General features: G+C 56.0%; 57 protein-coding genes and 1 tRNA gene. 27 read left to right on the top strand and 31 right to left on the bottom strand.

Annotation, left to right across the window (positions count from 1 at the left end; all coding sequences use genetic code 11):
* Window positions 1-191 precede the first annotated feature (191 nt).
* Window positions 192-902 (top strand): hypothetical protein, encoded by a 711-nt coding sequence (locus FS819_RS06095; RefSeq protein WP_156546122.1) that lies wholly within the window; start codon window positions 192-194, stop codon window positions 900-902.
* Window positions 903-1671: 769 nt separating this feature from the next.
* Here FS819_RS06095 and FS819_RS06090 read toward each other — a convergent pair.
* The 6 genes from FS819_RS06090 to FS819_RS06065 form a co-directional block, all read right to left on the bottom strand.
* The gene (locus FS819_RS06090; RefSeq protein ID WP_156546125.1) at window positions 1672-2328 is read right to left on the bottom strand and encodes a transcription termination/antitermination NusG family protein; all 657 of its coding nucleotides are present in this window, start codon (window positions 2326-2328) and stop codon (window positions 1672-1674) included.
* Window positions 2315-3598: a helix-turn-helix domain-containing protein gene (locus tag FS819_RS06085; protein ID WP_156629904.1), complete on the bottom strand. Its 1284-nt coding sequence runs from the start codon at window positions 3596-3598 to the stop codon at window positions 2315-2317. Before FS819_RS06085 ends, FS819_RS06090 begins: the two co-directional genes overlap by 14 nt.
* Complete coding sequence (locus tag FS819_RS06080) at window positions 3595-3888, bottom strand: hypothetical protein (protein ID WP_087727843.1); 294 nt, start codon at window positions 3886-3888, stop codon at window positions 3595-3597. Before FS819_RS06080 ends, FS819_RS06085 begins: the two co-directional genes overlap by 4 nt.
* Window positions 3885-4442, bottom strand: coding sequence for a hypothetical protein (locus tag FS819_RS06075; protein WP_498724354.1), 558 nt, complete (start codon window positions 4440-4442; stop codon window positions 3885-3887). Before FS819_RS06075 ends, FS819_RS06080 begins: the two co-directional genes overlap by 4 nt.
* Before the next feature lie 85 nt (window positions 4443-4527).
* A complete protein-coding gene (locus tag FS819_RS06070; RefSeq protein WP_156550635.1) occupies window positions 4528-4764 on the bottom strand; it encodes a hypothetical protein in 237 nt (78 codons plus the stop codon).
* Window positions 4761-5258 carry a hypothetical protein gene (locus FS819_RS06065; RefSeq protein ID WP_087727840.1) on the bottom strand — a complete coding sequence of 166 codons (498 nt, stop codon included), beginning with the start codon at window positions 5256-5258 and terminating at the stop codon, window positions 4761-4763. The genes FS819_RS06070 and FS819_RS06065 overlap by 4 nt, the downstream gene beginning before the upstream one ends.
* A gap of 104 nt (window positions 5259-5362) precedes the next feature.
* On the opposite strand from FS819_RS06065, the gene FS819_RS06060 reads away from it, so the two are divergent.
* The 5 genes from FS819_RS06060 (at window position 5363) to FS819_RS06040 (ending at window position 8409) form a co-directional block, all read left to right on the top strand.
* Window positions 5363-5581 (top strand): hypothetical protein, encoded by a 219-nt coding sequence (locus tag FS819_RS06060; protein WP_156538156.1) that lies wholly within the window; start codon window positions 5363-5365, stop codon window positions 5579-5581.
* Window positions 5582-5813: 232 nt separating this feature from the next.
* Entirely contained in the window at window positions 5814-6428 is a 615-nt protein-coding gene (locus tag FS819_RS06055; protein WP_234624887.1) for an XRE family transcriptional regulator, read from the top strand.
* 273 nt (window positions 6429-6701) lie between these two features.
* Entirely contained in the window at window positions 6702-7142 is a 441-nt protein-coding gene (locus FS819_RS06050) for a hypothetical protein (RefSeq protein ID WP_156550636.1), read from the top strand.
* Window positions 7129-7335 (top strand): hypothetical protein, encoded by a 207-nt coding sequence (locus FS819_RS06045; RefSeq protein WP_156538158.1) that lies wholly within the window; start codon window positions 7129-7131, stop codon window positions 7333-7335. Before FS819_RS06050 ends, FS819_RS06045 begins: the two co-directional genes overlap by 14 nt.
* A 6-nt stretch (window positions 7336-7341) precedes the next feature.
* On the top strand, window positions 7342-8409 hold the full coding sequence (locus FS819_RS06040) for a tyrosine-type recombinase/integrase (protein ID WP_234889389.1): 1068 nt from the start codon (window positions 7342-7344) through the stop codon (window positions 8407-8409).
* 27 nt (window positions 8410-8436) lie between these two features.
* Here FS819_RS06040 and FS819_RS06035 read toward each other — a convergent pair whose 3' ends face one another.
* Entirely contained in the window at window positions 8437-9267 is an 831-nt protein-coding gene (locus FS819_RS06035) for an ABC transporter permease (protein ID WP_156550637.1), read from the bottom strand.
* A 261-nt stretch (window positions 9268-9528) separates the two neighbouring features.
* Window positions 9529-9613: transfer RNA gene (locus FS819_RS06030), tRNA-Leu, on the bottom strand.
* Window positions 9614-10114: 501 nt separating this feature from the next.
* Here FS819_RS06030 and lipB point away from each other — a divergent pair.
* Window positions 10115-10846, top strand: a complete 732-nt coding sequence (lipB, locus tag FS819_RS06025) for a lipoyl(octanoyl) transferase LipB (RefSeq protein ID WP_156550638.1) — start codon at window positions 10115-10117, stop codon at window positions 10844-10846.
* A gap of 21 nt (window positions 10847-10867) precedes the next feature.
* Here lipB and FS819_RS06020 read toward each other — a convergent pair whose 3' ends face one another.
* Both FS819_RS06020 and FS819_RS06015 read right to left on the bottom strand, forming a co-directional pair.
* A complete protein-coding gene (locus tag FS819_RS06020) occupies window positions 10868-11611 on the bottom strand; it encodes a helix-turn-helix domain-containing protein (RefSeq protein ID WP_156550639.1) in 744 nt (247 codons plus the stop codon).
* A gap of 410 nt (window positions 11612-12021) precedes the next feature.
* Window positions 12022-12615 (bottom strand): DnaJ domain-containing protein, encoded by a 594-nt coding sequence (locus FS819_RS06015; RefSeq protein ID WP_085946625.1) that lies wholly within the window; start codon window positions 12613-12615, stop codon window positions 12022-12024.
* Window positions 12616-12980: 365 nt separating this feature from the next.
* Here FS819_RS06015 and purL point away from each other — a divergent pair, with 365 nt between their 5' ends.
* The 5 genes from purL (at window position 12981) to FS819_RS05990 (ending at window position 17610) form a co-directional block, all read left to right on the top strand.
* Window positions 12981-15218, top strand: coding sequence for a phosphoribosylformylglycinamidine synthase subunit PurL (gene purL / locus FS819_RS06010; RefSeq protein WP_156533191.1), 2238 nt, complete (start codon window positions 12981-12983; stop codon window positions 15216-15218).
* Window positions 15219-15257: 39 nt separating this feature from the next.
* Window positions 15258-15494, top strand: coding sequence for a BolA/IbaG family iron-sulfur metabolism protein (locus tag FS819_RS06005; protein ID WP_015915812.1), 237 nt, complete (start codon window positions 15258-15260; stop codon window positions 15492-15494).
* Window positions 15495-15509: 15 nt separating this feature from the next.
* A complete protein-coding gene (locus tag FS819_RS06000) occupies window positions 15510-15710 on the top strand; it encodes a hypothetical protein (RefSeq protein WP_060715654.1) in 201 nt (66 codons plus the stop codon).
* 101 nt (window positions 15711-15811) lie between these two features.
* Entirely contained in the window at window positions 15812-16147 is a 336-nt protein-coding gene (grxD, locus tag FS819_RS05995) for a Grx4 family monothiol glutaredoxin (RefSeq protein WP_015915811.1), read from the top strand.
* A gap of 257 nt (window positions 16148-16404) precedes the next feature.
* A complete protein-coding gene (locus tag FS819_RS05990) occupies window positions 16405-17610 on the top strand; it encodes a multidrug effflux MFS transporter (protein WP_156550730.1) in 1206 nt (401 codons plus the stop codon).
* A 72-nt stretch (window positions 17611-17682) separates the two neighbouring features.
* Here FS819_RS05990 and FS819_RS05985 read toward each other — a convergent pair whose 3' ends face one another.
* The 6 genes from FS819_RS05985 to rpsD form a co-directional block, all read right to left on the bottom strand.
* A complete protein-coding gene (locus tag FS819_RS05985; protein WP_156550640.1) occupies window positions 17683-18504 on the bottom strand; it encodes an inositol monophosphatase family protein in 822 nt (273 codons plus the stop codon).
* 28 nt (window positions 18505-18532) lie between these two features.
* Window positions 18533-19369: an inositol monophosphatase family protein gene (locus tag FS819_RS05980; protein ID WP_234624889.1), complete on the bottom strand. Its 837-nt coding sequence runs from the start codon at window positions 19367-19369 to the stop codon at window positions 18533-18535.
* 43 nt (window positions 19370-19412) lie between these two features.
* Window positions 19413-20300, bottom strand: a complete 888-nt coding sequence (ttcA, locus tag FS819_RS05975; RefSeq protein ID WP_156550641.1) for a tRNA 2-thiocytidine(32) synthetase TtcA — start codon at window positions 20298-20300, stop codon at window positions 19413-19415.
* 111 nt (window positions 20301-20411) lie between these two features.
* Window positions 20412-21206 (bottom strand): ChbG/HpnK family deacetylase, encoded by a 795-nt coding sequence (locus tag FS819_RS05970; protein WP_234624899.1) that lies wholly within the window; start codon window positions 21204-21206, stop codon window positions 20412-20414.
* A gap of 140 nt (window positions 21207-21346) precedes the next feature.
* Window positions 21347-22273, bottom strand: coding sequence for a glutaminase (locus FS819_RS05965; protein WP_156550643.1), 927 nt, complete (start codon window positions 22271-22273; stop codon window positions 21347-21349).
* 155 nt (window positions 22274-22428) lie between these two features.
* A complete protein-coding gene (rpsD, locus tag FS819_RS05960) occupies window positions 22429-23046 on the bottom strand; it encodes a 30S ribosomal protein S4 (protein WP_156550644.1) in 618 nt (205 codons plus the stop codon).
* A 331-nt stretch (window positions 23047-23377) separates the two neighbouring features.
* On the opposite strand from rpsD, the gene FS819_RS05955 reads away from it, so the two are divergent.
* On the top strand, window positions 23378-24367 hold the full coding sequence (locus tag FS819_RS05955; RefSeq protein ID WP_156550645.1) for a TerC family protein: 990 nt from the start codon (window positions 23378-23380) through the stop codon (window positions 24365-24367).
* A gap of 81 nt (window positions 24368-24448) precedes the next feature.
* On the opposite strand, the gene FS819_RS05950 is transcribed toward FS819_RS05955, so the two are convergent.
* Complete coding sequence (locus FS819_RS05950) at window positions 24449-25975, bottom strand: SulP family inorganic anion transporter (protein ID WP_156550646.1); 1527 nt, start codon at window positions 25973-25975, stop codon at window positions 24449-24451.
* Between the two features lie 4 nt (window positions 25976-25979).
* Window positions 25980-26684 carry a carbonic anhydrase gene (locus tag FS819_RS05945; protein ID WP_156550647.1) on the bottom strand — a complete coding sequence of 235 codons (705 nt, stop codon included), beginning with the start codon at window positions 26682-26684 and terminating at the stop codon, window positions 25980-25982.
* 799 nt (window positions 26685-27483) lie between these two features.
* Between FS819_RS05945 and pepT the strand changes: the two genes are divergently transcribed.
* Window positions 27484-28719 carry a peptidase T gene (gene pepT, locus FS819_RS05940; protein ID WP_156550648.1) on the top strand — a complete coding sequence of 412 codons (1236 nt, stop codon included), beginning with the start codon at window positions 27484-27486 and terminating at the stop codon, window positions 28717-28719.
* 108 nt (window positions 28720-28827) lie between these two features.
* On the opposite strand, the gene FS819_RS05935 is transcribed toward pepT, so the two are convergent.
* From FS819_RS05935 to FS819_RS05925, 3 genes are all read right to left on the bottom strand, one after another.
* Window positions 28828-29790, bottom strand: coding sequence for an alpha/beta hydrolase (locus tag FS819_RS05935; RefSeq protein ID WP_234624890.1), 963 nt, complete (start codon window positions 29788-29790; stop codon window positions 28828-28830).
* Between the two features lie 76 nt (window positions 29791-29866).
* Entirely contained in the window at window positions 29867-31381 is a 1515-nt protein-coding gene (locus tag FS819_RS05930) for a helicase HerA domain-containing protein (protein WP_234624891.1), read from the bottom strand.
* A 141-nt stretch (window positions 31382-31522) separates the two neighbouring features.
* Window positions 31523-32815, bottom strand: a complete 1293-nt coding sequence (locus FS819_RS05925; RefSeq protein ID WP_070167139.1) for a hemolysin family protein — start codon at window positions 32813-32815, stop codon at window positions 31523-31525.
* An 831-nt stretch (window positions 32816-33646) separates the two neighbouring features.
* Between FS819_RS05925 and FS819_RS05920 the strand changes: the two genes are divergently transcribed.
* Complete coding sequence (locus FS819_RS05920) at window positions 33647-34108, top strand: SRPBCC family protein (RefSeq protein ID WP_070150323.1); 462 nt, start codon at window positions 33647-33649, stop codon at window positions 34106-34108.
* Window positions 34109-34138: 30 nt separating this feature from the next.
* Here FS819_RS05920 and murI read toward each other — a convergent pair whose 3' ends face one another.
* Window positions 34139-34960 carry a glutamate racemase gene (gene murI / locus FS819_RS05915; RefSeq protein WP_156550650.1) on the bottom strand — a complete coding sequence of 274 codons (822 nt, stop codon included), beginning with the start codon at window positions 34958-34960 and terminating at the stop codon, window positions 34139-34141.
* Window positions 34929-35789, bottom strand: coding sequence for an RNA methyltransferase (locus tag FS819_RS05910; protein WP_156629836.1), 861 nt, complete (start codon window positions 35787-35789; stop codon window positions 34929-34931). Before FS819_RS05910 ends, murI begins: the two co-directional genes overlap by 32 nt.
* Before the next feature lie 222 nt (window positions 35790-36011).
* On the opposite strand from FS819_RS05910, the gene FS819_RS05905 reads away from it, so the two are divergent.
* Window positions 36012-37226, top strand: a complete 1215-nt coding sequence (locus FS819_RS05905) for an NADP-dependent isocitrate dehydrogenase (RefSeq protein ID WP_156550652.1) — start codon at window positions 36012-36014, stop codon at window positions 37224-37226.
* A 252-nt stretch (window positions 37227-37478) separates the two neighbouring features.
* Complete coding sequence (locus tag FS819_RS05900) at window positions 37479-38102, top strand: glutathione S-transferase family protein (RefSeq protein ID WP_156550653.1); 624 nt, start codon at window positions 37479-37481, stop codon at window positions 38100-38102.
* Window positions 38103-38210: 108 nt separating this feature from the next.
* Here the strand turns inward: FS819_RS05900 and FS819_RS05895 are convergent, their stop codons facing one another.
* On the bottom strand, window positions 38211-39380 hold the full coding sequence (locus tag FS819_RS05895; RefSeq protein ID WP_197434207.1) for a GGDEF domain-containing protein: 1170 nt from the start codon (window positions 39378-39380) through the stop codon (window positions 38211-38213).
* Window positions 39381-39927: 547 nt separating this feature from the next.
* Entirely contained in the window at window positions 39928-41598 is a 1671-nt protein-coding gene (locus FS819_RS05890; RefSeq protein WP_156550655.1) for a tannase/feruloyl esterase family alpha/beta hydrolase, read from the bottom strand.
* Window positions 41599-41740: 142 nt separating this feature from the next.
* On the opposite strand from FS819_RS05890, the gene FS819_RS05885 reads away from it, so the two are divergent.
* From FS819_RS05885 to FS819_RS05860, 6 genes are all read left to right on the top strand, one after another.
* Window positions 41741-42301 carry an RBBP9/YdeN family alpha/beta hydrolase gene (locus tag FS819_RS05885; RefSeq protein WP_015915789.1) on the top strand — a complete coding sequence of 187 codons (561 nt, stop codon included), beginning with the start codon at window positions 41741-41743 and terminating at the stop codon, window positions 42299-42301.
* A gap of 293 nt (window positions 42302-42594) precedes the next feature.
* Window positions 42595-43359 (top strand): phosphoribosylaminoimidazolesuccinocarboxamide synthase, encoded by a 765-nt coding sequence (purC, locus tag FS819_RS05880; protein WP_015915788.1) that lies wholly within the window; start codon window positions 42595-42597, stop codon window positions 43357-43359.
* A 16-nt stretch (window positions 43360-43375) separates the two neighbouring features.
* Window positions 43376-43618, top strand: coding sequence for a phosphoribosylformylglycinamidine synthase subunit PurS (gene purS, locus FS819_RS05875; RefSeq protein WP_194416910.1), 243 nt, complete (start codon window positions 43376-43378; stop codon window positions 43616-43618).
* A 196-nt stretch (window positions 43619-43814) separates the two neighbouring features.
* Complete coding sequence (gene purQ, locus FS819_RS05870) at window positions 43815-44489, top strand: phosphoribosylformylglycinamidine synthase subunit PurQ (protein ID WP_156550656.1); 675 nt, start codon at window positions 43815-43817, stop codon at window positions 44487-44489.
* Between the two features lie 44 nt (window positions 44490-44533).
* The gene (locus FS819_RS05865) at window positions 44534-44920 is read left to right on the top strand and encodes a hypothetical protein (RefSeq protein WP_070167150.1); all 387 of its coding nucleotides are present in this window, start codon (window positions 44534-44536) and stop codon (window positions 44918-44920) included.
* 152 nt (window positions 44921-45072) lie between these two features.
* Window positions 45073-45630 carry an acyloxyacyl hydrolase gene (locus FS819_RS05860; protein WP_156550657.1) on the top strand — a complete coding sequence of 186 codons (558 nt, stop codon included), beginning with the start codon at window positions 45073-45075 and terminating at the stop codon, window positions 45628-45630.
* A 25-nt stretch (window positions 45631-45655) separates the two neighbouring features.
* On the opposite strand, the gene FS819_RS05855 is transcribed toward FS819_RS05860, so the two are convergent.
* Window positions 45656-45979 carry a DUF1127 domain-containing protein gene (locus FS819_RS05855; protein WP_197434206.1) on the bottom strand — a complete coding sequence of 108 codons (324 nt, stop codon included), beginning with the start codon at window positions 45977-45979 and terminating at the stop codon, window positions 45656-45658.
* Between the two features lie 102 nt (window positions 45980-46081).
* Here FS819_RS05855 and FS819_RS05850 point away from each other — a divergent pair, with 102 nt between their 5' ends.
* On the top strand, window positions 46082-47506 hold the full coding sequence (locus tag FS819_RS05850) for an aminotransferase-like domain-containing protein (RefSeq protein ID WP_156550659.1): 1425 nt from the start codon (window positions 46082-46084) through the stop codon (window positions 47504-47506).
* 18 nt (window positions 47507-47524) lie between these two features.
* Here the strand turns inward: FS819_RS05850 and FS819_RS05845 are convergent, their stop codons facing one another.
* The 5 genes from FS819_RS05845 to FS819_RS05825 form a co-directional block, all read right to left on the bottom strand.
* Window positions 47525-48139, bottom strand: a complete 615-nt coding sequence (locus tag FS819_RS05845) for an ABC-type transport auxiliary lipoprotein family protein (protein WP_409050105.1) — start codon at window positions 48137-48139, stop codon at window positions 47525-47527.
* 29 nt (window positions 48140-48168) lie between these two features.
* Window positions 48169-49536, bottom strand: a complete 1368-nt coding sequence (locus FS819_RS05840) for an MlaD family protein (RefSeq protein WP_015915781.1) — start codon at window positions 49534-49536, stop codon at window positions 48169-48171.
* Between the two features lie 6 nt (window positions 49537-49542).
* The gene (locus tag FS819_RS05835) at window positions 49543-50364 is read right to left on the bottom strand and encodes an ABC transporter ATP-binding protein (protein ID WP_070167154.1); all 822 of its coding nucleotides are present in this window, start codon (window positions 50362-50364) and stop codon (window positions 49543-49545) included.
* A gap of 63 nt (window positions 50365-50427) precedes the next feature.
* Window positions 50428-51558, bottom strand: a complete 1131-nt coding sequence (locus FS819_RS05830; protein ID WP_156550660.1) for an ABC transporter permease — start codon at window positions 51556-51558, stop codon at window positions 50428-50430.
* A gap of 187 nt (window positions 51559-51745) precedes the next feature.
* On the bottom strand, window positions 51746-52606 hold the full coding sequence (locus tag FS819_RS05825; RefSeq protein WP_234624893.1) for a UDP-2,3-diacylglucosamine diphosphatase: 861 nt from the start codon (window positions 52604-52606) through the stop codon (window positions 51746-51748).
* Between the two features lie 181 nt (window positions 52607-52787).
* Between FS819_RS05825 and FS819_RS05820 the strand changes: the two genes are divergently transcribed.
* The 3 genes from FS819_RS05820 (at window position 52788) to FS819_RS05810 (ending at window position 57140) form a co-directional block, all read left to right on the top strand.
* Window positions 52788-55094: an NADP-dependent malic enzyme gene (locus tag FS819_RS05820; protein ID WP_156550661.1), complete on the top strand. Its 2307-nt coding sequence runs from the start codon at window positions 52788-52790 to the stop codon at window positions 55092-55094.
* A gap of 362 nt (window positions 55095-55456) precedes the next feature.
* Window positions 55457-56197: a helix-turn-helix transcriptional regulator gene (locus tag FS819_RS05815; protein WP_156550662.1), complete on the top strand. Its 741-nt coding sequence runs from the start codon at window positions 55457-55459 to the stop codon at window positions 56195-56197.
* Between the two features lie 298 nt (window positions 56198-56495).
* Window positions 56496-57140, top strand: coding sequence for an acyl-homoserine-lactone synthase (locus tag FS819_RS05810; RefSeq protein WP_156550735.1), 645 nt, complete (start codon window positions 56496-56498; stop codon window positions 57138-57140).
* Window positions 57141-57290 lie beyond the last annotated feature (150 nt).

Below are 57290 nucleotides of genomic sequence, written 5' to 3'. Positions count from 1 at the left end.
CGTTTGATTTCGCTACCGCGTGGACTTGGAAGACAACACAGCCGGAAGTGACGCATAAATATTGAATGCCGCACTACTGATTCAAATTTACTTATCTTGCATCGTAATTTTTATAGAGTAATCTTATCCAATGCCGCGAAGGCAGACACATAGTGTTGCGTATATCCTACAAGAAAGAACGGAGCGCCAATATGTTTGAAAATGCCAACATCCTCGCAAACGCATACAATGCTCTTCCCGATTTGGATGAAGCTGATTTTCAGCTTAACAGCAGAAAAGACGGCTGTATTGATTTTTTGCTTTCGATAATTATGAAGCACGGGAAACACGAATTCGTTGGAATTCGTTTGCTTCATAAGCACAATTTGATCGAGAATGGAGAAATTATGGCCGAATACCATCAAGTAGATAAAGATGGATTTTCTTTGATAACGCGAGCTACAAAAGTAAGAGATTGGTCCAGCAACCTGCGGCCGAATAGCTGGATTTTTAAAAATGGGGAATGGACTCCCATGGAATTCTCGAATGCAGAGCTCCTTAAAAACCCCAACGTGAATCCATCCTCTGAGAAGGAGCTTTTTCAAGAACTTGCTGATGCTATAAATCTATTTGAAGTGGAGGATGTTATAGGTCCATCTCTAATGGGAAGCGACCTTATCGATAGTTATCGCCCTGACGGGGAATACATGCTTGTAGAGCAAACAGCGTTAGATGATCGCGCCAACATTTTAAGATACGCAAAAATTAAAAATAATATGCCATTCAAAGCCGTAGAAACACACTGGTGCATGGAAAAAGATAAAGAAAAGGGCACAACCATTAAATCGTGTAAAAAAATATGTCCGCCTACAGATTACAGTCCATCTAAACACAATGGGACTTATATCCATAAGCAGGACTGATATGATATCTTCAGCGATATCGAAAAAATTGGCGAGAATTTGGTCGCAGACTTTTTAGTTGTGAACCTGCCGTTGAGACAGCTTTCGGCTAAACCAATATGGAATTTCAACAAATCCATGTGGCTTTTCCCCTCCAATTTCCGCTCGCTACACAGAAATGACCAACGCCGGTGCGGGAGGCGGATCGGGTTCAAGGCTGATCCACCCCCTGCCCTCGACCATCGTCCGAGGGGTCACGTCCGGTTCGCCGGGTGTCTGGGATCGGTGGGCCAGCCATTCGCGCCCATGGCTGTCGAGAAGCCGCGATGTTCTTCCCGCTGTTTGGTCGCGTCGTGATGCTTCTTGCACAAGGTCTGGAAAGGTCCGTTCCAGAACTTCTCCGCATTGCCGCTATGACGTTCAATGTGATCGCAGACGAAGCCCTTCTTGAGCCTCCCTTGCTGCCTACACATCCGGCAATAGGGCTCCCGCTTCAGCTGGATTGCCCGGATGGCTCGCCACCTCGTAGTGTAGTACCAAGAGCGCCAGCCCTTGGCGTCATCTGATCTCTGATCTGTCGCCATATCCTAGAACGCAAAAAGGCGACCCATCGGCCGCCTTGTCATCGTTCATATGGTCATAGCTTACGCACTGGCCCTGAATCGCATCACCTATTGGCGTGGATCAGAGCGAGGCCGGGGGAGAACATCAATCCCTTGGGAGCATCATACGCCCCGGTCATCTCGGTTGGAAAGGCGCTGTTCGCCTCTCCACGTTTCAAGCGATAATCTCAGGCCGAAATGAAGTCAATCCCCATCGTGATTTCGCTCATACCGCCGAACAACGGCACGTCAACGACCACCTGGCCACGCTTCGACAGCACCTTGCGCACCGTCACCACGAAGTCGGCAAACGGGCCAGAACGGATCGTCACCTGCTTGCCCAGCACATCCGGCATCGGTGGAACATCACGCCCATCCATATGTTTTCTTTCCGCTTTCTTGGCAGACAGCATCAGTTGGCGCATCAATGGTTCGGGCATCAGATGCGGCTTGCCATCCGTGCCCATCAGCCCACGAAGCTTCGATGCAAGCATGAGACCGACGAAGGCTTCATTGTTGGGAATGACCTGCACGAACAGGTAGCCTCGAAACAGCGCCCGCTGGATATCCACAGCTTGCTTGCCGCGTCTGGGAGGTAATCTCAACCGCTCGAAGGGGCACCAGCACTCGATTTCCTGCTGTTCGAGCGAATCCCGGATCGCCTCTTCCATGCCGCTCTTGCAGCTCGCCACCACCCACCGGGCCAAGTGGTCGAACTCAGGCCGGTCGCGCCGGGCCATGGCAACCTGTCGCTGGCGCTTGGCCTCGATAGCGTTGATGTAAGCCAAGCGTGAAAGCCCCTCGCCCGAGACGCCATCCAGAAGTTTCCCGTTATTCTGCATCATGGGTGCGTCCCTCGCTCAAGCTGGTTTGGAAATGGTCGAGTGCCGCCTCGACCGCCGCGTCGAGATCGGGCTGATCGGGGTCAATGGGCGGGAAATAGTTCCAGTCACGTAGGCCCTCGACGAACATCCAGCCACGGCGTTCATGCAGGCGCTTCCAGGCCGCAAACAGCGTACTGCTGCTTTCGACTTTTTCGAAGTCAGAGACCAGCGGCAGCAGGTCCACCGAGGTGACGAACGGCTCATTGCGCCGAGCAAGGTCGCGCATCCGGCTCACCAGCGGCCAGCCGTGTTCACGACGCTTTTCCCAAACCAGGGCTTCCCGGCTGATCGCGCCAGAAGCCAGCCGCCGATTGTCGAACGCCGTGAACACGAACTGGCCTGTTGGCTCGCAAAGCAGCGTTTCCAAGCGCCGCCCCATCCAGAGCTTGCCGCACACCTTGGCGGTGGCATGGGTTTGGACCGCCTGGGCAACCTCAGGCATTTTTTCCCAAGCCCTGTCTCGCAGGAACACAGCGGCGAAGGTGAACGTGCCTTTGCCGATCCACTGGATGTAGGCCGGTGTTTTCTCGATGCAGGCCGCTCGCTGATCTGCCGTCAGGGCAAACCAAGCCTTCCTCGCTGCCGTGTCGCTGCTCTTGTCGTAATTCGGCCAAGTCGGATACCAGCGCTTGAAGGCGAGATCGATCTTTCGCAATTCCTCTCTCGAAAATTCCCCCCGCCCCGCGCCTGCGGTGGGAGAGTTGTTTGGAGAGTTAGCTGGAAGAATCTTATCTTGGTGGAGCTGCTCCACCACCTTTGTGGAACCATTTCCACCACCTTCGGGCGCCATTTCCACCACCTTTTCTGCGTAAGGCGGTGGAGCTGCTCCACCACCTTCCGGCAAAATCTCGCCCTCAAAAGGTGGTGTATCTCCTCCACCAGCTTGCGCATTTGCGACAGAACCCACAGCAGAATGGCCAGCAAGATCGCGGCCCGGCCAGCGGGCGATATACTCGTTTCGCTTCCATTTTTGACCGCGAAAGCCGTGCTGGGTGACTTCGATCCAGCCTGCTTGTTCGGCAATGTCGAGGTGCTTCAGGATTGTTTTCTTATCAAGGCCGGACAGCTCGACCAGTTCGGATACCGGCGGATAGCAAGAACCACCCGTTGCATCCATCTTCAGGCCGAGCGTATGCAGCACCAGGCGCGTGATCGGCGGCAGGCCGGATTTGGCAACGGCATGACGCCAGGACCATGCCCGCGAGGTTGCACCGTGATCAGGCTCCATCATGCCGCACCGCCTTTGCGCGCCACGTCCAGCATCGCCGCTCTGGCCGCACCAATGGTCAACAACACGCTATCGCGCCAGCAGCCCTGCCCGCTCCGCGTGGAATTGATCGCCGCAAACTCGGCATCGAGATAATCGACACCGGCCAGAAATCCGGCCGTCCGCAACACCATGCGGATCGAGGCATGGTCGCGGTAAATGACACCCTGCGGCACCCGCAGTAGCCAATTGGCCCGCTCCGCGTCCGTCTGGCAATCGCAAAGCTGCTCTACGATTGGAAGTAGCCCGGTCATGCGTCACCCCCGCCGCGCAGCCACGCCTCGTACTCGCCAAACAGCGAGAGCCAGGCCGCTCTGACGCGGTCATCTTCATTGATCTGTTTTTTGCTGGTGATGCCGAGGCGATCCTTCAGAGCCGCGTCGGCACTGTCTTTGTCGTCAACCACGCTGCCGCCGTTGGCCTCGCTCAGAAACCGGTGGAAGGCCGCGTGGGACAACAGAATAGAAGCTTGCGCCGAGTGGTTCGGCTTGTGCTGTTGGGCCGCTGGTTGGCTATTGCGCGTCGCCAGCTCACCCCGCAGATCGCGCACGGCAATCGCTGCCCGATCCACAAGACGGAGGAACAGGCGCAAATGATCGAGCGCCCCGCAGATCAGGTCACGTTCGTCATGCAGGGCGGCCGGGTGAATGGTGGCAATATGCACCTGCTCACCCATCAGCCGATGCACCACCAGGCGCAACCCGCCCCGATCCGCTTCCAGCGTCCAGACATCATCATTCAGACGCTCTGCCGACCCCTTGAGCCGGTTCACCGTCGAGGCTTCACGTTGGCGGTTCACATCGTGCATGATCCGGCCACCTTGTTCGCTGCAACAATAATGGAAAGCCCGGCAGAACCGGGCTTGGGAAACTTCATGGAGGCATAACCGGCCATCAGTTCGCCCTCATCAGACGATCAAGATAGGCCTGACCGAGACCGGTCAGCAGCACCGTCCTCTGATCCTCACGGATCAGCACATAGCCGCAGGCACGGCAGTCATCCGCCAACAACCGGTCAGGGCCATCACGCACGATCAGCTGGCCACCATGGATTTTGAGCTTGCGCAGGAAGCCCCGTGCCCGCGCACTCAAGGGCCGCTCGAACAGCGAGGTCAAGGTTGCGTCGATCATGGCTGATCTCCCACAACCCGAAGGCCGAATTTTTCCCCGCCCCGCGCTTTCACACCGGCAAGCGCCTTGCGGAACACGCCAATCTTCGCTTCAAGCGCAGCCGCATCCCGGTCCATCTTGGTGGCTTCCGCCGGGGTCGCAACGAGATCAGAAAAGGCAATGGCTGCACCGGAAAAAAGATCACCGGCCTGCTGCATCATATCGGCATAGGCAAGGATGGCACTTTGCTCGACAGCACGGTCGCCTTCCGGGTCCGTCAACCGCCGACCGCTCAATTCCGCCATAGCCGAGGTGACAAGAGGCAGGCCGCATTCGCTCTCCAGGGCATAGACAACCGAAATCGGCATCAGGTCCGTATCACGCGGATTGTTCATCCGGCCGATATGACTGGGAGAAACAGACGAGATCTCAGACGCCCGCTCGATGCCGCCAGCAAGCCTAATCAGGTCACGTTGCGCCGCTTTGATGCGATGAAACCAAGCGCTTGTTTGCATAAGACAAAACCTTTCCCGCGCCGGGAAATCTCCGGCGTTTTTCCCGTGGTGGGAATTGATCAAAAATGTGAGGAATGGGCCGTCAGATAATCACGGAGGCCCGCATGCAAAACGATAACGATCCGCGCGGAGGCAGCCGCCAAATGGCCAGGAGAAGCCTGTTGGATAGACAAGCAAAAAGATTATCCAAGTCATCAACTGGATTTCCGTTTGCTGAGGCAAATTTCAAGAAATTGAATGGCAGTTACACGCTGGTCTGTGCCGCGTTCAATGTCCCGGGCCAAATCGATACTGGGATCACGTTGACCGGACAGTACACGTGACAATGTACTCGGCGCGCGCCCAATACGGAGCGCAAAGCTCGACAACCTCTCACCGGATTCGTCCAAATACGTCCTAAAAGCATCCATGTAACATTACTTGCCAAATAGGCAATTTTTAGTCAAGGGTTATTTTGCCTATTTGGCTATGGCGCTGGAGCTTCAAACTGAGCATTTTTGCCATATGGACAAACAATACCCTAACAGACTGAATACGCTCCGAGAAGAACGGGGTATGACAATCGAGCAAGTAGCGGAAGCGACTGGCTTATCGACGTCATATGTGTCGAGGCTAGAGAATGGAGACCGCAACCTGTCGGTCAAAAATCTCAACCTCTTTGCGCACGCTTTGGGTGTCGAGCCTCAAGAGATTCTAATTAAGAGCAATGAACCGAAAGCGAATGTTGTAGCTGTGATGGGGCGCATTGGTGCTGGCGCCGAAATTTTGCCAGATGAAGAGCAGGTACCACCTGACGGCCTACATGAAGTCGAGACACCTTTTCCCATTCCCGACGATGCCCTGGCCTTCGAGGTCAGCGGCGATTCAATGTGGCCGCGATATGATGATGGCGACATTATAATTTGCTGGTCTCAGAGCATCATCCCAGAAGACGTACTTGGCTGGGAAGCCGCTGTCAGAACGCGGGATGGCCGTCGATATCTCAAGCGCGTCCACAAAGGTGCAGAAGCCGGAACTTATGACCTCGAAAGCCACAACGCACCACCCATAAGAGGGGTCGAGTTGGTGTGGGTCGCCTCCATTCAATCGGTCATCAGAAGCGGTCAATGGAAAAGGGCAGCACCATCTGAGCGCCATAGGCGCATACGCAAGATGATCTCAGGGCGGTAGCAAGACATCGCACGCAATAAAAAGGCCCAGATGTTTCTGGGCTTTTTTGTATTTTTTATAAATTTGCCAAATAGACAAATTTGAGCTTGACGATTATTGCCTATTTGGCAATATTGCGTTCACCATCAATTCGATGGCGGCATATTTAAGCCGTGCGGCTTGAGTGCATCAAACAGCAGGCAAAGATGAGTTGGATGTAACGCGGGACGATACCCAACCCGCGAACGCCGATCTGCGCCCGCTTTGCAGTTCCAGCGACAAGGAGCACTAAAATTGGCATTTATTAAAGACATCAACCGGCCAGTTGACCGTGAGTTACTAAACATGATCGGAGATGGCGCAACGCCAGCCGAGATCGCAAAGTCTGTCCCCTGCTCTACCGATTCAGTTCGCGGCTGGCTTCGCCGGCTTGGATGCACCCACAATCGCAAGGGATTGTGGTTTCTGCCAAAAGAAGCATCCAAGAAGCCACAACGGGACAGCCGCCTCGCCCAGAAGCGACAGGTTGAGGTCCGCAAAGGCGTTCTGCCAGAACAGTTTCCATTTATTCGCACCCACATCACGATTAGGGACGATGGCAGCCGCATCACCCTTCCTGACCTCTCCATCCTGGCCGTTGCACGCGCCGAGCGCGACAGAAGGGAACGCTGCAGCGCGATGGCTTTCAATATCTCACACCCACAGCCGCAGGAGAAACAGAATGCGAAAGGCTGATCAGACTTTGGTGACACCACCCGCCAGAAAGCGTGCCAGCGAGCATGCCATGGCCGCTGCCTTGAAGGCCGCCCGACGCGCAGGCCTTATGGTAGATCGCCTGCTTATCCATGACGGCACGGTCGAGATACGATTTACTGGCAGCGCTGAAAGCGATGTCGAACCAGCCTCTCTTGACCTTAAAGAATGGTAGGACGTCATGAAAGTCAGCTATCCCGGCCTTATCAAGGAAGAATTGCCTTCGGGCAATGTTCGTTACCGCGTCCGCGTGATTGGTAACCCGAAACAGCGCATTCGCATTTTCTGCCTGCCAGGCGATGAAGATTTCAGCCGCCAATATACGCTTGCCCGCTATGGAGAACAGCCTGTGCCTTTGAAGAAGGCATCCGAGGCGGTCAAGCCCAGGTCCATTGGCTGGCTGGTGCACAGTTATTTTGAATACATGGAGCAAAGGGTAAAGGCCCGCCTGTCCAGCGCAAAAACGCTGAAGAAGAAACGAAACCTGCTGGCCCGGCTGATTGAGGATCCAGACAGGATTATGCTCATCCCGCAACCAAAGCTGATCGAAATGCAGGATAAAATGGCCAGCACGCCCGCCCAAGCGGATGCCTTCATCGAAGCGATCAGCGTCATGTATGAATGGGCAATCAAGCGTGGCCACCTTAAGACCAATCCAGCCAAGGGAATTGACCGGATCTATAAAAAAGGCGACGGGGCAACGCCTTGGAAATCAGCGGATGTGAAACGCTTTTTTACCCACCACAAGCCAGGTTCCAAGCCTTTCATTGCAATGTCCATTCTCCTTTGGACGGGTTGCCGCATCGAAGACCTTACATTCCTTGGCCCAAGGCATGAGTGCATTCTGGACGGACTGGAGGCGCTGCGATGGGTGCCTGCAAAGAGGGGCTCATCCGAAGTGACCATCCCCCTGCTCAAGCCCTTGAAGGCCGCGATCCACAGCCAAGGCACAATAGCTGAAACCTACATCGTGGCGCGAGGCAACAAACCCTTTGCCAGCGGCGACTCCATGTCGGCCATGTTCAAGCGTTGGTGCATTGATGCAGGCTTGAACCATCTCTCTGCTCATGGCGTGCGCAAAGGTCTGGCCGAGTTGCTGGCCGAACAAGGCTGCAGCCAATATGAAATCATGGCCATTCTCGGCCACTCAGAAGCCAAAACAAGCGAGATTTATACCCGCCGCGTGGAGCGCTGGAAGCTCGCGCAGCAAGCAATGGACCGGCTTGCTGTGTCCGAGGCATGGCTGTAGCCAGCGGTAGCCGTATCTACCGCACACTCAGCCTTCAAGTGCAAATCTACGCAGTAACCGCTCAAGGAGCAGGCCTATGCATACACTGCCAATTGCAACACCTATAAAATATTGTTTATCAAGATCTTCGGTTGGGTAACCGAGATAATATGCAGAACGCACCCATTCAACGGCCTGAAAAGCCGGGTTCCATGAACAGCTGTAGACAACTACTTCTGGAAATGAATGAAGGTAAATTGGAGCACCAGACGTGATGTAAAAAATCACCATTAGCAGAGAGTAAATCATCGGAAAGATGGGCATAATAACCGAAATAACACTCGCTATTATACCAAATCCAATTGATAAAATTACCGTAAATAGAAAAGCGAGCAAAGCTTCCGAAGGATAAACTGGGACTGGGTTAGATCCGATAGAAACTAAATATATATAAATAAAAATAAATGAAATGATAATGCCGATAAATTCCAAAAAAGCCCTAGCTAATATTATATCAAGCAACCGTACCACGGGAAAAGCCATCATAGATTTGTTGGCAAGCAGTGATATTGACATAAAACGCGAAACATATGTGAACGTCATTACTGGAAGCAGTCCAGTGGCAAAAAATATCTGAAGATCATCGCCAAACTCGGAATGTTTACCAACGACATAGTAAATTAAAAGAAGCAAAAAGATATGCCCAACAGGAAAAAGCGGGACGATCAAAAAGCCCAAGCCGTGATTGAAGAATCGGCTGCGTATATCGCGCAGGATCACGGCATGCATCACATTAAGTTTTTGCTTCAGCGCATCTTTTGTCGAAATCTGTGACGGAACCTCAGCCCTCTTTATCGTTTGCGCAGTAATGTCTGTCACGATATTTTTCCCGATTTTTGACCAGCTTCAGGGTAAAGCAAAAATCCGGCTTTTCCGGGTCCGGAGTACCGACCATTCAACATTTAACACGGCCAATCAGAAGCGAAAACAAGCGACGTGTATGGCGCTCAGTAAAGCACTGAAAACTACCCAGTAAGCGCTGTACCGGCCCGATATGTCCCACGCATGGTTTTGACGTGGGACACATCAAAACTTAACCTGTTGAACGAAAAAGAAAAACCCGGCCTAAAGCCGGGTTCTTGGTGCGGTCGAGAAGACTCGAACTTCCACGGGTTGCCCCACAGCGACCTCAACGCTGCGCGTCTACCAATTCCGCCACGACCGCATCGTGGTAGAGTGCCGACTTGCGTCGACGGGCTGCATCTAGCAAATGCGTCGGGGGTACACAAGGGCGGCTTGCAACATTTTTATGAAATCGCTTCACGGCCTTGATATGTCTGTTGAAAACTCTCTCCAACCGGGCCAAATACAGGATGAAATGCGGCGCGCTGCCAGAATGAACCTTATAAGCAGAATGCACTCATAAGATTGAGCCACTGGAGAGCACCGCTCACGTTCTCCTTGCCGATATCTTCAAGGCGAAGATACGCAGATATCTTCTCCTTGGCCTTATTGGGTTCATGCAAAAATCGAACGTCAGCGTGGGCGCCCGTTCAAGCCCGTTGTCGTTTCACCATTGCATAATTCTTCTAGCTCAAATCGGCCTAGAGGAAATTATGCGACGAATTTCAAGCGTTATACCGCCGGGCACCACATATGGTGGGCGGTGGTATAAACCAACCCACGCGATGGCGAAGGCCTGCTGCGCGCTTAAGGATAGCTTCTCATGCTTCGTTCCGATCTCGACAAGTCCATGCTTGCTAGCCCTGGTAATCCGCCGATCCGGTGGCGGGTCAGCGACGGACTTGTTGGCTATGAGGATGCGTTGCGCGTGATGGAGGAGGAAGTGGCAGCTATTGCCGACGGCACCGCCGACGAGCTGATCTGGCTGCTGGAACATCCGCCGATCTACACGGCAGGCACTAGTGCCGATCCGAAGGATTTGATCGACACGCATCGCTTTCCGGTTTTCGCCACCGGACGTGGTGGTGAATATACTTATCACGGGCCAGGCCAGCGGGTCGTTTATGTCATGCTGGATTTGAAGCGTCGCCGCCAGGACGTACGAGCCTATGTCGTCGCCCTGGAAGACGTTATTATCAAAACACTGGATATGATGAACATTCGCGGCGAGCGGCGGGAAGATCGGGTCGGGGTCTGGGTTCGTCGCCCGGATAAATCACCCCTGCCGGACGGTAGCGTGACAGAAGACAAGATCGCCGCTCTCGGCATTCGTCTGCGACGCTGGGTCAGTTTTCACGGCCTGTCTTTAAATGTGGAGCCAGACTTGTCTCATTTCAGCGGTATCGTACCCTGCGGCATCTCTGCCTACGGCATCACTAGCCTTGTCGATCTCGGTCTGCCTGTGACGATGGCCGATGTAGATATTCATCTCAAAGAAGCATTTGAAAAGGTGTTCGGCCTGACAGTGGCCGACCAGCATATAAAGCCGCGGTAATTGGCGCCTGAAAGGCACCCATTACCGGCTGGATCGCTGCTCCAAATCGCCAATCCTGCGATGCAGGATTTCGATCATGCTGCCGGTTTCTTGATACATATGGGTCAAACGGTCAAGTTCGCGGCGCATGACCAAAAGCATGTCGTCCTCGGCATCGCCGCCATTGTCCTCTTCGTCTGGACCGCGCCCGTTGCCTGTCATCAGCCATTGGCGGCAAACGCCAAGACTATCGGCAACCAATCCAAGACTTCTGGCATCGGCTTCACTGCGATCCGCCTCCCATGAGCGCAATTTCGCAACCGGCACGCCCGCGATCGAGGCCAAATCGGCGAGATCCATGCCTGCGCAATCCCTCGCAGTTGCAAGTCGCCCGCCCAAGGTATCGTCATTCACATTCAGTAGCCGGTTAATATCGTAAAGCCCCATAATACGATCTCCGTGAAAAAAACGCCGATGATTCCCAGCCACCCGACATTCCCTTGACCGCCTCTCGCCAAAGGCCCACGCCTTTGACAAATTTTTTACCCGCATGATTGCCAGCTTAAAATAGATCCAGATCGAAATCCGTCTGCCGCGCATCCGGGTTAAAAATACGCGCCCATCGGATTGCCACGCCGTTGAACCGTTTAAAACCGCAACAGAAATGTTCGCCATCTCAATTGGTTCCACGCCGCAGAAAAAATTATTCATGACGTCGCAAATTACGAAAATTGAAACTGTGCCGCAATGGTGCCTCGCGACAAATCTCGTTTTCACGACCGTCATATTTAAACGCCGACCAGCAAACTCTCGACCAAACGCTCGGTAACTTTTAAAAACAGCAATGTTTTTCAATGAGAAGGCGGAAAATTGAATTCCATTGAGGAAACCGAACGCAACCGACCTATCATTATCGGCTTCTCTCGACAGGACTTAAGGGCGAGTTAACGACCTAAATCCGCGACGCTCCAAAATGACCCAGCTTTATTCCAGGGAGCCATTCGATGTGCGTTTTTGAGACAGCCAAGCCACGACGAATCAACTTGGCAAAAAACAATGCGTTTTTGCTTGGATTATTTTTTTGAATGATGGCGCGCCAAAAACCGCTCCACACTTTTCGGGCCGATCGCTTCCCCAAGCATCGGCTTATCCGAAAACCGCGCCACACTTTGCGGGCCGATGCTATTCGGCCGATGCTATTCGGCCGCCTTCGGCAGATCCGGAACAGGATCGGACAGCGTCTCCACCAGTGGTTCCAGCTCGTAGGAATAGCCCTCTAGCATGGAATAGGCGCGCTCGATGGCGTCGATCTGGGTTTCGGCATTCTTGATCGCTTCGGCAATCGACTGGGTGCGGGCGCGCAACATAGAGCCGAGCACATCGGTTTCAGGTCGCCGGCCAATACGATCCACATGCTTGCGGATACGGGTGCGGTGACGCTCCAGTTCCAGAATATGAAACCGGGCTTTGAGGATATCGTCCGTCAACTTGCGGCGCAGGCCCGCGACCGGATCGAAACTGCCGGGCTCGCGCTCGTCAAGAATCATGTCGTTAATCAGCGATTCCAGCACCATCAAGCCCTTCAGGTCGGCAACATCGGCCAATTGCGGATCATAGCCGGTATCATCATAGACCTTACGGCGAACCGGATCCTTCAAGAGATCATAGGACGTAGTGATCCTGCCAAATTCATCCGGGTCGCCGCCGGCATCTGGATGGGCGCTCTTGGCCTTCTTGCGATACGCCGCCTTGACCGCCGCCTCATCGGCATCGCGCTCCAAACCCAGCATGACATAAGGATCGATCACAAAGGCACCTGTCTAGAATTCCAACCGGCCCGGCAAAGCGGGCAGATGTTTCGCATGGCTGTAACACAGGCTCATCTGCCTCGCTTACATCGCGCATAAGTTTACCGCAGGCCGGGGCGAAAATGTGAAAAGAAATGGTCTATCCCCAAACAGATTGTCTGAGATGCCATAAACAGCGCTTTCACCAGCCCTGGAATTTGCGCAGATCCGGCCACAGATAAGCCATCGACACGCAAACCTTGGAAAGGCCGCATTTTACCCGCCGCAGCCACATTTTCCAGTCGCGCGAATGAATTGCCTGTTATAAAAGGGCGGCAAAATTCTCACTCCCAGTGCAAGAGAGAGCCATGACGATCCCGAATTCCATCCCGATCACCCCGGAACTGGTAGCCTCCCATGGCCTGAAGCCGGAGGAATATGACCGGATTCTGCAATTGATCGGACGGGAGCCGACATTTACCGAGCTTGGTATTTTCTCGGCCATGTGGAACGAACATTGTTCCTACAAGTCCTCCAAGCGCTGGCTGCGTACCCTGCCCACCACGGGCGCTCGCGTTATTCAAGGCCCCGGCGAAAATGCAGGCGTGGTCGATATCGATGACGGCGATTGCGTGGTCTTCAAGATGGAAAGCCACAACCACCCTTCTTATATCGAACCTTATCAAGGTGCTGCGACCGGCGTCGGCGGCATTCTGCGCGACGTTTTCACCATGGGCGCGCGTCCGATTGCCGCCATGAACGCGCTGCGCTTCGGCGCACCGGATCATCCGAAGACACGGCATCTCGTCTCCGGCGTTGTGGCTGGCGTCGGCGGCTATGGCAATGCCTTTGGCGTTCCCACCGTGGGCGGCGAAGTGGAATTCGACGAGCGCTATAACGGCAATATCCTGGTCAACGCCTTTGCCGCTGGCCTTGCAAAGTCGGACGCGATCTTCCTGTCGGAAGCCAAGGGCGTTGGCCTGCCGGTCGTCTATCTCGGTGCCAAGACTGGCCGCGATGGCGTCGGTGGCGCGACCATGGCATCGGCGGAATTCGATGAATCCATCGACGAAAAGCGCCCGACCGTACAGGTCGGCGACCCCTTCACCGAAAAATGCCTGCTGGAAGCCTGCCTTGAACTGATGAAGACCGGTGCGGTCATCGCCATTCAGGACATGGGTGCCGCAGGTCTCACCTGTTCGGCGGTGGAAATGGGTGCCAAGGGCGATCTCGGCATCGAGCTTGACCTCGACACCGTGCCGGTGCGCGAAGAAAACATGACCGCCTATGAAATGATGCTCTCGGAAAGCCAGGAGCGCATGCTGATGGTGCTGGAGCCATCCAAGGAAGAGGTCGCCAAGGCGATCTTCGTCAAATGGGGCCTAGACTTTGCCATTGTCGGCAAAACCACCGATGACCTGCGCTTCCGCATTCTGCATCAGGGCGAGGAAGTCGCCAATCTGCCAATCAAGGATCTCGGCGATCAGGCACCCGAATATGACCGCCCATGGCGCGAATCAGACAAGCGCGGCCCCCTGCCCGCCAATCTGGTGGACGAGCCAGCCGATTACCGCGCCGCTATTCTGTCGCTGGTCGGTTCGGCCAACCAGTCCAGCCGCCGCTGGGTCTATGAACAATATGATACGCTGATCCAGGGGAATTCGCTTCAGCTTCCCGGCGGTGACGCGGGCGTAGTGCGGGTGGAAAATCATCCGACCAAGGCACTGGCCTTCTCCTCGGATGTCACGCCGCGTTATGTCGAAGCCGATCCGTTTGAAGGCGGTAAGCAGGCCGTGGCTGAATGCTGGCGCAACATTACCGCGACCGGCGCCGAGCCGCTGGCCGCCACCGACAACCTCAACTTCGGCAATCCCGAAAAGCCCGAAATCATGGGCCAGCTGGTGGAAGCCATCAAGGGCATCGGCGAAGCCTGCCGGGCGCTGGATTTCCCGATCGTCTCGGGCAATGTGTCGCTGTATAACGAAACCAATGGCGTCGCGATCCTACCGACCCCGACCATTGCCGGCGTTGGCCTGTTGCCCGACTGGAGCCGGATGGCGAAAATCGGCGGCGCCCAGGATGGCGATCATGTTCTACTGATCGGCACCGATGGCTCCCATCTCGGCAGCTCGATCTATCTGCGTGACCTTCTTGGCCGCACCGATGGCCCGGCGCCTGAGGTGGACCTGCATGCCGAGCGCCGCAATGGCGATTTCATCCGCTCGGCGATCCGCAATGGTCAGGTAACTGCCTGCCATGACATTTCCTCTGGTGGTCTCGGGATTGCTCTGGCCGAAATGGCGATGGCCTCGTCCAAGGGCCTTTCCATCGACCTGTCAGAAAGCCGCGGCCCAGCCCATGCGCTGCTGTTTGGTGAAGACCAGGCCCGCTATGTTGTCACGGTTCCGGCTGATCTTGCCAATTTCATCTGTGCGAATGCTGAAGGTGCGGGTGTACCGTTCCGCCGTCTTGGCAAGGTTGGCGGCGATGCGCTTGTCATCGACGGTATGTGTACAATCACCGTTGAGGAATTGCGCAACACGCATGAATCGTGGTTCCCTGACTTCATGGATGGCAAGGCTGAAACCCTGGCCGCCGCGCAGTAAATATCAGGCGCGCAAAGAGATCAGAATGGGAGCAGAACCATGGCTATGAAGCCCGGCGATATCGAAGACATGATCAAAGCGGGTATTCCCGGCGCCAAGGTCGTCATCCGCGATCTGGCTGGCGATGGCGACCACTATGCCGCTGAAGTCGTGGCCGAAGCCTTTCGCGGCAAGTCGCGCGTGCAGCAGCACCAGATGGTCTACGATGCCCTGAAAGGCAATATGGGCGGGGTGCTGCATGCCCTCGCCCTGCAAACCTCCATCCCCGAAGCCTGACGGTATCACATCATCATGAGCAACCCGATTACCTCGTTTTTCTCCTCACTGATCAAATCGGTGAAAGCTGAAATGTCCGACCGAAAGAAATACAAGCAGGCCCGCCTGCAACGGTTGAATGCGCCTGCTGCCGACAAGAAGGTCGAGCCGACGCGAGCGAATACCCGCAACAAGGCTGCCCGTCAGGCCCGGCGCGTCACCCGCAATCGGGGCTGATCGCGGTTAACCGCCGTTTTGACTTTTGAAATTTCGGTAAAATGCGCCTATATAGGCAATGGAATACTGCGGCCTTGACCCGCATGTGAAAGGATAAATCCATGAGCGGTGTAAACGAATTCATTGATAATGCTGTAAAAAGCAATGATGTCGTGCTTTTCATGAAGGGCACGCCCCAGTTTCCGCAATGCGGATTTTCGGGCCAGGTCGTACAGATGCTCGATTATCTCGGCATCGACTACAAGGGCATCAATGTGCTCGCCGACCAGGAAATTCGCGAAGGCATCAAGACCTATTCCAACTGGCCGACCATTCCGCAGCTTTATGTGAAGGGCGAATTCATCGGCGGATGCGATATCGTCCGGGAAATGTTCCAGGCCGGTGAATTGCAGTCTCACCTCGAGGAAAAGGGCATTGCCGTTCGCGGCGCCGCCTGACGCGAACTGGATAAAGCCCGGTAGTATTCCGGGCTTGTCCCCTTCGGCCCCTTTGCGCATATTGCGGTGCGGCAAATTTGACGCACACAGCGGTCAGCTACAAGCCTATCGACAGCACGGCTCTCATAATCGATTCCGATTGAGGGATTAATGCAGTATCTGATAAGGGCGTCGCGCCTTGCGACGCCTTTTGATTTTCCAGGACATGTTTTCCCATGACAGCTCCCATTCGTTCCGCTCCAGCTGCCTTGCAAGGCATGAGCAAGCTGGAATTCGTCTTTCTCTGCGCCGCATTGATGGCAATGAACGCGTTGGCGATCGACATCATGCTTCCTGCCTTGCAGCAGATCGGCGAAGCCCTCAATGTCGTCAATGAAAATCACCGGCAATATGTCGTGACGTCATACCTGATCGGGTTTGGGTGCGCGCAATTGATCTATGGCCCGCTGTCGGATCGGTTCGGGCGGCGCACGCCGATGTTGATCGGTCTCATCGTCTATGTTCTGGCAGCACTGGCGATCACCATTGTGCCAAGCTTCGCCGGATTGCTGATCCTGCGCTTCATCCAGGGTGCCGGCTCGGCTGGAACCCGGGTCATCACCATTTCCATCGTGCGCGATGTCTACGGTGGCCGCCAGATGGCGGAGGTGATGTCGCTGATCATGATGGTTTTCATGATCATCCCGGTCGTCGCTCCCGGAACCGGTCAAATCATCATGTTCTTTGGCAACTGGCACCTGATCTTCCTGTTCATTGCCGTCGGCGGCATTCTCACCAGCATCTGGATGCACATGCGACTTCCGGAAACATTGACCCCGGAAAACCGCCGGGAATTCACCCCCAAGGTGATCTTCGAGGGCTTCAAGATCGTCCTGACCAATCGCATCGCCTTGTTCTACACCTTGGCAAGCACCTTCATCTTCGGGGCGCTGTTCGGCTTCATCAACTCTGCCCAACAGATCTACATGGGCATTTACGGTCTCGGTGTCTGGTTCCCCTTCGCTTTTGCTGGCGTGGCGATTTTCATGGCGCTGTCATCCTACGTAAACTCGAAGCTGGTGGGTCGGATTGGGATGCGGCGCCTGTCGCATGCATCGCTTCTTGGTTTCATCACCATCAATGCCCTGTGGTTGCTGGCTGAAACCTTCGGGCCGACACCACTGCCCTTCGTTATTTTCATGGCTTTTTTCGCGGTCTCCATGTTCCAGTTCGGCTGGATCGGCGGCAATTTCCAGACGCTCGCCATCGAACCGCTCGGCCATGTCGCCGGAACCGCCTCATCGGTGCTCGGCTTCATCTCCACCGTCGGCGGCTCGGTCATCGGCGCCGTGGTCGGTCAAGCCTTCGATGGTACGGCTCGGCCCCTAGTCGCTGGCTATTTCATTCTCGGCGTGATCGGCCTGATCTTCGTGCTGATTGCCGAAAAGGGCAAGCTGTTCCAGCCGCATAACCCCAAAGTCTGACAATCGGATATCCGAACAAAAAAGCCACGGCAGATCACCTGCCGTGGCTTTTTTATTGGGTAATCGAAGTTTTCAAACGTTGAAAATCTTTTCGCGCAATTCTGTCCAGCTCTCCTTGTCGGGGGCGATCAGCAGACCGCCGCTGGTGTGGTGCGGCAGGTATGCGGAGCCGTCGAACCTAGCTGCATAGGCTCCCGATTCCTGAGCCATCAGCGTTCCGGCCAGATGATCCCAGGGCATCAGCTTGTTATACATGGCAAAATGCATATGGCCCTGGCAGAGAATACGGTATTCGTGGGCAGCACAGCGATAGCTGGTGAACAGCCGCACCTCGGCCAGATTAACCAGCAGCTTGCGGCGCGCCTCCAGCTCGAAAAAGCCGACATTGGCAATGCCAATCATCTGAGCAAGATCGGGTGCCGGGCGCACCTCCATCTTTTCCTGATTGCCATCGGGTTTGCAGAGCCAGGCACCGCTGCCCTTTTCAACGATTGCCCAATCATTGCCCATCGGGTCGTAAATCAGGCCCGCAACCGTTTCGCCATGGCGCACGACGCTGAGCATGACCCCGAACAGCGGCATGCCGGCAGCGAAATTGAACGTGCCGTCAATCGGATCGACAATCACGGCAAGCTCGGCATCCGCCAGCTTGTCGAGCAGAGCAGGATCTGCGGCAACCGCTTCCTCGCCGATGAACACCGCATCCGGCATGAGTTCCTTGATACGGCTGTGGATCAGCCGCTCGGCAGCTTCATCAGCCTCAGTGACCAGATCGATGGCCTCGGTTTTCATCCGCACATCGCCCTCGCCCAGATTGCGAAAACGCGGCAGGATTTCCGTGACTGCCGCTTCCTGCAGAAGATTGGCAAGGGCTGCAATGTCGATATCGGCCATGTCTGTTCCTTTTAAAATGTCGTTCGTCTTATCGCGCCTGGATCACTTCGCGGAGGACCATCTCCCAACTGTCGCGATCCGGTGCCGTCAGGATGCCGCCGGTGATGTCGCCGGGACGATAGGGGCTGCCGTCGAACCGGGCTGTCACGCCGCCCGCCTCTTGGTGGATCAACACGCCAGCCAAATGGTCCCAGGGCATCAATTTGTAATGGCCGATAAAATGGACCTTGCCGGTGGCAACCAGCCAATATTCATAGGCGGAGCAATTGAAAGCAAAAGCCATCTTGGTTTTGGTGAGATTACCGGCAATGCGGCGCTTTTCCTCACCCTTCAGTTCATTGATGGAAATCGTTCCCACCATGGACGAGAGATCGCAAGGGGCGGCCACTTTGACCGGCACGCGCTCGCCATTGGCGCGCAAAAACTGCGCACCGGCACCGCGAGAGGCCACCAGCGTATCGCCAAGCACCGATTCGTGAATAATCCCCGCGACGGTCTCACCCCGCACCACGACGGCGAGATTGGTGGCATGCAACGGAAGGCCTGCCTGAAAATTGAATGTTCCATCGACCGGATCGATGACGAATGCCAGTTCGGCGTCCCTCAAGGCGTCGATCACGTCAGGATTGGTTTCGCAAGCCTCCTCTCCGACGATCAGTGCGCCGGGCCAGCGGGCGAGAAAGGCTTCCGTCATCTGTTTTTCCGACAGAAGATCGGCCTCGGTGACGAGATCGATAGAGGATTTCTTCTCGGATATATCGGAAACACCCAGACGCCGAAAACGAGGCACGATCTGGCTAGCGGCGGCGTCCTTGACGATTTGCAGGACGGCGTCGATATCACGGTCTTGAAACACGGGAGGCACTTTCTTAAGGCTGGTGAAATGTCAAAAACTCGATGCGCCCGCCTTATGACGGCTTCGTGACAACCAGCCCGGAAAAATCAAAAAGTGCGGGATCAAGCAGATGCGAGGGGTTCACATGCGACAACGCCCGCAGCATCGCATCCTTGCGGCCCGGCATCTTGGCTTCGATCCCGGCCAGCATGTCCTTCATGGCGTTGCGCTGCAAGCCGTCCTGCGACCCGCAGAGATCGCAGGGAATGATTGGAAACTGCATGGCAGCAGCGAATTTGGCGAGATCGTCTTCCGCCGCATAGGCCAGCGGCCGCATCACGAACAGATCTCCCTCATCGTTCAGCAGCTTGGCCGGCATGGCCGCCAACCGTCCGCCATGGAAGAAATTCATGAAGAAGGTTTCGAGAATGTCTTCGCGGTGATGGCCAAGCACCAGCGCATCGCAGCCTTCTTCGCGGGCGATGCGATAGAGATTACCACGCCGCAGCCGCGAACAGAGCGAACAATAAGTGCCGCCCGCCGGGACCTTTTCCTTCACAATGGAATAAGTGTCCCGATATTCGATGCGGTGGGCAATGCCGATGGATTTCAGATACTCCGGCAGGACATGCTTGGGAAAATTCGGCTGGCCCTGGTCGAGATTGCAGGCGATCAATTCGACGGGCAGCAGGCCGCGCCATTTCAGGTCCATCAACAACGCCAAAAGGCCATAGCTATCCTTGCCGCCGGAAAGCCCGATAAGCCAGCGCTTCTGGCCGTTCAACATGCCAAAATCGTCGATCGCCTGACGCACGTGGCGCAGCAAACGCTTGCGCAGCTTGTTAAAGGAGACTGACTGCGGTGCGTCATTAAACAGCGGATGGCGGACGCTCTCCTGCCCATCCTCTACGTCATCTAATCCGGCGCGTTCCGCCCCGTTTCCCGCAAAAGCAAGATTCATGTGAGGATGCGGCCCTGTCCGCTGATTTGCTTAAACCAAGAATCGATGCTGAAGCAGCTCGTCCTTGAACAAATGTTGACTGCCGCCACTGCCAATCGGGCGGATTTTCTCTTATTGGCGCATCAGCTCGGCAAATTCAACCTCGCGGGCCATCATCAGCCGGTCACGCGCCCGCAGGATCGCATCCGAATGGCCGGGATGGCACATGACAACCGCGTCACGTGGCGCATGGCTGCGAAAATAGCGAAGCGCATCGGCAAAGCCGTTCGGCTTGCCGCGCTCGTAAAAACCGGTCAACGGTCCCTTGATCGTATAGCCCGCCGCCTGCATTTCCGCATTGAAGCCGCGTGCCATGCGCTGCACCAGGCTGATCTTGGCGCGCTGGGCAAGGCTGGTCGCCAGCCGTGCATCCGGCTCACCACGCAGCCAAGGACTGTTGCCGCGCGGGCTGATCAGCAGATCACGTCGCGCCACCAACCATTCCCGCACGACGGGCAGGAAATGAATGTGTTGATGACCGTCGATATAATCAGGCACGCGGCCAATCACATCAATAAAAGCGTTGAGCTGCGCATCCAGCTCGCGTTGCAGCTTGCCTTTGTCGACACCGCCCATGAAGGATTGTGTCAGACGACGGCGGAAGGAGCACATGGGCTGCACACCGCTCAAAGGCAGGAAATTGGTCAGCGTCAGGTGCAGGCCGATGGCGCCGCCACATCTGTCGATCACTGGCAGCAACAGAGAAGCCTCGTCGCGCCAATCGGCAAACACGGTCATGCAGCCGGTGCCACGCACCTTGCCCTCGCTAAGCAGCGTCCTGATTGCCTGATTGACGCCCGGCGACAGGCCATAGCCATCGGCAACGATGCATAGCGGCGCCGCATTGATTTTCATATCCGAGATCACGTTCAAGACTTGTCCCACTCCTGCAGGCCTTTTGCCCGCTATATCATAGTCACGGCATGAATGCGCGCCGAACTTTATGCCTATCGACCCTGCATTCTCCAGGCATCACTTTTCACCGAAAAGCAAAAACCGCTCTCACATCAATTTCCAAAAACCGACCAGCCGGTCCGGGTTGCCAGCAGTTCGAGCGCTTCCGATCCAAGCGCCGAATTGCCGACTTTGTTCAATCCCGGAGACCACACTGCAATAGAGGCCTTGCCCGGCGCTATCGCCAGGATGCCGCCGCCCACGCCGCTCTTGCCGGGCAAGCCGACATGATAGGCAAAATCCCCCGAGCCATCATAATGGCCGCAGGTCAGCATCAAGGCGTTGATGCGCCGCGCCCGCTTCGGCGAGACCACGGAAAAGCCACTAAGCGGATTTGTACCCCGGTTGGCAAGATACAGACCCGCATGGGAGAGTTGCACACAGCTCATCGCCAGCGCGCATTGATGGAAATAAACACCCAGCACCATCTCCACCGCGTGGTGCAGATTACCAAAACCGCTCATGAAATTGGCCAGTGCGAAATTACGGTAGCCAGTCGTCTGCTCAGACTGCGCCACCTTCCGGTCGATGGTAATGGTGTCGTCATCGGCCAGGAACTGCATGAAGCGCAGGAATTCACCGATGGCTTCGCGCGGCTTGTGTCCGGCCAGCACCATATCCGTCACAACGATGGCGCCCGCATTGATGAAGGGGTTGCGCGGAATACCATGCTCATGCTCCAGCTGAACGATGGAGTTGAAGGATGAGCCGGAGGGCTCTCGCCCGACCCGCTTCCACACGCCCTCACCCGTTTTTCCAAGCGCCAGCGTCAGCATGAACACCTTGGAAATGCTCTGGATGGAAAATGGCACTGCCGCATCGCCTGCGGTAAAGGTCTGGCCGTCGACCGTGGTGATGGCGATGCCGAATTGCTTCGGATCAATCGTCGCAAGCTCGGGAATATAGTCCGCGACCTTGCCTTCCCCAAGTCGGGGCTGCATCTCACCGACAATGTCGTCAACAATTGCCTGCAAATCCATCTGGGTTCCCCATGCCGGGCTGTTGCTCATCCCGGCAGATGCATGACAGTCCGGTTTTTCGTGCAGAAGCCGACAGGCATCATTATCGAATTTTGCTGCGCTGCAAACAGAAAAAGCCGCCCGTAAAGGCGGCTTTCTCGAATTTCAGATCGAAATCAACGCGAGTAGAATTCGACGACCAGCTGCGGTTCCATGATGACGGCGTAAGGAACGTCCGTCAGGGTTGGTACGCGAACGAAGGTAGCAACCATCTTGTTGTGATCAACTTCGATATAATCGGGAACGTCACGTTCGGCGAGCTGCGTGGCTTCCAGAACGATGGCCAGTTGCTTGGACTTCTGACGCACTTCAATAACGTCACCAGCCTTGCAGCGGTAGGAACCGATATTGACCTTGACGCCATTGACCGAAACGTGGCCGTGGTTGACGAACTGGCGAGCAGCAAACACCGTCGGCACGAACTTGGCGCGGTAGACGATGGCGTCCAGACGCGATTCCAGGAGGCCGATCAGGTTCTCGGAAGTATCGCCCTTACGACGGTTGGCTTCGTCGTAGGTGGCGCGGAACTGCTTTTCACGCAGGTCGCCGTAGTAGCCCTTCAGCTTCTGCTTGGCGCGCAGCTGCACACCGAAGTCGGAAAGCTTGCCCTTGCGGCGCTGACCGTGCTGGCCGGGGCCATATTCGCGACGGTTGACCGGGGACTTCGGACGGCCCCAGATGTTTTCGCCCATACGGCGGTCGATTTTATACTTGGAAGATGCGCGCTTGCTCATCGTATTTCCTCTTGTTGTTATTGGGCCTTTTAGAACCCATTTTGGGAAACACGCCCTCCTCTGGATCGCCTTTCGGCTTTCCTGACAGGCGGCTCACACCTAAAAAAGCGGAGCCTCCACGGGACATGTCGTAAAAACACCGGGCGTTTCCACCCGGCGTTGGACGGGTCTCTACGCAGAGCCGTCACAAATGTCAAGCACCGGCCTTGAACTCGTGGCAGGCCCGCCTCATTTACCGCTGTATCAGCAGTTCCGGGCCCCTCTGACGCGAGTGCCGGATACCCGTGATGTCGGAACTGCAACAAAAACCCTCCGGCAAAGGAAACCCTCGATGGATTTTCTTTGGGTCGATTTTATGGGCAAGCCAACATGGATGTGGCTTTTCTTCCTTGCAATCGTTCTATTTCTTCTGGTTCTCGATCTTGGTGTTCTGCATAAGAACAGCAAGGAGATCGGCATGGCCGAAAGCTTTGCTTTCTCGGCCTTCTACATCACTCTGGGCGTGTTGTTCGGCGGCTGGATATGGTGGCAATCGGGTCCGCAAGCCGGACTTGAATATCTGACGGGCTTTGTCATCGAAAAAAGCCTGGCGATGGACAATATCTTCGTCATCGCCATGATCTTCGGCTATTTCGCCATCCCTCGCGCCTATCAGCACCGGGTGCTGCTCTACGGTATTCTCGGCGTGATCGTGCTGCGCGGCATCATGATTGCGGCAGGTGCGGCTATCGTCGAAAGCTATCACTGGGTTCTGTATTTCTTTGCGGCCTTCCTGGTGTTTACCGGTGTCAAAATGCTGCTATCGGCCGACAGCCAATATGATGTCGCCAACAACCAGGCCTTGAAGCTGGCGCGGCGCTACCTGCCTGTCACCGACAAGTTGGAAGGCGACAGTTTCGTGGTGCGAAAGCAGGACGAAACGACTGGTAAGCTGAAAACCTACATCACGCCGCTGCTTCTGGCGCTGATCATGGTGGAATTCGTCGACCTGGTGTTTGCGGTCGATTCGATCCCGGCGATTTTTGCGATCACCACTGATCCCTATATCGTCTACACCTCGAATATTTTCGCCATCCTCGGCCTGCGCGCCCTCTACTTCGCGCTATCCGCCCTTATCCACCGCTTCGCTTACCTGAAATATGCGTTGTCGGTCGTTCTGATCTTCATCGGCTCGAAGATCTTTCTTGCCGACATGCTGGGTATCGCCAAGATCCCGCCGCTGCTGTCGCTAACCATCACGCTGGCCATCCTGGCAGCTGGTATTGTTGGATCTCTGTGGGCGACCCGCAAGGACGAGAAAAAGGATGTTATCGAAGAGTAATTTTCTCTCCAGCCAACAGCCAATATAAAAGAAGGGGCGACTTCATGAGCCGCCCCTTTTCTGTGTCCGACGTGACTTTACCTATGCAGGCTTGACGCAGAGCCGATCCACCATGGAGGCAACTTTCGGGGCAAGCTGACTGGAAGCGCTCACCTCGAGCGGTCGCCCTGCCCGTCTTTCGCGCGTCACCCATTCCGTCAGGGTTTCGGCATAGGTGTGATCGACATAATGCAGACCCGCAGGCGTGATCAGCACTTTCTTTCCGTCAGGAAGCGATTCCAGTGTGGCCAGCAATGCTGGAACGTCCCGGCAGGTCCCGACGCCATTCAGCTTCAACTGGATCGAATCATCATTCTCATGATGGTCGATATGCAGTTTACGGCGCAGGAACGGAATGATTTCCATGATAGAGAGAAACAGGCCGACCGCAACCCCCACCAGAAGATCCTGAACGACGACAAGACTGACCGTCGTGGCCCAGACCGCGACCGGCACCCAGCCGTGATGATCGAACAGGTGGCGCACATGCTGCAAGCTCACCAGTCGCCAGCCGGTTACCAAAAGCACGGCCGCGAGAGCGGTCAAAGGCACGACGCCCAGCAATTGCGGCAAAAGCGCCACCAGAGCCAGAATCCAGACACCATGGAAAATAGTAGAGCGGCGCGTTGCAGCGCCTGCCTGGATATTGGCAGAAGAGCGAACGATAACGCCGGTTACCGGCAGGGCACCCAGCAGGCCGCACAGGCTATTGCCGACGCCCTGCGCCACCAGTTCCTTGTTGAAACGGGTGCGTTCGCCATCATGCATTCTGTCAACGGCGGCAGCCGATAGCAGGGTTTCGGCGCTGGCAATCACTGCGATGATCAGCACGGTGGCGATCACCCCCGGCTGTGCAAGCCCGGCAAAGCTTTCCATCGTTGGCAGGCGAATGCCTTCCAGCAGGGTGGCCGGAACCTGAACCCGGGCAATCGGCAGGTCGAGGCCGACCGCCAGCAAGGTTCCGGCGGCTACGCCGATCAATGCCCCCGGCACCAGCCGCAGCCGGGCTGGCCGCAATTTTTCCCAACCAACCATGGCCAGCAAAGAGATCAGGCCGATAATGAGCGCTATGCTGTGATTGCTCATGCCGCCGCTGATCACCTTGCCGATGGTCTCATCCATGGCGGCGACATTTTCAACGCCACCGGCGGCGGGCTTGGCGTCCATCAGCACATGGACCTGGCCAAGGACGATCAGGATACCGATTCCCGCCAGCATGCCATGCACGACGGCAGGCGAAATGGCGCGAAACCACGAGCCGAGCTTGAGATAGCCGGCCAGGACCTGCAAAAACCCGGCAACGATCAATACCGGCCCCAGAAGAACAAGCCCATATTCCTCAACGAAGCCGAAGACGATCACCGCAAGGCCTGCCGCCGGGCCGGAGACCTGCAAGGGGGAACCGGCGATCACGCCGATAACAATGCCGCCGACAATGCCGGAGACGAGGCCCATCGCCACCGGTACGCCGGATGCGATGGCAATGCCGAGGCAAAGCGGAATGGCGACGAGAAAGACGACGATGGACGAGGCAATGTCCCGTGTCAGAGCTGAACTGGTTTTTTCCATCGCCTCACTCCGCCGCAACCGCTACGAAAGGATCGGCCATGATATGCGGCGTGGCACGCCCGGAAACCGCAACCGGCAGCGGCTTTTCACCTTCGATCACCAGGAAGCGTTTCTCCGCGCCATCGTAGACCTGCACCTCGCCGGTCTCGATGTCGAAGAACCAGCCATGCAGGTTAATGTCATTGGTGGCGAGTTTGGCGGCGACCGAAGGGTGGGTCTTCAGGTGATCGATTTGAATGACCACATTTTCCATCGCTACAGCCCGCACCTTGTCCTTGTGCGGCAGATCATCAGGATAGGCCTCGCAGACGATGGAATAAGCAGCGTGGCTATGGCGCAACCAGGCGGCTACATTGGGCATTGGCGCCAGCAGTTCGTGATTGCACAGACCCTTCATGGCACCGCAATCGGAATGGCCGCAAACAACGATGTCGCGCACGCCAAGCGCCACGACAGCATATTCGATGGCCGAGGAAACACCGCCATTCATGGTCGAGAACGGTGGAACGATATTGCCCGCGTTGCGGCATACGAACAATTCGCCAGGGCCGGACTGGGTAATCACTTCCGGCATGACCCGGCTATCGGCGCAGGAAATCATCAAGGCCTGGGGCTGCTGTCCTTCACGGGCCAATTTGCGATAGAGACCCGAATGGGTTGGAAATACTTCTTCCCGAAAACTCGAAAGGCGCTTCAAAAAATCACTCATTGCAAAAGTCCTCCTGATAAATAGCTGGCTAGATATTGAAGCCGGGATGCATTGCATCCGTGTCGTGAGCCACGCGGATTTGAAACAGCAATCCGGCTGGTTATCGTGCAGGGCTGGACCAAACCGATCCCTTTAACCATTCCCCGCTTACACAACCGAGAGTAATTTATTTCGAGGACGAAAATGTGATTTCTGTTGCTGCGCAGCAAAAACATCAATCACTTTTCCGTTATTATTTCAAAATCCCTTTTTATCGATGGGCAAAAAATCAGGATATTTTACGTATAAATTACAATTATTTGAATTCTAAATTTGATAGATGTCATGACAATTTAAAATATTGAAATTTTCAAATTCCGTTCAATTCCACGAGTCCTTATCAAAGCACAGCTATTTTTCTGCGCCGCAACATTAAATCAAAATACTCTCTTAGGATGCATATGAAAAAGCAAATATCATGACGCTCTCTTAGTCTTGCGCGACAATAAAGAGACGGATGTCATGTCACGGAACCGTCCGTCGACAGGGTCATTTCTGACAGTGTTTGCTTGAGTATTGGCCGTTGCCAATGGTGAAAGATAAAAATGCGGAGACGTTACAAATGGGTTGAGCAAACCTTCGTCTTGTGAAACGCTTACATTTACAAGATCTCTTTTGCGCCAATAATGTCGCAAATTGAATACTGTAAAATTGCAGGTGCCGCAGGTCGGCATCGCATATCCTGCGGATGGGCAAAGCCCGACCCCGCCCCAAACCCGTGGCCACCAACCATAGCCACAAACCGTGATGGACCGCCCGCATGCCCGATACAATTCTCGACCGTTTCCTGCGCTATGTCGTCATCGACACCCAGTCAGACCCCGAATCAACCAGCCAGCCTTCCACGGAAAAACAGAAAAACCTCGGCCATGTGCTGGTGAGTGAATTGCTGGCCATGGGCCTTTCCGACGCCCATCTGGATGAGCACGGCAATGTCTATGCGACCATTCCCGCCAATGTCGACAAGCCGGTTCCGGTGATCTGCTTCTGCTCGCATATGGATACGGCACCGGATTTCACCGGCACGAATGTGAAGCCGCAGCTGCTGAAAAACTATCAGGGCGGAGATATCGTTCTGTCCGGCGACGCCAATCAGATCATCCGGGTCAGCGACAATCCGCAGCTCGCCACGCAAATCGGCCATGACATTGTCACCACCGACGGCACCACGCTGCTGGGTGCCGACGACAAGGCGGGTATTGCCGAAATCATGACGGCGGCGCAGTTCCTGATCGACAATCCGCACATCCGGCATGGCGCCATCAAGATCCTCTTCACCACTGATGAAGAGATTGGCCGAGGTGCCGACAAGGTGGATCTTAAAAAGCTGGGCGCAGCCTTTGGCTACACCATGGATGGCAGCACGATCGGCGAGATCGAGAACGAGACATTTTCGGCGGACGGCGTGGATATCACCATAACCGGCGTTGCGATCCATCCCGGCACGGCCAAAGGCCGGATGGAAAACGCCATCAAGATCGCCAGCGCCATCATTGGCCGGCTGCCGAAGGACCAGACCCCCGAAACCACCGAGGGCCGCCAGGGCTTCATTCACCCCACCGACATCAGCGGCTCCATGGATGAAGCGCACCTGAAATTCATCATCCGCGATTTTGTGGATGAAGGCTTGGAGCAGAAAGAAGCGCTCCTGGAAGAGATCACCCACGATGTGATGCGCGACTATCCCGGATCGACCTACAGATTCGAGGTCAAGCAGCAATATCGCAATATGAAAGTGGTGCTCGACCAAGTTCCGATGGTGATGGACAATCTCGAAGAAGCGGTGCGCCGCGTTGGCCTCACCCCCGTGCTGCACAGCATTCGCGGCGGAACCGATGGCTCGCGCCTGTCCTTCATGGGCCTGCCCTGCCCCAATATCTATACCGGTGGCCATGCTTACCACTCGCCACTCGAGTGGATAAGCGTTCAGGACATGGAAGTCGCCGTGAAAACAATTGTGGAACTGGCAAAGGTCTGGGAAGAACGGGCCGACTGACGCGCTATCGCGTCGTGCCGAAAACCGGGTTCCACTTTTCGGTACGATGATCTTCTTTTCGCATCGTATTACCCGAAAACCGGGTTCCACTTTTCGGTACGATGCTGATCAAACCAGATTGCGGCCCCGCATCCATGCCTCAAGCGCCGGTGTCCAGAGCACCGGCGGCCTGGGCGTTTTCCTCATGCTCCCTTCGCCCATGGCAAAGCCGTGACCGCCCTGCTCAAGTTCGACCAGATCGGCGGAAACACCAGCCTTGCGGCAAGCCGCCTGCATCAGCCTGGAGTGTTCAATATTGGCAACCGGATCGTCCTTGGCATGGGCCAGAAAGACCGGCGGGCAAGTGGAGTTGACATGGGTTTCCACCGACCAGGCCGCAACATCGGCATCGCTTGGATGTTTGCCGACCATCTCAACCCGGGTCCATGTATGATTATAGGGAGCCTTCAGGGTGATGACCGGATAGGCCAGCAGGGTGAAATCCGGCCTTGCCGACAGCGTATCGGCATTATCCACCGAGGAATAGATCGGCTCGGCAAAGCGGGTCGATAGCATGCCCATCAAATGCCCACCGGCGGAAAATCCCATACTGCCAATTTTCTGAGGGTCGAGGCCAAGCACATCACCCTGCGCCCGGATCAGCCGCAAGGCCCGCTGGGCATCCTGCAATGGCGCACGCGGGCCGACGAACCAGCCTTCGCCCGGAAGACGGTAGGTGAGAATGAAGGCGGTAACGCCACGGGCGGCCAGCCACTGCGCGGCGGCTTCGCCCTCCTTACGCTCCTCAACGAAATGATAGCCGCCGCCGGGTGCAATCAGCACGGCTGTACCATTTGGAGTTTGCGGACGGACCATCCGCAGGGTTGGCGTGGCGATCCGCAGCAATGCTGCCTTGTGAATGGTCCGCCTGCCAAGCCGAGGCCCCCCACCGCCCGGCGCTCGGCCCGGCCAGAGCGGCACTTCACCGGGCGCCAGGGATGCGGCTTGCCCTGATGTCGCGAGACCCAGGAAACTCAAAGAAGCAAGGCTCAGGACATGCCTCCGTCGGAGGGCTAGGGGAAACTTGGTCATCAAACCATCATGGGCAGCCATTGCGGCACAACTTGGCCAGTCAGCAAGGCTCCAGGTTTAAAACCGTGGCTAAACTCTATTCCGCAGCAGTGCGGCTATCCGGCATATCGGCTGCATTCGGATCACCCGGCTTGGTTTCTGATTCCAGATCGGGGAAGGCAACGATGCGCTTTCCGGAAAAATCCGTATGCACCACGACCATGCCCTGCTCCTCGAAATAGCCAAGCAACCGACGGGCACGGCGGGCGGAATGGGTGCCATAGGCTCGGGCGATCCGCAAATCGGAAGGGCAAGGCTCGGACCGGATGGCCGCCTTGGCAATCAGCAGGAAAACGCCCTGCAGGTCATCCGAAACCCGCGTTGATAAAGACAGCGCCTCCTGCCAGCGGTCAGAAGACGCCGTTTCGTCATCGACATCGGCCCGCGCCACCGCGACGCGGCGGCGAAACTCACCCATCGCCATCGGTGGACCGCCGACCCGGCGCATACGGGCTCGAACCAGAAATTCCTGATAGAGAACGGAATCGGTGCGATAGGCCGCCTGTGGATCATCGAGAATTTCTGCCAGCACCGCCGCCATCCGCTCCTCGCGTTCCTCGGCGGTGATTTCCGGCTGTGACGATCTCTGTGGAGCGACATCCTCGACATTCACCGGCGTTGCACGGGCCAGTTCGGCCAGAATATCGGTGGTCGGACGCGGGGCCGGCGGCGCACGGCGAACGAGCGGGCGGGTAAACTCTTCGGGATCCGGCGTGAAGATCAGATCTTCCACGTCCTGCGGCGCATCTGGCAAGGGCATCAGCTTCGGACTGGAGGAACGCGCCGAGGTCTCCACATCGCCGATCACGATGGGCAAAGGACGGCGCGACAACGCCGGGCCAAGGGCGACGAAGTTGCCGCGCTTCAGGTCGCGGAACATTTCCGCCTGGCGGCGATCCATACCGAGAAGATCGGCGGCACGCGCCATATCGATATCGAGAAAGGTGCGGCCCATCAGGAAGTTGGAGGCTTCAGCTGCGACATTCTTGGCAAGCTTTGCCAAACGCTGCGTAGCGATCACACCTGCCAAGCCACGCTTTCGGCCACGGCACATCAGATTGGTCATGGCGCCCAGCGACAGTTTGCGGGCGTCTTCCGAGACATCGCCGCCGACCGAGGGGGCAAACATCTGCGCCTCATCGACTACGACCAGCACCGGATACCAATACTCGCGCTCGGCATCAAACAGGCCGTTCAGAAATACACCGGCTGCACGCATCTGCTGCTCGATATCCAACCCTTCCAGCGTCAGCACGCAGGAAACGCGATGCTGGCGGATGCGGTTGGCAATGCCGATCAATTCGGCATCGCTGCGCTCCCCGTCTACGACCAGATGGCCGTATTTTTCCGAGAGCGTCACGAAATCCCCTTCGGGATCGATGATCACCTGCTGCACCCATTGGGCGGATTGCTCCAGCAGACGCCGCAGAAGATGCGATTTGCCGGAACCGGAATTGCCCTGCACAAGAAGACGGGTTGCCAGCAGCTCCTCGATATCGAGCCTGGCAGGTTGGCCACCCGCCACTGTTCCCATATCGATCCCGACCTGCACCTTTATAAACCCTCATGATGGAATGGTGGCGCATTCCTGGAGCAGGATGCAGCCACGTTGTTCAATCCGTGTTTCCTAACAGAAAGTAAAAGAAGATGCCTGTGTCTTCTCGTTGAAACCCACAGGCAATCGCGGATGAAATCAATCCGGATCGTCTGCCAGGACCGGCGAGACCAGCAGCTTGTCAATGCGCCGCCCATCCAGATCGACGACTTCGAATTTCCAGCCATTCTTGACGAAGCTTTCGCCTAGCGCCGGAATACGTTTCAACTCATCCAGCACATAGCCTGCGACGGTGGTAAAATCCGGATCGTCATCCACGGGCACACGGATATGCTCGATGAACTCGTCGATCGGTGTCCAACCGGCCACCAGATAGGAACCGTCTTCACGCATCAGCAGAGCCGGCTCTTCCTCGCCCTCCTCCTGATAGGCACCGGTAATCGCCTCCAGAATATCGCCTGAGGTGATAATACCTTCGAAATGGCCGTATTCGTCATAGACCAGCACCATATGCAGAACCGTCTTGCGGATCGACTGGATGATATCGATGGCACCGGCCAGATCGGATACGATTGGCACATCGCTGATAATCGAGCGAATGTCGACCGTGCCGCCATTGGCCAAGGCATCGTAAAAGTTTTTCACCAGCATGACCCCGACGATTTCGTCGGAATTGCCGTTGCGCACCGGCAGCCGGGAATGCTGGCTTTTACGCAATGTCTCGCGAATTTCCTCAATCGTGTCATCGACGCTGATCAGTTCGACATCGCGGCGCGGTGTCATCAGGCCACGCGCCGTGCGATCCGCCAGGCGCATGACGCCTGAAATCATCTGTGATTCTTCCGATTCGATGACGCCAGCACTTTGTGCTTCGGCCAGAACCGTCTTGATTTCCTCATCGGTCACGGTGCCAGAGGAGGCACCCTTCTGGCCGAGCAGCGACAGGACAGCCCGCCCCGAGCCATCCAGCAGCCAGACCAGCGGCAGCGAAACCTTGGACAGGATCAACATGGCGCCTGCCATACGCGAGGCGACCATTTCAGGGTTTCTCAGCGCGATCTGCTTGGGGACCAGCTCACCGACAATCAGCGACAGGTAGGTGATACCAACCACGACGCAGCCGACGCCGAGCGTGCTGGCCAGGGCCTCTGACATCCCTTGCAACAAAAGCCACTGGGTCAATCGAGCCCCCAGGGTCGCTCCTGAAAACGCGCCGGACAGAACGCCGACAAGGGTAATACCGATCTGCACGGTCGACAAAAACCGACCGGGATTTTCGGCCAACCGGATGGCAACGGCAGAACCGCGATGACCGGCTTCGGCCAGAACTCTCAGACGCGCCGGACGGGCGGAGACGACCGCCAGTTCGGACATTGCCAATACGCCGTTCAAGATGGTGAGCAGGACAACAATGACGATTTCGGCAAACAAGCTGTTTCAAATCTCTTAGGAGCCGCATGGATGGCGGCGGGATAAAATCTGTAGCACAAGTCGTTGCCGCATTCCAAATGGCTCGCAACAATTTCGATGGATGGAAGGTGGTCGGGAATACGCGACCGTAAGTTTTGCTGAAAAAGGCAGATCATGCGAGAAGACAGAGGATATCGAGGCCTGAAAATCTCGACGCCTCAGGGGGTTGAGGGATTTTGTACCATCTGCAAGGCAAGAGTGCGCGAGCATGAGCAACCTTGATATAAGGTGCTGATTGAACCGGACAAAAATCGAAGTCGCCATCAAAAGCCAATCTCCGAAGAGATACACACAGGGTTTGCCGTGAACAACTGACATTTATCAAGAAAAACAACCGCTGGACGAGCCCCGTAAAGACCATGTTGACTATGATTATTTGAAACCGATGACGCATTTTTGGTGTTTTCCCCACCATGCCACGGCGCTTCCCGTATTATTGTAGGGTTGTGTATTCCCCAGATAATGGTGTTCTTCAAGCAGGTCCGATTTTATCAAATCCACAATAACACGTTGAATGCTCAATAGTTTTTATCTGGAGAATTAAAATCCACTTCCAACCAATTCTACTTTAGCGACTTAGTCCCGGCATCACATTTCGCGCGAACCGAAATAACAAAAAAATATAGTTTGAAATCTTTAGATAGTTGACCCCCGCATGGCGTCCTATAAAGATCGCCTCAATACAGGACGGCTGCGGTTTAAAGTGCATCCACTTCTAAAATGATGAAACAACCTTGAATATCTACTGTTTTTACGAACACCTATAGCCCTTTGGGCGCGAAAGGTCTCGGAATGGCATTTTCCATTCGCGTTGATAAACTCATCCAGGCTCCGATCAGTCGCGTCTATAAAGCGTTTCTTGACGAGCAGTCCGTCGTGCAATGGATGCAGAGGAAGGACTTTACCTGCCAACCGCTTCATTTCGATGGACGCGAGGGTGGCGGTTACAGGATACGCTTTATCAGCACCGCGTCAGATTTAAGTTATGTGATGATCGGAGAGTTCAACGAATTGGTTCTCAACGAGCGTATTCGCTACACGGAAAGAATGGATGACCCATTCTGGACTGCGCGAGTCGAGACCATTATCCAGCTGAAACCGACAGTAAAGGGAACGGCACTGACACTCGTTCAGTCCGGCATACCAGACACTGTATCGCAGGAAGGGGTCCAATTGGCCTGGGACGAATGTCTGCGACAGCTTGCCTGCCTGGTCGAACAACTCACCGAGAGCCTACACGCGCGAACGCGATAATTTATCTTCTGGCTATTTCCGTAATAAACGTCAGCCTGCTGCCACGCGCAAACCAAAACCCTGCATCAGCCGGTGGGTGGAAAAGACCGGCTGGCCTGACGTAAAGACCGCGAAATCGTAATCGTCCGAATGCGCGCCCTCGCCCACATCAGGCACCAGACGCCGCGCCTGGCGAGCAATGGCTTCCGCGGGGTCAAGCCAATCCACCGGCCAGGGAGCCAGCTTGCGGAAGACATTGGCAAGAAACGGATAATGGGTACAGGCGAGCACGACAATATCAGTCTTCGCACCTTGTTTTTCGATGAAACACGGCGCGATCTCCGCCTTCAGCACCGCGTCTTCTATCGGTTCACCGCGAATATAGGCTTCGGCCAGCCGGGCCAGATGTTGAGACCCGACGAGGTTAACCTCGCACTGGCTGGCAAAGGACTGAATCAGATCGCGGGTATAGGCGCGCTTGACGGTGCCAGGGGTTGCCAGCACGGAAATCAGGCCGGACCGGCTGCGCTCGGCAGCAGGCTTGATGGCCGGTACGGTGCCGATGAAGCGCATGCCGGGAAAGGCTTCGCGCAGCGCGGCACCAGCCAGCGTGAAGGCCGTGCTACAGGCAACGATCACCGCTTCAGGATCATACTGTGCCAGAAGATTGGCAAACAACGAGACGATCCGCGCTTTGAGCGGCTCCTCCTCCCAGTTGCCATAGGGGAAACCGGCGTCGTCGGCGATATAGATAAAGCCGCGCTCCGGCATCAGCACCCGGGCTTCACGCAAAACGGTCAAGCCGCCAATACCGGAATCAAAGACCAGAATCGGTTTTAATTTAGTCCTGGTCTCGTTCATGCCCGCTACCATCAGCTTCGTCCCTCTCAATACCGTCCACTGCATCGCCCTCCAGAGGCGCTCCAGCGCCGCGCGGATTGCGGCGGGAGAAGCGGTCGAGTGACGAGACCACGCCACGCATGACATTGATTTCCGGTGAAGTGAAACCACGTCGCGTCAGCACGGCGCGCAGATTGTCGATCATTCGTGCTTTTTTATGGATCGGGCGGAAATATCCCCTGGCATCGAGCGCATCCTCCATATGCTCGAACAGGCCGATAACTTCCTCCTTGCTGGCAGGCATCTGATCGACACCCTGAAACGGCGTCTGGGTAACGTCCTCCATGGTGGATTTCATCCACTCATAAGACATCAGCAGCACAGCCTGAGCGATGTTCAGCGACGCGAAAGCGGGATTGACCGGAAAGGTGACGATTTCATCGGCCAGAGCCACATCCTCATTCTTCAGACCGGATTTTTCACGCCCAAAAAGAATTCCGGTTTTTTCACCAGCCAGAAACCGAGTTCGCAAAGTTGAGGCCGCCGTCACCGGCGAGGCCACGGGCTTGAAATTGTCCCGTTGGCGCGCCGTGGTCGCATAGACGAAATTCAGATCGGCCAGTGCTTCCTCGAGCGTATCGTAAAGCTTGGCGCCATCAATGACATGATCGGCCTTGGATGCGGCGGACCGGGCTTTTTCCGAGGGCCAGCCATCACGCGGATTGACCAGACGCAGCTCCGCCAGCCCGAAATTCGCCATGGCACGGGCCACCATGCCGATATTCTCGCCCAATTGCGGTTCCACCAGAATAATCGCTGGTCCCTCGGCGATAAGCTCGCGCTCGCTGTTCGTGCCTGCCATGGCGCCTTTCCTGCAATAATTCATTCAACCCTGCAAATTTACGTCTGCATGGGCATAAACAGCCCAAAATGCAAGAGGCGGAAGGCAAAGCGCGCTCAAGCTAAAATGAAGTCCACACGCGGCTTCCTGTTTGCCTTGGCTTGCGAGAATGCTATAGGCAACTCCGGTCATATGGACAGAGACGCGGTCGAATTAAAGCCGCCCTATCGATGAGGAAGACTTATGCAAAAGATCAAGGTTGCCAACCCGGTCGTCGATCTCGACGGCGATGAAATGACCCGTATCATCTGGCAGTTCATCAAGGAAAAGCTGATCCTTCCCTATCTCGATCTCGAGATTGAATACTACGACCTCTCGGTAGAAAACCGCGATGCAACCAATGACCAGGTGACGATCGATTCCGCCCACGCGATCAAAAAGCACGGCGTCGGCATCAAATGCGCCACCATCACACCAGACGAAGCCCGCGTGAAGGAATTCAACCTGAAGGAAATGTGGAAAAGCCCGAACGGCACGATCCGCAACATCCTCGGCGGCGTTATTTTCCGCGAGCCGATCATCTGCAAGAACGTACCCCGTCTCGTCCCCGGCTGGACCCAGCCGATCGTCGTCGGTCGCCATGCCTTCGGCGACCAGTATAAGGCAACCGATTTCAAATTCCCCGGCAAGGGCAAGCTGACCATCAAGTTCGTCGGCGAAGACGGCCAGGTCATCGAGAAGGACGTGTTCGATGCACCGTCCGCCGGTGTGGCCATGGCCATGTACAACCTGGATGATTCGATTCGCGATTTCGCCCGCGCTTCGATGAACTACGGCCTGATGCGCAAATGGCCAGTCTACCTGTCCACCAAGAACACCATTTTGAAGGCCTATGACGGCCGCTTCAAGGATATTTTCGAGGAAGTCTATCAGGCCGAATTCAAGGCCCAGTTCGACGCCGCTGGCATTACCTACGAGCATCGCCTGATCGACGACATGGTTGCCTCTGCGCTGAAATGGTCCGGCGGCTATATCTGGGCCTGCAAGAACTATGACGGCGACGTCCAGTCGGACACGGTTGCCCAGGGCTTCGGCTCGCTCGGCCTGATGACCTCGGTTCTGCTGTCTCCGGATGGGCGCACGGTAGAAGCCGAAGCCGCCCACGGCACCGTGACCCGTCACTATCGCCAGCATCAGAAGGGCCAGGAAACCTCGACCAATTCCATCGCCTCGATCTTTGCCTGGACCCGTGGCCTCGCGCACCGCGCCAAGCTGGACGACAATGCCGATCTGGCCAAGTTCGCCCTCACCCTTGAAAAGGTCTGCGTGGACACGGTTGAAGCCGGCTACATGACCAAGGATCTGGCGCTGCTGATCGGTCCCGACCAGCCGTGGCTGTCAACCACCGCCTTCCTCGACAAGGTTGATGAAAATCTTCGGGCTGCAATGGCTGCCTGAGACATCTCACGTTTTGCAAAACCCGGCCATCGCGCCGGGTTTTCGCTTTATTGGGAGAGCCAATGAAAATGGCCATCCGACTGCTGCATAATTCCTTAAATCGGAATCGATTTAACGAGAAAATTATGCAGCGGAATTAAAGTATTACAGCGCCGTGCGTTTTATAAAACGCACGGCGCTGTAATGTCAGGCGATGATGCGTGCGCATCGTCAAACCATCGTATTCTATGCATTTTTGGGGAAGAGAGCACCATGACCGAGCAAGTCGTTTTATACACCAATCCTATGTCCAGAGGGCGCATCGTTCGCTGGATGCTGGAGGAGATCGGCCAACCCTATCAGACCGAATTGGTCGCCTATGGTCCCGCGATGAAGGCGGCTGACTACACCACCATCAACCCGCTGGGCAAGGTTCCGGCTATCCGCCACGGCAAAACGGTGGTGACGGAAACGCCAGCCATTCTGGCCTATCTGGCCGATGCCTTTCCTGAAGCGGGCCTTGCCCCAGATCTTGGCAACCGCGGCAGCTATTATCGCTGGCTGTTCTTCACTGCCGGTCCGGTGGAAGCCGCCGTCATCGGTCAGGCTTGTGGCTTCGCCGTCCCCGATGAGCGCCGTGGCATGGTTGGCTACGGCAGTATCGATACCATGATGGATGTGGTTGCTTCTGCAATTTCCGCAAGCCCGTATATCGCTGGCGAAAGCTTTAGCGCTGCCGATCTCTATCTCGCATCGCATCTGTCGTTCTCACTGAGAGTCAACAGCGTGCCATCACGTCCGGTCTTTACCGATTACATCGCCCGGATGACCGATCGTGACGCCTATCGCCGTGCGAGCGAAATCGATACCGAAGCCCAGGCTGCGTCCAACGCATAACTCAGATTTTCAGATCCGGTTGACACATCGGACCTCTGATTAACAAGAATTTGCCAAGCGCCCTCCAAGATGGCGCTTGGCATTCCCATTACCAGCACTTTTCAAACATTACGATAGTTCAGGTACCGCCGCTGGTTTAGCACCGATTAGCGCGATGACGGCCGCCATCCCCTCCTCCGGTTTCTGCACCACGACGTCCTCCGCAGGGCTCAAAATACAACGATTCCGTCCCTGGTCCTTAGCCCGGTAAAGTGCTGCATCCGCCCGAAGAGACACCGCGTCAAGATCCGCGCCGGCTTTGGCCACCTCATGCATGCCGATACTGATGGTCATGGTGATCGTCGCGTCACGCCACGGTGTGGTGAGCCGGGCAACGGATTGCCGCAGCCCATCGCAAAAGGCCAGCGCTTCATCACCCGTCATTTGCGGCATGAACAAAGCAAATTCTTCTCCGCCGAGCCGGCCAAACACCATGTTCGCATCGAGTTGCTCGATCATCGTTTTCCCGAAGGCGCACAAGGCTGCGTCCCCTCCTGCATGTCCATGCGCATCATTGATACATTTGAAATGATCAAGATCGATCAGCGCCAGCACACCAGCACTCTTGAGCATTCGTGACTGGGCGCGCTCATAGAAAGCGCGGCGATTGAGAACGCCGGTCAGCATGTCGATCTCGGAGGCATGCTTATACTGCATGAGGCTTCGATGGCTGCTGAGCGCAAAAATGCCGATCCCCAGCCCAAGGCTGTTGACGTATAAAATAAAGGTAACGACCGGCACCCATGGTGTTTGGGCAACACCGCCAATCTCTGTGACCGGCCAGATCATCACCAGAGGAATGCGCAGCAACATGACAAAGCCATAGGACAGTAGCATGAAGATAATGACCAGGCGGACTGGAAAACGGTCGCTCTTCCAACCGGACCAAATCGAGGCGGCTAAAGCGCCGATCTGCATAACGGTCAAAATCGTGTAGAGGACAATTCTGTAGTCCGGATTGGCGGAAAAAACATTCACTCCAAAATAGCAGAGGAGCCAAATCGCAGTTATTGCGACCACAAACCAACGGGAACGGGAAAATCCATCGAAGATCCGAAACCCAACCCACACCAATCCGGATCCAAGAAGCACCAGTGCTCCACCAGCGCCGATACCAAGAGATTCAGGAACGATACCGCGCAAAGCCTGCAAGCATGTACCGATTGAAACACACCAAAAACCGATACTCCATAGACCCAACTGGTTGGATTTACGGTCGAAAAACCAGCTGATGCTCATCAGGACAGAATTCAAGGTCCATCCGACCAGTAGGCAGATCATCAGCGTTGGAATGTTGAAGAGTAAAACCAAGAGATGTTAACCCAAAAAACGGTTGCCTTGTCACGCCCCACCCCTGCGGAGAAGAAGTATTTCTGCACCCGTCGGCCTTAAATAATATTTACAATTATCGCCTGTCGCTCACTAAAAATCCATTGGCAAATGATATTCGAGCCAATTTCTCCGGCACAGACAAAAATCAACCTAAAAATCGGAAATACAACTACAAAAACAAACTGGTTTACGGATCGAAGATTCTATCTATTAGTTTATTTTAAAATATATCATCTACTGATTGTTTTTTGCAACAAACAACATAAGACAGACCATGAAAATCTACTCATATGTGCAATGCAAGTCACGTAAAATCTCGACAAGAATGGGCGACGGCATGATTTAAAAGCATGAAGGCATCGCGCATGTGAAAATGCGCGATGCCTTCATAACAAAACCGCCACCGGCCCGAAAAGGGGAAACTGGCTCCCCGATCAGATGCTGCTCATTTGTCTTAGCGGCATTTGAAGTGGATGGAATCCGAGCCAGCAGCGGCTTTATCGTAATGCGCAACCAGGGGATAGGGGCAGTAAAGATAGCGCCCCGGCGTCAGTGCTGCGCCATCCTTGTTGTCCTTGGTGATCCCTGCGGATACCGGACCGGGTGCCGCGCCCTTTTCTACCCAGGCGACAAGCGGTGTGAAGAAATCAAAATCGTCATATGAGGGGCCACCCGCCCCATGTGGCATGCCAGGAATACGGTAGAATTTGACGAAATCCCCCGCCTTGCGACCATTATTGCTGTCGAGTTTGCGATACCATTTGACCGTATCGAGCACTGAAAATACCGGATCGGCATTGCCATGAAAAACAATCATCTTATGGCCCGCATCTTTAAATGCCTTCAAACGCGGATTGGCGCTATCAGGCGGAATCATGAAATCTGCGGCAGATTCCGTGAACGGTCCTGATTTTGCAAAAATCTTCGGCGCATCCCGGTCGAAATCGAAGCCGAGCAAAAACTTTTGCAGGTCCTCCGGCGTTCCGTTGACCGGCACGGGCGGCGTGGTGAAGATCTGAGCCAGCGAACCCGCGCCCATCACAGCAATGATTGGTTTGCCGCCCCAGGCTGCAACAGGGCTTTGCAATTTCCAAAGACGCCAATTGGCCGACCCCATGCCCGGGTCCCAATCCCAATTGCTGTACAGCGCATGGCCCTTGCTGTTTCTCGGGCCTGCGTGACTGGTGCGAAGGGCGGTGATCTGGTCCTGGCTAAGGCAATCAGGCTGCTTCTCAGTCTTGCAGGCCAGGGTCTTGATATTGAAACGGCTCTGGCAGGCATCCGCATTGCCGACAACGCCATCGACCCGACCGTCCAAGGCATCACAGGCGGAAAGGATGCCCTTGGCCAGAACCGCCATATCGGCGGGAGAAAAGGCTTTGGCGATATCCTGATCGACCTTGGCCCAGGCCTGCACGTCCCAGGCATGCTGAAGGGCAGCCTTCGGCAGATTGAAGCCGGGATAACCAACCAGCAGACCATCGAATTGCTCCGGCAGTCGCGTGGCGGCCATCAGCGCGTGGCGGCCACCATTCGAGCCACCGATGCCGTAGCGAAAGGCGATCTTTTGTCCATAATACTGTTCCACCAGCCGCATGGCCAATGGGTTGAGCTTGGCGACGGCACCATAACCATAATCCTGGCGGGCGACCGGGTCGAAGCCAAAGGCAGCTGAACCGGCAAGCCCCTTATCGGAAAACGCCGCCTCGTCATGACCAGCATCGCTGGAGACCACCGCATAGCCACGGCTGAGCGCATTGTCCGCCTTGTTGCCGCCAAGCAACGGGCCGGTGGCGGCCAGGACCTTGCCGTCATTGCCTCCGTTGAACTGATGGACGAAACGGCCATTCCAATCGTCCGGGAGCCGCATTTCGAAGTGGATGGCATAGGCTCTACCGTCAATGCCCTGGTGAGCCGACAACTCCCCCTGGACCAGGCAATGGCTGCGCGGCATCTCGGCATTGCCGGGAACGGATTTTGCCTCAGCTATGGTCAATTCGGGCGGGTGCCCGCCGGTGTTGCGGATATCGCCGCATGTGCCGGCGGCATAGGCGCCAGATGCATACATCAATGACGGAAACAGCAGAGCCGTAACCACGGCACTCCGCAAAGCAAATATTGACATGAATTCCTCCCAGAATATGCTGGGCAAGGTAATCCCCTCAGCGGGTTGGCGTCAATATTGGTAGGCAAGACAAACCATTTTCTTTTGTCGTTGCCGCGCTCACACTCTTGACGCAAGGCGCTACGGATCGCAGATAAGCGGCATGAAGGCATCGCAAGCAGAAATTTTGATCGTCCCCGGCTATACCAATTCCGGGCCGGACCATTGGCAAAGCCGTTGGGAGGGCAAATTGTCCACCGCCCGTCGCGTTGAGCAGGCCGAATGGGCAAAGCCTGTCCGGGAGGATTGGGTGAAGCGGCTGGTTGAAGAGGTCAACCGCGCCGAAAAACCAGTCGTGCTGGTGGGCCACTCGCTGGGTGTGCCGACGATCGTGCATGCCGTGCCGCATTTTCAGCGCAAGGTGGCTGGCGCCTTTCTGGTGGCGCCGCCGGACGTGGCCAATTCAGCAATTCGGCCCCGACACCTGATGACGTTCGGTCCCTATCCCCGTACGCCCCTGCCTTTTCCCACATTGATCGTCGCCAGCCGCAACGATCCGTTTGGCACCTATGACCATGCCGAGGATATTGCAAAGGCTTGGGGAGGCCTTGTCGTCGATGCAGGCGAGGCAGGTCATCTCAATGCCGAGTCCGGTCATGGTCCCTGGCCCGAAGGCACCATGGTTTTTGCCCAGTTTCTCAGCAAGCTTTCCGCCGAGGACTGACTTATCCATGGCTTTCTCTGGCCATGGATTTCGTGGTTCGGCACCGCTGTGCTAAAGATAATATCCTGGGCTGCTGTGACAGATCGCGATTCTCCATGGTCGGTAGTGTCTGCATTGGGGATTGAACGGTAGGGAGCAGAAGCCTGTATGGATGCGCCCGAACCGGGCGCCACCAGAAAAACAAGGAAGGGGCAAGAGCCGGATTGTGAAAAGCCGCGTTTTCCTTTATGGACCGCCTCAACCAGTGACACAGAGCGTCCCTTGTGCGACGCCAACAATAGAGACAAACCGTCATGAACCGTCGCCGCCGTATTTACGAAGGCAAGGCCAAGATCCTGTATGAGGGTCCTGAGCCGGGCACGCTGATCCAGTTTTTCAAGGATGATGCAACAGCCTTCAACAAGAAAAAGCATGATGTTATCGACGGCAAAGGCGTGTTGAACAATCGCATCTGCGAATATGTCTACACGCATCTGAACAAGATCGGCATTCCCACCCACTTCATCCGCCGCCTCAACATGCGTGAGCAGCTGATCAAGGAAGTGGAAATCATCCCGCTGGAAATCGTCGTGCGCAATGTCGCCGCCGGTTCCCTGTCCAAGCGTCTCGGCATCGAGGAAGGCGTGGTTCTCCCACGCTCCATCATCGAATTCTATTATAAGTCCGACGCGCTGGAAGATCCGATCGTCTCGGAAGAGCATATCACCGCGTTTGGCTGGGCCAATCCGGCTGAGCTGGACGATATCATGGCGCTGGCCATTCGCGTCAATGACTTCCTTTCCGGGCTTTTCCTCGGCATCGGCATTCAGCTGGTCGATTTCAAGATCGAATGCGGCCGTCTCTACGAAGGTGACATGATGCGCATCGTGTTGGCCGATGAGATTTCGCCCGACAGCTGCCGTCTTTGGGACGTCGAAACCCACGAGAAACTGGACAAGGACCGGTTCCGCCACGATATGGGCGGGCTGCTGGAAGCCTATCAGGAAGTGGCGCGCCGTCTCGGCATCATCAATGAAAACGAACCCGTTCGCGGCACCGGCCCGGTTCTGGTCAAGTAGTTCTGGAGACACACTCGTGATTAAGGCTCGCGTCACCGTTACATTGAAAAACGGCGTTCTGGACCCCCAAGGCAAGGCTATCGAAGGAGCGCTCGGGGCGCTGGGCTTCGGTGGCGTCAACCATGTCCGCCAGGGCAAGGTTTTCGACCTGTCGCTCGATACAGCCGACAAGTCTGCGGCAGAAGCAGAATTGAAAGCCATGTGCGAAAAGCTGCTGGCCAATACCGTGATCGAAAATTACGCGATCTCGATCGATTGAGCGAACTGCTCCCGGTGACGGGGACGACAAAGCCGGAATGCGGTTAATAAGACGCATGATGCTTTAGAATTTGCCTTGGGAAGAACGGAAGCCGATCTTTCCAAGGCAAATGACATCACAGAAGATCCAGAGGCCGCCTGATTGAAACATCAACCCGGCAGCGTCTGGAACAGACAGTCAAGTGGGAGCCGACGCCATGAAATCCGCCGTTGTTCAACTGCCCGGCCTGAACCGTGACCGCGATATGATCGCGGCTCTGACCAAGATTTCCGGCACCCCACCCGTCACCATCTGGCAGACGGAAACCGAAATTCCTGATGTCGACCTCATCGTCATTCCCGGCGGCTTTTCCTATGGCGACTATCTGCGTTGCGGTGCCATTGCGGCGCGCATGCCCGTCATGCAGGCCATCAAGGCCAAGGCGGATCAGGGTGTCAAGGTTCTCGGCGTCTGCAACGGTTTCCAGATTCTGCTGGAAGCAGGCATGCTGCCAGGCGCATTGATGCGCAATGCATCGTTGAAATTTGTCTGCCGCGAAGTGAAGCTGGAAGTCGTCAATGACGATACGGATTTTTCCCGCGCTTATGCCGCAGGGCAGATCATCCGTTGCCCGGTCGCCCATCACGACGGCAATTATTTTGCCGATGCCGAGACGCTGCAATCCATCGAAGGCAATGGCCAGGTGGTGTTTCGCTATGCTGAAGGCACCAACCCGAACGGCTCGCTCAACAATATTGCCGGTGTTATCAACGCCAAGGGCAATGTGCTGGGCATGATGCCGCATCCGGAAAACCTGATCGAAGCCGCCCATGGCGGCAATGATGGGCGTGGTCTGTTTGCGTCCGCTCTCGACGTCGTCGCCGCAGCCTGAGACCGGTTGTTGACCTGAATTACAAATCGGACTCGGATTCACTCATGCGCAAGCCACTTTTTATGATCGCCCTTGCGGGTCTCGCCATGCTGGGTGCTTGCAAGCCGACACCGCCTGCTGCCGTGAAGCCACAAAGCGCCCTTGACGTGATGGAGCGGGTGATGGTCAGCGCCTCATCCTGTTGGTTCAAGTCCGGAGATCCGGCTTTCAAAGCCTATCGCATGGATGCCGAGTTGACCTCCTATTCAGGCCAGCCGCGCATTCTCTTGGTGCGCAAGGGCAGCGGCGACATCCGTCCCCTGCTGGTGGTCATGGCGCAAGGCACGCCCGCCAGGCTTCAGGCCTTCGGCCCTGTCATGAACGAGCCCCTGTCCGGCCGTATTTCTGCCGACGTCAAGCGCTGGGCAAACGGATCGTCAGCCTGCCGTTAATGTTTCGATGAAACGCTGAACCGCGCGACAGCGCCTCGGCCACGCGGCGATAAATGCCCAGCGTGGCGATTTTGACACTGCGTTTGCTTGAAAAAATTGGCAAATTAAACCTCGGCGAATCATCGGGATTCGAGCGAGGAATTTGAATAACAATGATTGCGCTGTCTTCGATAAGAGCATTAGCCTTGGCTGGCCTTTTACTGTTTACCATTACCAACCAATCCGCATTTGCTGACGACACTATTTTCGACGAATTGCGTTTCGGGGCCGTCACCTCAATCCAGGGCCATGAACATGGTGGCGCCGGTGAAGTCACGATGTTGTTCGACCCATTCTCCCGCGATTCCGCCTCCGGTTTCCTCGACAGCCTTGCTCGACCAAGGGTGCATGTCGGCGGAGAAATCGGTGGCGACAGCCTCAACAATCAGATCTATGCGGGATTCAGTTGGACGACCGACATCTTCTCCTCCAAGGCCTTTATCGAAGCAGGCTTTGGCGGTGTCATCCATGATGGCGCCATTGACGAGCAGCACCGCAACGGCCCGGATCTCGGCTGCCGCGTGCTATTTCGTGAATATGCAGCGCTCGGCTATCGCATCAACAAGACCTGGAGCGTGATGGGGCAGATCGAGCACGCTTCCAATGCCGATCTCTGCGATCCGAATGATGGCATGACGCGGGCGGGCGTGATGGTCGGTTATAAATTCTGATGGCCGCGCTCAAAGATCGGTTTGATTACAGCATCGGGAACTTGATCGGCGCATGATGATGCGGCGGTAAAAGCTCAGCCGTCCAGTGCAGGTAAATAGACTTGCGCATTTCCAGTCGGGCTTCGTCACGCGATATGCCGATATCGCGCAACAAACACGCATCCAGATCCGCAAGGTCCTTTCGTGTCCGGCGCGTCACCCGCCACCGCTTCAGCCGCGCCCTCACCGTCCCGATATGTTTCAAAAACCGCCATACGGGACCGCGTAAAACACTGTCGTGATGATTGCTTGACTGGGCATTGCCAGCAACATCCGTGTCCCGCAACACAATTGTATCTATTGTCACCATCACCATGATCCTAAAATCTCGTAATTTTCAATTGTGTCGCTTGTTATCTGTGTATTTATAGATACAATCACCTTATTGAAGGTGACAATAAGGATAATTGTCATGGTAACACATTGGCTCCCCGATCTTTCTACAGCAGAGGGACCGCTTTATATCAGGATTGCGGACCGGGCAGAGGCGGATATCAAAACTGGAAGGCTGTCGTCCGGCGCGAAACTGCCGCCGCAGCGGGATCTTGCCTTCGATCTGAAGGTGACAATCGGGACAATTACCCGAGCCTATGCATTGTTGCGGGAACGTGGGCTGGTGACCGGTGAAGTCGGGCGCGGCACTTACGTCCAGTCAAGCCTGGCCGAGAACGAAACCGATATTCACCGCGACCCGGTTACTCTCACCTATGGCGGCACGCGAACCCTGTCGCCACCGCCGGGCAAGCTGCGCTTTGACACCACCGCTGCCATCGATGTCGGCCAGGCTGACATTATCGGCCGTTTGATGACCGACATTGCCCGCGATCAACCGGACGAGATCGCCAGCTACACCCGAACCCTGCTGCCGGATTGGCTGGAGGCAGGTCGCCGTTGGCTGTCGAATGGCGACTGGAGCCCGGAGGCCGCCAATATCGTGCCGCAGATGGGTGTACATGCCGGAGTGAATGCGGTGATCGCCGCCATTAGCGGCACCGGTGACCGGATCGTTTGCGAACACCTCACCTATTCACAGATTGCCCGCAGTGCCTCGCTGATGGGTCGCCAGATTGCGTTGGTGGACTCCGACCATGACGGGATCATGCCGGAGGACTTTGAACGGGTCTGCGCACGCGAGCACCCAAAGGCAGCCTTCATCATGTCGTCCGGCCAGAACCCGACGCTATCCTGTCTGCCCCTGTCACGGCGGCTGGAGATCGTAGACATCGCCCGCCGTTATAATGTCTGGCTGATCGAGGATTACATTTATGGGGCGCTGGTCGGCGATGGCATTCCGCTGCTGGCCCAACTGGCGCCAGACCGGACATTTCTGCTCAACAGCCTGTCGAAATCCGTCGCAGCCGGAGTGCGCGGCGGCTGGGTCGCCTGCCCCGACCATATGAGCCAGCGGGTCCGCGTCACCCAGAAAATGGTCTGCGGCGGCCTGCCCTTCCTGCTGGCGGAACTGTCGGCACGTCTGGTTCTGTCGGGGGCTGCGGATGATATTCGCGGGCGCGTGCTGGAAGAGCTTTCGGCTCGAGAACAGATCGTCCGTCAGTTGTTCGAAGGCTACGAATTCCGCTCGCATCCACACCTGCCGTATTTCTGGCTGAAACTGCCGGAACCATGGCTGTCTGGCACATTCAAGCAGGCCGCGCTGGACCAGGGCGTATTGATCGATGATGAAGACGAGTTCAAACCGGCCCGTTCATCCCGGGTGTTTCACCATATCCGCGCTGGTTTCAGCGAAGGGCGGGATCGAAGCATCGCCGAAGGTGGCCTGATCACGCTCAGGCGGATTCTCGACCAGATTCCGGTCGGCAGCAACGCCGTCATGTGACGGCGTTGCCTCCAGGGATCAGATCGTCGTCAGCGTCCAGTTGACGATATCGCCGCTGACCTTCGCGAAAGCCTGCGACAGCGCGTTGACGAGCGCCTGATTGTCGCCGCCACGGGCGGGAACGCTGGCAGAAAACACCTTCTGGGAAATCACACTGCCATTGCGGTCATTGAGCAGCTTGACGGAAATCTCGACATTGGCCCGGCGAATACCGCCAGCCTCGACTTCGAACGTCCTGATATCGGATAGCAATTGATAATCGATTGCCAGACCCTGCCCCGGCTTGCCGACGCCACCGAGCTTACCGGTATTTTCGAAAGCCTCGACCAGTTTTGACTGCACCATGCGCGGCAGCTTGTCGCTCCATTGCGACTTGGCCAGATATTGCATTTCCGTGCCGGAAACGCGCACCACGATCATGTCGCTGTCGAGCACTTTCAACGCGGTCGGATCGGCAACCAGAACCTGCCGCTTCTGGGCCGATTGGGTCGTGGTGGCGGCACGGATACTGGCCAGATCGTATGTGTCGTTCGGGCTTGTGCCGCAGCCCGCCAGCATGACGCCGAGAATGGACAGGGCGCAAGCGGCGCGCAAAGCTGCCATTGGACGCAGAACCGCTAAAGAATACCCCATCATCTGTCCCTTTTTCACGGAAAAACCTGTCACCGTCTTGTCCGCCCATCATATTGCTTGACGTTGTCGCCACCGAAGATCAGCCGTTGCGGATCACGATCAAAATTGCTGATCGTGTCATCCAGGTTCTTCACGGTGCTGCGCGTATCGTTGACCAGCGTCTGAATGTCCTTCAGGCCCGAAGACGAGAATTTCGACAGATTGTCGGCAATCGGGCCGATCTTCTGGTTGAGATTATCCGCCACGGCGCGAATGGACTGGAGGGTGCGTTTGGCCTCCGCCGAAAGCGAATTGGTATCGTCGGAGCCCAGCAGCGCATCGACCTTGGCCAGAATGCCATCGACCCTGGTCGAGGCATTGTTCAACCTGTTGGAAAGCTGGGTAAAGTCACTGATTGCCTGATCGATATCCGGTTTACGATCCTTGAAGGTCTCGGTCACCGATTGGACATTGGCAGCCGCACTGCGGGCATCGGTGACAGCCACGGAGACATCATCCACGACACGAGAGACCTTCTGCGTATCGATCGCGGCAATCAGCGCGTTGACCTGTCCAAGCGTTCCCTCCGCCTTCACACCGAAATCGTTGAAGGTCTTTGCCGTTGCCGAAAAATTGTCGACGGCGACGCCGACCTTGTCCGAGGCATCGGCAATCTTGCCGGTAAAGGTTTCGGCATTGGTGAGGATCTGGTTGACCTTGTTGCGATCCACCGCTTTAAGCAGATCTTCGGCCGCGGCAAGCGTTGAATCAAGCCGACCGGAGAGACCGGTGATCGTATCGGAGAGCGCGCTGACACTCTTCAGGAAAGTGTCGATGCCATCGGCATTGTCGGCCAGAGCCTTGGAAAAGGTTTCAGCGTTGCGCATCGTATTGGTCAACGGCCCGCGTGCATCGGCGACGAAACCCTGAACATTGGCGATGGCGTCATCGGCGCGCTTCATGATCTTGTCAGCCGTCGCCAGAAGATTGGTCAGGCTTGACTGATCGGCGACCAGCACCGCCGTCTTGCCCGTTTCCTGGGCTTTCTTCAGCAAATCGTCGCCACCAACGCCACCCGACATTTCGACATAGGCCGCACCGGTCAGGCCCTGAACCTCAAGCGCCGCCTTGGTATTGGAGCGAATGGGCGCATCCTGCTGCACCTGCGTCTCAGCGATGGAAAATGCCGGATCGTCACGGTCGATGCTCAAGGAAACGACCGAGCCGATCTGGATGCCATTGAAACGCACCGGCGAGCCGACACTCAAACCATTGGCAGAGCCAGGAATGCGGATGGTCAGCGGTGACATGGGACCACCACGGCCATATTCGGCCATCCAGTAGACAAAACCAAATGCCGCAAGGATCACAAGAAGCGTGAACAAGCCGACGATGGTGTAATTTGCTTTGGTTTCCATAGGATCTCAATCAATCGTGCCGGCAATCGCGCGGGTGCCGCGCATTTCCTGATGTTTGGGAATGGAGCGCGCCCGTTTGCCCCGGAAATAGGATTTGACCCAGTCATCGTCGCAGGCGAGCATATCCGTTAACGGTCCTTCAACCAAGACTCGTTTCTGTCCGAGCACAGCGATGCGATCGCAGACGGAAAACAGGCTGTCGAGGTCGTGGGTCACCATGTAGACGGTCAGCCCCAGCGTATCGCGCAGACGGGCAATCAAATCATCGAACTCAGCAGCGCCAATCGGGTCGAGGCCGGAGGTCGGTTCATCGAGAAACACCAGGTCCGGGTCCAGCGCCAGCGCACGCGCCAAAGCCGCCCGCTTGATCATGCCGCCGGACAGCTCGGAAGGGTATTTGTCACCGGCATCCGCAGAAAGGCCAACCATCTGGATTTTCAGATAAGCCAGTTCATCCATCAGCACTTGTGGAAGCTTCAGATATTCCCGCATCGGCAATTGGATGTTTTCCTTGACCGTCAGCGCGGAAAACAAGGCACCATGCTGGAACAGCACACCGAGGCGTGTATCGAGATTGGAACGTTCGGCAGCGCTGACCGAATCGTAGTCTGCGCCCAGAATGTGGATCTGGCCGGCCTGACGCGGCAAAAGCCGGAGAACCGTGCGCATCAGCACTGATTTGCCTGCACCCGAAGCACCGACAAAACCGAGAATTTCGCCGCGATAGACATCGAGATCGAGATTGTCCAGCACCAGCTTGTCACCGAAACCGACCGTCAGACCACGCACGGACAGCACCGCTTCCCGCCCTTCCTTGAGCGGCGGCACCTCTTGTGTCGGGTGATTGTCTCTGTCTTGATTAGTCAGGTCTTGCTGTTCCACGGCGGCCCCTTAAAAATTGATCGCTGCGTAGAAGACGGCAAACAGCCCATCCATGAGGATGACGACGAAGATCGACTTCACCACCGAGGCTGTGACGTGCTGGCCGAGCGACTCGGCACTGCCACCAACCTTCATACCTTCCACCGCCGCGACGATGCCGATCACCACGGCCATGAACGGCGCCTTGATCAGGCCCGCAGCGAAGGTGGCGTAATCCACGGCGTCATGCAGACGGGTAACAAAGACCTGAAAGGTAATGCCGGAATAGGCAAAGGAAACGACCGCGGCACCGTAAAGCGCCGCAAAATTGGCGATAACCGTCAGAAGCGGCAGCGCAATGACCAGCGCGACGATACGCGGGAGCACGAGAACGCCGATCGGATTGAGGCCGATAACCTTCAACGCATCCACTTCCTCGCGCATCTTCATCGAGCCGATTTCAGCGGTGATGGCGCTGCCCGAACGGCCAGCGATCATGATGGCGGTCAAGAGCACACCGATCTCGCGCAATTGTAGAATGCCGACCAGGTCGACCACAAAGACTTCGGCGCCGAAATAGCGAAGCTGGAAGGCACCCTGCTGGGCAATGATTGCCCCGATCAGGAAGGACATCAGCAGGATGATCGGCACCGCCCGCAGACCCATGTGGTCCAACTGATTGACGATGGAAGCAATGGATGCGCGCCCGCCGCGCCGTTCCTTGGACTGCGTGCCACGCACCGCCGAGCCGAGCACATAGCTCATGGCCAAGACGTCTTCAAACAGGCTGACGCTCATCTTGCCAACCGGCTCCAGCACCCGCTGGAAGAAGGGACGGTGATCCACGACCTTTTCTGGCAAAGGCGGCTGTTCCGGCAGCGCGGAAATCAGCTCCCGCATCGCGTCGCTGCCACCGACAATCTGCACATCGCCCTGCTTGGAGGCGGCCAGCTCGATGCGGCGGATGATCCATGCGCCAGATGTATCAAGACTTGAAATGCCGGTGATGTCGATCTCGACATTGCCGTTCAGCGTTTCGCGCATTTCCAGCAGTTTTGGAATCACGGTATCGACCGTGGTATTGCGCCACGGACCGCTCAGGCGAAGCCTCTGCCCGGCCTCCCCTTCCAGCTGTTCGGCATCGACCGTGGCATTGTCCATCTGACCGGAACTCAAAACGAATACACTTTCAAAGCCGTCACTCAGAGAGTGGGCAAGCCGCCATCGGCTTGATGCTGGCGACTATATATCGTTCCCGCGCGACAATTCCACTGATCTTTGCGGGAAAAGTGTCGATCAACCCATGGGCAACACTTCGGTCCACAGGCTTTTGTCACCTATAACCATTTTATGCGTTGCAGCGCGCCGCCTGCGTTTCTGTTCCAGCGGGGTTTTCCACCGGAAAGATGCGAATCGGCTCCGGCGGACCCAGCAGGCGCGGTTGCGCAACGGCGTTATAGCGCGTGCCCCATTCGATCAGCTCGAAATGTCCATCGTAATGTTCGGCCACCGCGGTACAGCTTTCCACCCAATCGCCGGTATTGATGTAATGGATACCGCCAACATCCTCCATGACAGCATGGTGGATATGGCCACAGATCACACCATGCACGTCGTTGCGGCGCGCTTCGTCGGCAACGACTTTCTGGAATTCGCCAATAAAATTGACGGCATGCTTGACCTGTAGCTTGGCCCAGGCAGAAAATGACCAATAGGGCATGCCCATCCGGCGGCGGACGGCCGCCAGAACCACGTTGATGGCAATCGCCATATCGTAAGCCCAGTCACCCATATAGGCGAGCAGGCGCGCATTGCGCACCACCACATCGAACTGATCGCCGTGCAGAACCAGATAGCGCTTGTTATCCGCCGTCTCGTGAATCATCTGATCCAGCACTTCGATTCCGCCGAAATGGGTTCCGGGAAAACCCCGGAGGAATTCGTCGTGATTTCCGGGGATATAGACAATTCTTGTCCCCTTGCGCGCCTTGCGCAGCAATTTCTGCACCACATCATTACAGCCCTGAGGCCAATACCAGCTGCGTTTCAACCGCCAGCCATCGACGATATCGCCAACCAGAACGATGGTGTCGGCATCGTAAACACGCAGGAAATCCAGCAAAAAATCAGTTTTTGCGGCCTTAGAGCCGAGATGCACATCCGAAATGAAGAGGGTTCTCACATGTCGCGTTTCGGTTTCGTCGCTCACGGGAATGGTCCTTTACGATCAGCTTTGGCATGCTCTCAAAATCAGACTCGTGTTTCAGGATGATGACACGGGCGGTACACCGATGGGCTGCAATTGCCATGCCCCCCAGAAATATGTTCTGGTCCGTGGAACGATTTGTTGTAAGAGATGGGAAGAGATGAACGATGAAGCGGCAAGAAGCATGACCGACGACAAAACCAAGACGAATTCGCCCGCCTCTGGCGATCTGGACGAACAGGCTCTGTTCTACCATTTGCATCCCCGTCCCGGCAAACTGGAGATCCAGGCAACCAAGCCGCTGGGCAACCAGCGCGATCTGGCACTGGCCTACTCCCCCGGCGTTGCCGCTCCCTGCCTTGCCATTCGTGACAATCCACAGGCCGCCGATGATTATACGGCCCGCGCCAATCTGGTCGCGGTGATTTCCAACGGCACCGCCGTCCTCGGCCTCGGCAATATCGGCCCGCTGGCCTCCAAGCCGGTCATGGAAGGCAAAGCCGTCCTGTTCAAGAAATTCGCCGGCATCGACGTTTTCGACATCGAGGTCGACGCCATGACCGTCGATGCCATGGTCTCGACCGTCGCATCGCTGGAGCCGACCTTCGGCGGTATTAACCTTGAAGATATCAAGGCGCCGGAATGCTTCGAGATTGAGCAGCAATTGCGTGACCGGATGAATATTCCGGTGTTTCACGATGACCAGCACGGTACCGCGATTATCGTCGCCGCCGCCATTCTGAACGGCCTGGAACTTGCCGGTAAAACCATTGGCGACGTCAAGATCGTCGCGTCAGGCGCAGGTGCTGCGGCTCTTGCCTGCCTCAACCTTCTGGTTGCACTTGGCGCGAAACGCGAAAATATTTGGGTTCATGACATTGAGGGCCTGGTCTACAAGGGCCGCAACGAGCTGATGGACCCCTGGAAAGAGGTCTATGCCCAGGAAAGCGACAAGCGGGTGCTGGCCGAAAGCATCGGCGGCGCCGATGTGTTCCTCGGCCTGTCCGCTGCGGGCGTCCTGAAGCCGGAACTGCTCGAACAGATGGCACCAAGCCCGCTGATCATGGCTCTGGCCAATCCAAAGCCGGAAATCATGCCGGAACTGGCGCGCACCGCCCGTCCCGACGCGATGATCTGCACCGGCCGGTCGGACTATCCAAATCAGGTCAATAACGTTCTCTGCTTCCCTTATATCTTCCGGGGTGCGCTGGATTGTGGCGCGACGACGATCAACGAAGAGATGAAGATGGCCGCCGTCAAGGCCATCGCCGCACTGGCGCGCGAAGAAGTCTCAGAGGTGGCAGCCAGGGCCTATACCGGCGACTCGCCGACGTTCGGACCTGAATATCTGATCCCCTCGCCCTTCGACCCACGCCTCATCCTCCGCATTGCCCCCGCCGTGGCAAAAGCCGCCGAAGAGAGTGGCGTCGCCCGCAGGCCGATTGCCGATTATGACAGCTATCTCGATACACTGAGCCGTTTCGTGTTCCGCTCCGGCTTCATCATGAAGCCGATCTTTGCCAATGCAAAAGCGGCTGTGAAAAAGCGGGTGATCTTTGCCGAAGGCGAGGATGAACGGGTGTTGCGCGCCGCCCAGGTGCTGCTAGAAGACGGGATCGGCGAACCGATCCTGATCGGTCGTCCACAGATCATCGAAACGCGCCTGAAACGCTTTGGCCTGCGCATCCGGCCCGGCACCGATTTTGCCATCGTCAATCCGGAAGACGATCCGCGCTACCGTGATTATGTCGACGACTACGTGGCGCTGGTTGGACGGTCGGGTATCAACCCTGAAGCTGCAAGAACCATCGTGCGCACCAATACGACCGTGATCGGCGCACTATCCTTGAAGCGCGGCGAAGCTGATGCGCTGATCTGCGGCGTCGAAGGCCGGTTTGACAGGCATGTTCACGATGTCGGTCAAATTCTCGGCAAAAAGCCGAATGTCCGGGATTTTTCCGGTCTCAGCCTGCTGATTTCCCAGCGCGGTGCGGTTTTCATGACCGATACATTCGTGACGGAAAATCCAACGGCGGAAGAAGTCGCGGAAATGACCATTCTGGCCGCCCAGGCCATTCGCCAGTTCGGCATCACCCCGAAGGCCGCACTTCTGTCTCACTCCAATTTCGGCTCACGCAATTGTGAAAGCGCCCGCAAGATGCGTGCAGCACTTGAGATCCTGCGTAAGGAAGCCCCCGAGTTGGAAGTCGATGGTGAAATGCAGGGTGGTTCAGCCCTGTCGGAAACCCTGCGTCGGCGCGCCATTCCCAATAGCACGCTGTCGGGCGATGCAAATCTGCTGGTCTTCCCCAACCTGGATTCCGCCAATATTTCGCTGGGTCTCGTTCGCACCTTTACCGATGCTTTGCATGTCGGCCCGATCCTTCTGGGAGCCGCCCAGCCAGCGCATGTTCTGTCAACGTCCGTCACCTCTCGTGGCGTTGTCAATATGGCCGCTCTTGCCGTGGTGGAAGCCAACCAGCAGGTCTGACCCCCACTTTGGGTCTTTCGTATTCTGTAATCACCCAGGTTCATTCCGAACCTGGGTGATTTTTTTGTCCGCTTGCATTTCCTTTCAGGAAGACCGGGTCCCATTTTTCCTGGCAAACGTCATGCCGAGCCGGGCGAAGATGACGGTCTCGGACACCATCTGTTTATTATCCTCTCGCTTGCTCTGGCTCTCCTACGCTTTGTTTCCCTTGCTCTGTTTCCTTGGAAAACGGAGTTTTTGGCGTTCTTGCCGGGCATGGTCGTCTTCGAAAGACACAAAATCGCAGACCTGAAACCTTATTCAACACATGGACATTTGCCCTCAAAGGTAGAAAATAAACCCTTAAAATTTGCGGGGCTTTCATGTTTGACGATAACATTTATTTCAATTTGCTCGATTGGCTGGAGACCGCCACCAGCGCGAAATGGACCGATTTCCTGAACCGCCTGCAAGCCAGCTACAACCTGTCGGGCTGTCTTTACATGGACGCTTCCATCACCTCGGCTGGCGCCCTGGTATATCGATACGGGCATACATTCGATCAGCAGGCAAAAGACCCTATCCTCATGCTTGATGCGCCTGTTTTGCGTAACGTCTTGTCACAGCTCAGCCGGGCCATGGAACCGGTGGATATGCATGACCTCGCACAATTGAGCGAAGAGGGCCTGCTATTGCGCAGCAAGCTGCGCGATCTGCCCTTGCCGAGGCAGGCTGTCAGCTATCCGCTGCTTTCGGTGGATGGACGCGGCGCAATTCTTGCTATTGCAAGCAATGCGTGTGAGGAAGAGTGGAGACACTTTCGCCGCTGCCATGACCGCGACGTTCATCTTCTGGCGGGAAAATTCCACGCAGGCCTGATCAAACGCTGTGATGGTGCCCGTATAGGAGGGGCACCCACCCTCACCCGACGGGAACAGGAAACCCTGCGGTGGACGGCTGCCGGCAAAAGCTATTGGGAAACGGCTGTTATCCTTGGAATCTCGGAACGGACCGTGCGCTTTTTCATGGCCAATGCCCGCACCAAACTCGATGCCGTCTCCAATACTCAAGCGGTGGCAAAAGCACTGCAACGCGGTCTGATTCCACCTGAAGCGCCATTATAACCGGCCGCTGCCCTGCACATCTTATATTAACCAAACATCTCCGCGGTTGAGTGATGCGAACCATTATTGAAGATGGTAGCTCGTATTGCTTTGGAAAAAATTCAGGCCGCTGATGTGTTTTAGATATTTTCCATGCCTTCAAGACCGGATGGAGACCACATCTTCGATGCCTTGGTATGAAATGGTGAATCGGACCAGTTTAACGGTCAACTCGTGTCAGTTAAACTGTCGCTACCGTCAGTTTTATTGGGATTTTTTTACACTAATATTGTGTCACCTTCCAAATAAGGAGACACGTATGCTCAAAATTCTGAACAGCCGACATAAGCAGACCCAACAAGCGGCATTGGCAGACATGTTTCGCCTGCGAAAAAAAGTATTTCATGATCTTTTGAAATGGGATGTCATTGTACAAGGCGATTTCGAGATGGATCATTATGACGATGCCAATCCGATTTACGTTTTATCTTATGACGACCGGACAGGCCGGTTGCGCGGCTCGCTCCGCCTGCTGCCGACGCTTGGCCCGAATATGCTGGATGATACCTTTCCGATTCTATTGGACGGAAAACCGGCCATTCGTGACATTTACATGTGGGAATCGAGCCGGTTCTGCATCGACCCGGAAATTTCCCTGGACCGATCTTCCAACCAGGTCAGCATTGCCGCAGCCGAGCTGATGTGTGGTGTTGGTGAACTGGGCCTTGCATCGGGGCTTACGCATATCGTCACCGTTACGGATGTGTTTTTGGAGCGGATGTTTCGCCGGATGGGCTGCCCCGGCGAACGAATTGGCGCCCCGCATAAGATCGGCGCGGTTCATGCCGTGGCAATTGCCTGGGAGATCGATACCGGCATGCTCGATGCCATGAAAAACATTGCTGCCATTACCGGACGCCTGCTCGACACACCCATGTCGCTTGAACAGGCGCGCGCCGCCTGACGTGGCATTTCTTATACGAAGGGCCGCCAATAATGGCTGTTCGTATGGTCGGCCTCTTGGCCCTGGCAGACGGGATTGCTAAAACAGGATTACGGGTTGGCGTTTCCGACGCCCTGCCCTATGTTCCCTTTCACTTGGCTTGTTTAGTTT

The sequence above is a fragment of the Allorhizobium sp. Av2 genome, assembly GCF_021462805.2.
Lineage (GTDB): Bacteria > Pseudomonadota > Alphaproteobacteria > Rhizobiales > Rhizobiaceae > Allorhizobium > Allorhizobium vitis_G.
Note: the sequence above shows the minus strand (reverse complement) of the source record. Positions and strands in the feature narration are given on the sequence as shown.

Bases quoted from the DNA above. Each gene is read 5' to 3' on its own strand.
- FS819_RS05885 (WP_015915789.1), top strand. From the start codon at position 41,741: ATGAAGGCATCGCAAGCAGAAATTTTGATCGTCCCCGGCTATACCAAT.
- FS819_RS06080 (WP_087727843.1), bottom strand. From the start codon at position 3,888: ATGACCGGGCTACTTCCAATCGTAGAGCAGCTTTGCGATTGCCAGACG.
- FS819_RS05865 (WP_070167150.1), top strand. From the start codon at position 44,534: ATGCGCAAGCCACTTTTTATGATCGCCCTTGCGGGTCTCGCCATGCTG.
- FS819_RS05990 (WP_156550730.1), top strand. From the start codon at position 16,405: ATGAGCAAGCTGGAATTCGTCTTTCTCTGCGCCGCATTGATGGCAATG.
- FS819_RS06005 (WP_015915812.1), top strand. From the start codon at position 15,258: ATGGCTATGAAGCCCGGCGATATCGAAGACATGATCAAAGCGGGTATT.
- FS819_RS05890 (WP_156550655.1), bottom strand. From the start codon at position 41,598: ATGTCAATATTTGCTTTGCGGAGTGCCGTGGTTACGGCTCTGCTGTTT.
- FS819_RS06075 (WP_498724354.1), bottom strand. From the start codon at position 4,442: ATGCACGATGTGAACCGCCAACGTGAAGCCTCGACGGTGAACCGGCTC.
- FS819_RS05920 (WP_070150323.1), top strand. From the start codon at position 33,647: ATGGCATTTTCCATTCGCGTTGATAAACTCATCCAGGCTCCGATCAGT.
- pepT (WP_156550648.1), top strand. From the start codon at position 27,484: ATGCCCGATACAATTCTCGACCGTTTCCTGCGCTATGTCGTCATCGAC.
- FS819_RS05905 (WP_156550652.1), top strand. From the start codon at position 36,012: ATGCAAAAGATCAAGGTTGCCAACCCGGTCGTCGATCTCGACGGCGAT.
- FS819_RS05830 (WP_156550660.1), bottom strand. From the start codon at position 51,558: ATGGACAATGCCACGGTCGATGCCGAACAGCTGGAAGGGGAGGCCGGG.
- FS819_RS05985 (WP_156550640.1), bottom strand. From the start codon at position 18,504: ATGGCCGATATCGACATTGCAGCCCTTGCCAATCTTCTGCAGGAAGCG.
- grxD (WP_015915811.1), top strand. From the start codon at position 15,812: ATGAGCGGTGTAAACGAATTCATTGATAATGCTGTAAAAAGCAATGAT.
- FS819_RS06055 (WP_234624887.1), top strand. From the start codon at position 5,814: ATGACAATCGAGCAAGTAGCGGAAGCGACTGGCTTATCGACGTCATAT.
- purC (WP_015915788.1), top strand. From the start codon at position 42,595: ATGAACCGTCGCCGCCGTATTTACGAAGGCAAGGCCAAGATCCTGTAT.
- FS819_RS06085 (WP_156629904.1), bottom strand. From the start codon at position 3,598: ATGATGGAGCCTGATCACGGTGCAACCTCGCGGGCATGGTCCTGGCGT.
- FS819_RS05840 (WP_015915781.1), bottom strand. From the start codon at position 49,536: ATGGAAACCAAAGCAAATTACACCATCGTCGGCTTGTTCACGCTTCTT.
- FS819_RS06020 (WP_156550639.1), bottom strand. From the start codon at position 11,611: ATGACGGTCGTGAAAACGAGATTTGTCGCGAGGCACCATTGCGGCACA.
- rpsD (WP_156550644.1), bottom strand. From the start codon at position 23,046: ATGAGCAAGCGCGCATCTTCCAAGTATAAAATCGACCGCCGTATGGGC.
- FS819_RS05850 (WP_156550659.1), top strand. From the start codon at position 46,082: ATGGTAACACATTGGCTCCCCGATCTTTCTACAGCAGAGGGACCGCTT.
- FS819_RS05945 (WP_156550647.1), bottom strand. From the start codon at position 26,684: ATGAGTGATTTTTTGAAGCGCCTTTCGAGTTTTCGGGAAGAAGTATTT.
- FS819_RS05955 (WP_156550645.1), top strand. From the start codon at position 23,378: ATGGATTTTCTTTGGGTCGATTTTATGGGCAAGCCAACATGGATGTGG.
- FS819_RS06045 (WP_156538158.1), top strand. From the start codon at position 7,129: ATGCGAAAGGCTGATCAGACTTTGGTGACACCACCCGCCAGAAAGCGT.
- FS819_RS05860 (WP_156550657.1), top strand. From the start codon at position 45,073: ATGATTGCGCTGTCTTCGATAAGAGCATTAGCCTTGGCTGGCCTTTTA.
- FS819_RS06060 (WP_156538156.1), top strand. From the start codon at position 5,363: ATGCAAAACGATAACGATCCGCGCGGAGGCAGCCGCCAAATGGCCAGG.
- FS819_RS05910 (WP_156629836.1), bottom strand. From the start codon at position 35,789: ATGGCAGGCACGAACAGCGAGCGCGAGCTTATCGCCGAGGGACCAGCG.
- FS819_RS05950 (WP_156550646.1), bottom strand. From the start codon at position 25,975: ATGGAAAAAACCAGTTCAGCTCTGACACGGGACATTGCCTCGTCCATC.
- FS819_RS05845 (WP_409050105.1), bottom strand. From the start codon at position 48,139: ATGGGGTATTCTTTAGCGGTTCTGCGTCCAATGGCAGCTTTGCGCGCC.
- FS819_RS06040 (WP_234889389.1), top strand. From the start codon at position 7,342: ATGAAAGTCAGCTATCCCGGCCTTATCAAGGAAGAATTGCCTTCGGGC.
- FS819_RS05855 (WP_197434206.1), bottom strand. From the start codon at position 45,979: ATGGTGACAATAGATACAATTGTGTTGCGGGACACGGATGTTGCTGGC.
- FS819_RS06015 (WP_085946625.1), bottom strand. From the start codon at position 12,615: ATGCTGGGTTTGGAGCGCGATGCCGATGAGGCGGCGGTCAAGGCGGCG.
- FS819_RS05965 (WP_156550643.1), bottom strand. From the start codon at position 22,273: ATGGATTTGCAGGCAATTGTTGACGACATTGTCGGTGAGATGCAGCCC.
- lipB (WP_156550638.1), top strand. From the start codon at position 10,115: ATGCTTCGTTCCGATCTCGACAAGTCCATGCTTGCTAGCCCTGGTAAT.
- FS819_RS06095 (WP_156546122.1), top strand. From the start codon at position 192: ATGTTTGAAAATGCCAACATCCTCGCAAACGCATACAATGCTCTTCCC.
- FS819_RS06065 (WP_087727840.1), bottom strand. From the start codon at position 5,258: ATGCAAACAAGCGCTTGGTTTCATCGCATCAAAGCGGCGCAACGTGAC.
- FS819_RS05900 (WP_156550653.1), top strand. From the start codon at position 37,479: ATGACCGAGCAAGTCGTTTTATACACCAATCCTATGTCCAGAGGGCGC.
- FS819_RS05935 (WP_234624890.1), bottom strand. From the start codon at position 29,790: ATGACCAAGTTTCCCCTAGCCCTCCGACGGAGGCATGTCCTGAGCCTT.
- ttcA (WP_156550641.1), bottom strand. From the start codon at position 20,300: ATGAATCTTGCTTTTGCGGGAAACGGGGCGGAACGCGCCGGATTAGAT.
- FS819_RS05895 (WP_197434207.1), bottom strand. From the start codon at position 39,380: ATGAGCATCAGCTGGTTTTTCGACCGTAAATCCAACCAGTTGGGTCTA.
- FS819_RS05810 (WP_156550735.1), top strand. From the start codon at position 56,496: ATGCTCAAAATTCTGAACAGCCGACATAAGCAGACCCAACAAGCGGCA.
- purQ (WP_156550656.1), top strand. From the start codon at position 43,815: ATGAAATCCGCCGTTGTTCAACTGCCCGGCCTGAACCGTGACCGCGAT.
- FS819_RS05820 (WP_156550661.1), top strand. From the start codon at position 52,788: ATGACCGACGACAAAACCAAGACGAATTCGCCCGCCTCTGGCGATCTG.
- purL (WP_156533191.1), top strand. From the start codon at position 12,981: ATGACGATCCCGAATTCCATCCCGATCACCCCGGAACTGGTAGCCTCC.
- FS819_RS05815 (WP_156550662.1), top strand. From the start codon at position 55,457: ATGTTTGACGATAACATTTATTTCAATTTGCTCGATTGGCTGGAGACC.
- murI (WP_156550650.1), bottom strand. From the start codon at position 34,960: ATGGTAGCGGGCATGAACGAGACCAGGACTAAATTAAAACCGATTCTG.
- FS819_RS06070 (WP_156550635.1), bottom strand. From the start codon at position 4,764: ATGATCGACGCAACCTTGACCTCGCTGTTCGAGCGGCCCTTGAGTGCG.
- FS819_RS06000 (WP_060715654.1), top strand. From the start codon at position 15,510: ATGAGCAACCCGATTACCTCGTTTTTCTCCTCACTGATCAAATCGGTG.
- FS819_RS06090 (WP_156546125.1), bottom strand. From the start codon at position 2,328: ATGATGCAGAATAACGGGAAACTTCTGGATGGCGTCTCGGGCGAGGGG.